General features: G+C 71.6%; 49 protein-coding genes and 1 tRNA gene (1 of these 50 running past the window's edge). 31 read left to right on the forward strand and 19 right to left on the reverse strand.

Translation table 11 applies throughout. The annotated features are described in order from the left end of the window. Positions 1–318: 318 nt before the first annotated feature. Complete coding sequence (locus tag Air01nite_RS09410; protein WP_203701599.1) at positions 319–933, reverse strand: hypothetical protein; 615 nt, start codon at positions 931–933, stop codon at positions 319–321. Between the two features lie 15 nt (positions 934–948). Beyond that, positions 949–1,479, reverse strand: a complete 531-nt coding sequence (locus tag Air01nite_RS09415) for a M48 metallopeptidase family protein (RefSeq protein ID WP_203701600.1) — start codon at positions 1,477–1,479, stop codon at positions 949–951. Positions 1,480–1,994: 515 nt separating this feature from the next. Between Air01nite_RS09415 and Air01nite_RS09420 the strand changes: the two genes are divergently transcribed. Beyond that, entirely contained in the window at positions 1,995–2,162 is a 168-nt protein-coding gene (locus tag Air01nite_RS09420; protein ID WP_170215861.1) for a DUF5679 domain-containing protein, read from the forward strand. A gap of 333 nt (positions 2,163–2,495) precedes the next feature. After that, the gene (locus Air01nite_RS09425) at positions 2,496–3,824 is read left to right on the forward strand and encodes an ABC1 kinase family protein (protein WP_203701601.1); all 1,329 of its coding nucleotides are present in this window, start codon (positions 2,496–2,498) and stop codon (positions 3,822–3,824) included. A gap of 265 nt (positions 3,825–4,089) precedes the next feature. Here Air01nite_RS09425 and Air01nite_RS09430 read toward each other — a convergent pair whose 3' ends face one another. After that, entirely contained in the window at positions 4,090–5,307 is a 1,218-nt protein-coding gene (locus Air01nite_RS09430) for a zinc-dependent metalloprotease (protein WP_505606717.1), read from the reverse strand. A gap of 173 nt (positions 5,308–5,480) precedes the next feature. Here Air01nite_RS09430 and Air01nite_RS09435 point away from each other — a divergent pair, with 173 nt between their 5' ends. From Air01nite_RS09435 to Air01nite_RS09445, 3 genes are all read left to right on the forward strand, one after another. After that, positions 5,481–6,494 carry a YlbL family protein gene (locus Air01nite_RS09435; protein ID WP_203701603.1) on the forward strand — a complete coding sequence of 338 codons (1,014 nt, stop codon included), beginning with the start codon at positions 5,481–5,483 and terminating at the stop codon, positions 6,492–6,494. Positions 6,495–6,549: 55 nt separating this feature from the next. Further along, complete coding sequence (locus tag Air01nite_RS09440; protein WP_203701604.1) at positions 6,550–9,549, forward strand: UPF0182 family membrane protein; 3,000 nt, start codon at positions 6,550–6,552, stop codon at positions 9,547–9,549. A 78-nt stretch (positions 9,550–9,627) separates the two neighbouring features. Further along, positions 9,628–9,701 (forward strand) — tRNA-Met (locus Air01nite_RS09445). Between the two features lie 67 nt (positions 9,702–9,768). On the opposite strand, the gene Air01nite_RS09450 is transcribed toward Air01nite_RS09445, so the two are convergent. Next, complete coding sequence (locus Air01nite_RS09450) at positions 9,769–10,416, reverse strand: response regulator (RefSeq protein ID WP_203701605.1); 648 nt, start codon at positions 10,414–10,416, stop codon at positions 9,769–9,771. Next, on the reverse strand, positions 10,413–11,555 hold the full coding sequence (locus tag Air01nite_RS09455) for a sensor histidine kinase (RefSeq protein WP_203701606.1): 1,143 nt from the start codon (positions 11,553–11,555) through the stop codon (positions 10,413–10,415). The genes Air01nite_RS09450 and Air01nite_RS09455 overlap by 4 nt, the downstream gene beginning before the upstream one ends. 162 nt (positions 11,556–11,717) lie before the next feature. Here Air01nite_RS09455 and Air01nite_RS09460 point away from each other — a divergent pair, with 162 nt between their 5' ends. Continuing rightward, entirely contained in the window at positions 11,718–12,173 is a 456-nt protein-coding gene (locus tag Air01nite_RS09460; protein ID WP_239090604.1) for a DUF6326 family protein, read from the forward strand. Here Air01nite_RS09460 and Air01nite_RS41870 read toward each other — a convergent pair. Then, positions 12,089–15,214: an NACHT domain-containing protein gene (locus Air01nite_RS41870; RefSeq protein ID WP_203701608.1), complete on the reverse strand. Its 3,126-nt coding sequence runs from the start codon at positions 15,212–15,214 to the stop codon at positions 12,089–12,091. The two genes, Air01nite_RS09460 and Air01nite_RS41870, sit on opposite strands and share 85 nt — an antisense overlap. 76 nt (positions 15,215–15,290) lie before the next feature. Continuing rightward, entirely contained in the window at positions 15,291–16,808 is a 1,518-nt protein-coding gene (locus tag Air01nite_RS09470) for a ricin-type beta-trefoil lectin domain protein (protein WP_239090605.1), read from the reverse strand. Positions 16,809–16,996: 188 nt separating this feature from the next. Between Air01nite_RS09470 and Air01nite_RS09475 the strand changes: the two genes are divergently transcribed. Beyond that, positions 16,997–17,812, forward strand: a complete 816-nt coding sequence (locus Air01nite_RS09475) for an SAM-dependent methyltransferase (RefSeq protein WP_203701609.1) — start codon at positions 16,997–16,999, stop codon at positions 17,810–17,812. Here the strand turns inward: Air01nite_RS09475 and Air01nite_RS09480 are convergent. Together Air01nite_RS09480 and Air01nite_RS09485 are read right to left on the reverse strand one after the other, a co-directional pair. Next, a complete protein-coding gene (locus Air01nite_RS09480) occupies positions 17,709–19,442 on the reverse strand; it encodes a tetratricopeptide repeat protein (RefSeq protein ID WP_203701610.1) in 1,734 nt (577 codons plus the stop codon). The two genes, Air01nite_RS09475 and Air01nite_RS09480, sit on opposite strands and share 104 nt — an antisense overlap. A gap of 148 nt (positions 19,443–19,590) precedes the next feature. Next, positions 19,591–20,556 (reverse strand): AfsR/SARP family transcriptional regulator, encoded by a 966-nt coding sequence (locus Air01nite_RS09485; protein ID WP_203701611.1) that lies wholly within the window; start codon positions 20,554–20,556, stop codon positions 19,591–19,593. A gap of 146 nt (positions 20,557–20,702) precedes the next feature. Between Air01nite_RS09485 and Air01nite_RS09490 the strand changes: the two genes are divergently transcribed. Next, entirely contained in the window at positions 20,703–20,852 is a 150-nt protein-coding gene (locus Air01nite_RS09490) for a hypothetical protein (protein WP_203701612.1), read from the forward strand. 49 nt (positions 20,853–20,901) lie between these two features. On the opposite strand, the gene Air01nite_RS09495 is transcribed toward Air01nite_RS09490, so the two are convergent. Continuing rightward, positions 20,902–21,993 (reverse strand): hypothetical protein, encoded by a 1,092-nt coding sequence (locus Air01nite_RS09495; RefSeq protein WP_203701613.1) that lies wholly within the window; start codon positions 21,991–21,993, stop codon positions 20,902–20,904. 280 nt (positions 21,994–22,273) lie between these two features. Between Air01nite_RS09495 and Air01nite_RS09500 the strand changes: the two genes are divergently transcribed. Genes Air01nite_RS09500 through Air01nite_RS09525 form a run of 6 tightly spaced genes read left to right on the forward strand, consistent with a single transcriptional unit; the run spans position 22,274 to position 27,652 of the window. Further along, positions 22,274–23,275 carry an alpha-ketoacid dehydrogenase subunit beta gene (locus tag Air01nite_RS09500; protein WP_203701614.1) on the forward strand — a complete coding sequence of 334 codons (1,002 nt, stop codon included), beginning with the start codon at positions 22,274–22,276 and terminating at the stop codon, positions 23,273–23,275. Further along, positions 23,272–24,273 (forward strand): thiamine pyrophosphate-dependent dehydrogenase E1 component subunit alpha, encoded by a 1,002-nt coding sequence (locus tag Air01nite_RS09505; protein ID WP_203701615.1) that lies wholly within the window; start codon positions 23,272–23,274, stop codon positions 24,271–24,273. Before Air01nite_RS09500 ends, Air01nite_RS09505 begins: the two co-directional genes overlap by 4 nt. Then, positions 24,270–24,509 (forward strand): biotin/lipoyl-containing protein, encoded by a 240-nt coding sequence (locus Air01nite_RS09510; RefSeq protein WP_203701616.1) that lies wholly within the window; start codon positions 24,270–24,272, stop codon positions 24,507–24,509. Before Air01nite_RS09505 ends, Air01nite_RS09510 begins: the two co-directional genes overlap by 4 nt. Positions 24,510–24,523: 14 nt before the next feature. Beyond that, positions 24,524–25,405, forward strand: a complete 882-nt coding sequence (locus Air01nite_RS09515; protein ID WP_203701617.1) for an amidohydrolase family protein — start codon at positions 24,524–24,526, stop codon at positions 25,403–25,405. 11 nt (positions 25,406–25,416) lie between these two features. Then, entirely contained in the window at positions 25,417–26,526 is a 1,110-nt protein-coding gene (locus tag Air01nite_RS09520) for a mandelate racemase/muconate lactonizing enzyme family protein (protein WP_203701618.1), read from the forward strand. A 7-nt stretch (positions 26,527–26,533) separates the two neighbouring features. Further along, positions 26,534–27,652 carry an MmgE/PrpD family protein gene (locus Air01nite_RS09525; RefSeq protein WP_203701619.1) on the forward strand — a complete coding sequence of 373 codons (1,119 nt, stop codon included), beginning with the start codon at positions 26,534–26,536 and terminating at the stop codon, positions 27,650–27,652. A gap of 82 nt (positions 27,653–27,734) precedes the next feature. Here the strand turns inward: Air01nite_RS09525 and Air01nite_RS09530 are convergent, their stop codons facing one another. Further along, complete coding sequence (locus Air01nite_RS09530) at positions 27,735–28,805, reverse strand: Gfo/Idh/MocA family protein (RefSeq protein WP_203701620.1); 1,071 nt, start codon at positions 28,803–28,805, stop codon at positions 27,735–27,737. Next, positions 28,802–30,010, reverse strand: coding sequence for a CaiB/BaiF CoA transferase family protein (locus tag Air01nite_RS09535; protein WP_203701621.1), 1,209 nt, complete (start codon positions 30,008–30,010; stop codon positions 28,802–28,804). The genes Air01nite_RS09530 and Air01nite_RS09535 overlap by 4 nt, the downstream gene beginning before the upstream one ends. A gap of 88 nt (positions 30,011–30,098) precedes the next feature. Here Air01nite_RS09535 and Air01nite_RS09540 point away from each other — a divergent pair, with 88 nt between their 5' ends. The 10 genes from Air01nite_RS09540 (at position 30,099) to Air01nite_RS09585 (ending at position 42,946) form a co-directional block, all read left to right on the forward strand. After that, positions 30,099–31,214, forward strand: a complete 1,116-nt coding sequence (locus Air01nite_RS09540) for a mandelate racemase/muconate lactonizing enzyme family protein (RefSeq protein WP_203701622.1) — start codon at positions 30,099–30,101, stop codon at positions 31,212–31,214. A gap of 60 nt (positions 31,215–31,274) precedes the next feature. Continuing rightward, positions 31,275–32,360 (forward strand): LacI family DNA-binding transcriptional regulator, encoded by a 1,086-nt coding sequence (locus tag Air01nite_RS09545; RefSeq protein ID WP_203701623.1) that lies wholly within the window; start codon positions 31,275–31,277, stop codon positions 32,358–32,360. A gap of 949 nt (positions 32,361–33,309) precedes the next feature. Then, on the forward strand, positions 33,310–34,065 hold the full coding sequence (locus tag Air01nite_RS09550) for an SDR family NAD(P)-dependent oxidoreductase (RefSeq protein ID WP_203701624.1): 756 nt from the start codon (positions 33,310–33,312) through the stop codon (positions 34,063–34,065). A 157-nt stretch (positions 34,066–34,222) separates the two neighbouring features. Next, positions 34,223–35,662 carry an ABC transporter substrate-binding protein gene (locus tag Air01nite_RS09555; protein WP_203701625.1) on the forward strand — a complete coding sequence of 480 codons (1,440 nt, stop codon included), beginning with the start codon at positions 34,223–34,225 and terminating at the stop codon, positions 35,660–35,662. Continuing rightward, positions 35,659–36,615: a carbohydrate ABC transporter permease gene (locus Air01nite_RS09560; protein WP_203701626.1), complete on the forward strand. Its 957-nt coding sequence runs from the start codon at positions 35,659–35,661 to the stop codon at positions 36,613–36,615. Before Air01nite_RS09555 ends, Air01nite_RS09560 begins: the two co-directional genes overlap by 4 nt. Next, complete coding sequence (locus tag Air01nite_RS09565) at positions 36,612–37,445, forward strand: carbohydrate ABC transporter permease (RefSeq protein WP_203701627.1); 834 nt, start codon at positions 36,612–36,614, stop codon at positions 37,443–37,445. Before Air01nite_RS09560 ends, Air01nite_RS09565 begins: the two co-directional genes overlap by 4 nt. Positions 37,446–37,462: 17 nt before the next feature. Beyond that, positions 37,463–39,064, forward strand: coding sequence for an apiosidase-like domain-containing protein (locus tag Air01nite_RS09570; RefSeq protein WP_203701628.1), 1,602 nt, complete (start codon positions 37,463–37,465; stop codon positions 39,062–39,064). After that, positions 39,061–41,874, forward strand: coding sequence for an alpha-amylase family protein (locus Air01nite_RS09575; RefSeq protein ID WP_203701629.1), 2,814 nt, complete (start codon positions 39,061–39,063; stop codon positions 41,872–41,874). Before Air01nite_RS09570 ends, Air01nite_RS09575 begins: the two co-directional genes overlap by 4 nt. After that, positions 41,874–42,194 (forward strand): L-rhamnose mutarotase, encoded by a 321-nt coding sequence (locus tag Air01nite_RS09580; protein WP_203701630.1) that lies wholly within the window; start codon positions 41,874–41,876, stop codon positions 42,192–42,194. Before Air01nite_RS09575 ends, Air01nite_RS09580 begins: the two co-directional genes overlap by 1 nt. A gap of 14 nt (positions 42,195–42,208) precedes the next feature. Continuing rightward, on the forward strand, positions 42,209–42,946 hold the full coding sequence (locus tag Air01nite_RS09585; protein ID WP_203701631.1) for an SDR family NAD(P)-dependent oxidoreductase: 738 nt from the start codon (positions 42,209–42,211) through the stop codon (positions 42,944–42,946). 6 nt (positions 42,947–42,952) lie between these two features. Here the strand turns inward: Air01nite_RS09585 and Air01nite_RS09590 are convergent, their stop codons facing one another. From Air01nite_RS09590 to Air01nite_RS09610, 5 genes are all read right to left on the reverse strand, one after another. Continuing rightward, entirely contained in the window at positions 42,953–43,759 is an 807-nt protein-coding gene (locus Air01nite_RS09590; protein ID WP_203701632.1) for an HpcH/HpaI aldolase/citrate lyase family protein, read from the reverse strand. Next, entirely contained in the window at positions 43,756–44,562 is an 807-nt protein-coding gene (locus Air01nite_RS09595) for an HTD2 family dehydratase (RefSeq protein WP_203701633.1), read from the reverse strand. The genes Air01nite_RS09590 and Air01nite_RS09595 overlap by 4 nt, the downstream gene beginning before the upstream one ends. Before the next feature lie 243 nt (positions 44,563–44,805). Continuing rightward, a complete protein-coding gene (locus Air01nite_RS09600) occupies positions 44,806–46,215 on the reverse strand; it encodes a N,N-dimethylformamidase beta subunit family domain-containing protein (protein ID WP_203701634.1) in 1,410 nt (469 codons plus the stop codon). Positions 46,216–46,295: 80 nt separating this feature from the next. After that, complete coding sequence (locus tag Air01nite_RS09605; protein ID WP_203701635.1) at positions 46,296–46,826, reverse strand: SigE family RNA polymerase sigma factor; 531 nt, start codon at positions 46,824–46,826, stop codon at positions 46,296–46,298. Further along, a complete protein-coding gene (locus tag Air01nite_RS09610; RefSeq protein WP_203701636.1) occupies positions 46,823–47,908 on the reverse strand; it encodes a hypothetical protein in 1,086 nt (361 codons plus the stop codon). Before Air01nite_RS09610 ends, Air01nite_RS09605 begins: the two co-directional genes overlap by 4 nt. Before the next feature lie 115 nt (positions 47,909–48,023). Here Air01nite_RS09610 and Air01nite_RS09615 point away from each other — a divergent pair, with 115 nt between their 5' ends. From Air01nite_RS09615 to Air01nite_RS09625, 3 genes are read left to right on the forward strand one after another with little or no spacing between them, the layout of a single operon-like run. Further along, on the forward strand, positions 48,024–48,863 hold the full coding sequence (locus tag Air01nite_RS09615; protein WP_203701637.1) for a WecB/TagA/CpsF family glycosyltransferase: 840 nt from the start codon (positions 48,024–48,026) through the stop codon (positions 48,861–48,863). Between the two features lie 18 nt (positions 48,864–48,881). Continuing rightward, a complete protein-coding gene (gene asnB, locus Air01nite_RS09620; RefSeq protein ID WP_203701638.1) occupies positions 48,882–50,768 on the forward strand; it encodes an asparagine synthase (glutamine-hydrolyzing) in 1,887 nt (628 codons plus the stop codon). Then, entirely contained in the window at positions 50,765–52,534 is a 1,770-nt protein-coding gene (locus tag Air01nite_RS09625) for a sugar transferase (RefSeq protein WP_203701639.1), read from the forward strand. Before asnB ends, Air01nite_RS09625 begins: the two co-directional genes overlap by 4 nt. 5 nt (positions 52,535–52,539) lie before the next feature. Here the strand turns inward: Air01nite_RS09625 and Air01nite_RS09630 are convergent, their stop codons facing one another. Next, entirely contained in the window at positions 52,540–54,339 is a 1,800-nt protein-coding gene (locus Air01nite_RS09630; protein ID WP_239090606.1) for a hypothetical protein, read from the reverse strand. 176 nt (positions 54,340–54,515) lie between these two features. Next, a complete protein-coding gene (locus Air01nite_RS09635) occupies positions 54,516–54,974 on the reverse strand; it encodes a hypothetical protein (protein ID WP_203701640.1) in 459 nt (152 codons plus the stop codon). A 92-nt stretch (positions 54,975–55,066) separates the two neighbouring features. Here Air01nite_RS09635 and Air01nite_RS09640 point away from each other — a divergent pair, with 92 nt between their 5' ends. The 4 genes in view from Air01nite_RS09640 to Air01nite_RS41040 are tightly spaced (at most 35 nt apart) and all read left to right on the forward strand, a layout consistent with a single transcriptional unit that may run on beyond the window. Beyond that, positions 55,067–55,633 (forward strand): TetR/AcrR family transcriptional regulator, encoded by a 567-nt coding sequence (locus Air01nite_RS09640; protein WP_203701641.1) that lies wholly within the window; start codon positions 55,067–55,069, stop codon positions 55,631–55,633. Positions 55,634–55,643: 10 nt separating this feature from the next. Then, complete coding sequence (locus tag Air01nite_RS09645; protein WP_203701642.1) at positions 55,644–55,817, forward strand: hypothetical protein; 174 nt, start codon at positions 55,644–55,646, stop codon at positions 55,815–55,817. Continuing rightward, on the forward strand, positions 55,814–57,205 hold the full coding sequence (ligD, locus tag Air01nite_RS41035) for a non-homologous end-joining DNA ligase (RefSeq protein ID WP_239090607.1): 1,392 nt from the start codon (positions 55,814–55,816) through the stop codon (positions 57,203–57,205). The genes Air01nite_RS09645 and ligD overlap by 4 nt, the downstream gene beginning before the upstream one ends. A gap of 35 nt (positions 57,206–57,240) precedes the next feature. Beyond that, positions 57,241–57,671: the 5' portion of a hypothetical protein gene (locus Air01nite_RS41040; RefSeq protein ID WP_239090608.1), read on the forward strand. 151 nt of this gene lie beyond the right edge of the window; the window shows 431 of its 582 coding nt (coding positions 1–431); its start codon is at positions 57,241–57,243; the stop codon falls past the right edge of the window.

A 57,671-nucleotide genomic window follows, 5' to 3' on the forward strand; every position in this document is an offset into this window, starting at 1 on the left:
GGCCCGCGGTTGGCCCTGCCGACGGACCGCGACGCAGGACGCGCGCCTGCCGCTTCCGGGCCTCGCCCGGCGTGGCGACGAGCCGCCGGCTTCCAGCCGGTGCCGCCCCGGCGCGGGTTTGGGGCGCCGCCTCCGTGCCATGGCCGACGCGGCGAGCCAGCCGGCGCCTCCGCCTCTGCGTCGCCGCAGGCGGTGATCACAACACGCGCTCTCCGCCGTTGATCACCCTCGACCGCGTTCGTCAGCGCGCGACGAGCGCCACGATCATGCGCTGCGTCGGGCGTCGGGCGTCGGGCGGCGTCGGTGGTTGCGGAAAGCTCAGGTGATCGTGGTGCCGCTGGTCAGGAGGGCTCGGGTGGCGTCCCAGCCCTCTACCGCCTGGTCGAGGGTGGCCAGGTCGGATGGGCCGCGGAGGCGGCGCCACGGTGGGGCGGTGGCCACCTCGGCCGGGTTCGGGGCGTGTGGGCGGATGGCCGTCGCAGGCACGTCCGCGTCGAGGTCCAGGGGTGGCAGCCAGGCCGGGGCCGGCAGGCGGGAGGCCACGCCGAGCAGGCCGTGGCCGGTCTCGGCCGGGGCCACCGCGAGCGTCTTCGTGGTCAGCGGGCGGAACAGCTTGCCCAGGATCAGGCCCGGCAGGTCCGGCGCGTCGGCGGCGATCACGGCCGCCTGGTCGTAGCCGTCCGCCGCCGCGGCCGCGAACGTGTCGTTGACCAGCGTCGTCGGCACCTCGTAGATCTGCATCGACGGCCAGGCCACCGCGTCCGCCAGCGGGCGGTCCGCGGGCAGCGCCGCGATCGCCGGGTCGACCTCGTTCAGGGTCGCTAGCAGGTCGACGGCGTCCTCGGCGAGCGCGTGGCGCCACTTGCCGAGGTCGACACCGGGCGGTGCCCAGGTCACCGGCGTGAGTAGGACGACGATCACACGGCGGGTCACGCGACCCAGGTTATGTCAGTCGGCGAGGAGCACGCCCGTGGTGGCCGACACGCCCTCCAGGTAGCCGCGTGCGCGTTCCGTCTTCGGGTAGCGGCCCACGAGGGCCCAGAAGCGCGTGTTGTGACTGGGGACCACGAGGTGGGCGAGCTCATGGAGCAGCACGTAGTCGATCACCCAGTCGGGCATCTCCTGGATCCGGTGCGAGATGCGAATCGACCGGTCAGCCGGCGTGCAGGACCCCCAGCGGCCCGTCTGGTTGGTCACCCACCGGACACTGGCCGGTTGGGCCGTGCGGGCGAACTCAGCCAGGTACTGACCGATCAGGCGCTGCGAGCGGGCCTGCAACTCGTCGTCGGAGCGGCTGAGGCGCTGTTCGCGAGCAGCGAGGCGGGCGAGCATCTTGTCAACCCACTCGGTCTCCTCGGCGCGGGAGAACTGGTCGGGTATGAGAACCACCACGCGCTCACCGTCGCGGTAGGCGGACACCGTCCGGCGCCGGCGCTGTGAGCGCCGTACCTCGACGACCGGCTTCCGCGTGGCGGCCATTACCGCACCCCGGAGCCCCGGGTTCCGTTCACGAAGGCACGCTAACCGGTAGGTGCCATGCCGCCGCAAGGGCCAACACACACGGTCACGCCGGGAAAGTGCTAGTTGACACCGTGTCGTCCGGAAAAAATTTCGCGGGTACGCGGTGAGCGGTGCGCCCGCTGCGCCCCGAGGGACCTTACGGCACACGTTAAGGGATCCCGAGCCCGGATGGGCCGTAATCGGCGTGATCCCGCTCGCAGGAGCGCTTTGGTCGGCGTGTCAGGAGCGAATCTGACTAATCCGGACTGGTCCGACATGCACACTCGTCGGCGTCAGGTGTCATATCGCACTACCAGCTCGGCCCCGTCGCTGGTGATGATCGGGTTCCTGACATGGAACCGCCCGCATGTGGGTAGGGTCCGCGGACCGGCGGTCGCACGTGTGACCGCGGAGAAAGCCCCGACGCCGGCGCTCTTGTGCCGCGGCCGGGCATTCGCCGGGGCAAATCCGGCGAACAAGACTAGGAGGGCATCGTGGCCGACAAGGCCCAGACCTACAACGGGTACTGCGTCAAGTGCAAGGAGAAGCGCGACTTCACCGGCACCGTCGAGGTGTCGAAGACCGGTATGAACATGGCCAAGGGCAAGTGCCCGGTTTGTGGCACCACTGTCAACCGGATCCTCGGCAAGGCGAAGGTCTGACGACCGCGCTGATCGCGGGAGGGGGCGGCCGGAGAATCGGCCGCCCCCTCCCGCGTGAGCACGACCCGGACACAGTGGGACAGATACGCAGTGTCATGAAAACCGGGCGACTACGTTACTGGCCGGTTGTGGATAACTTTCCAGAAGCTGTGGATAACCGCGTGTACAGGCCCCGCCACCTGTGGACAACGAGCCGACCGCCGGGTGGTGACGATCACATTCCGTTACCCACCGGCGACGATACGGCCGCTCCGGGCGTTTCCTTCGCCACGCTCCCGCGTACGCGAAAAGTATGATCTTGGGTGTCCGTAAACTGTCGGTCACAATGATCTGGTGAGCGACATCCCGCGCCAGGCCGTGACCCGCGCCGCCAAGCTCGCTTCCCTACCGCTCGGCTTCGCCGGGCGGTCGATGTTGGGGTTCGGCAAGCGGATGACCGGCATGGCGTCAGATGCCATCTCCGCCGAGCTGCAGCAGCGCACCGCCGACCAGGTGTTCGCCGTGCTGGGGCAGCTCAAGGGCGGTGCGATGAAGTTCGGGCAGGCGCTGTCCGTCTTCGAGGCGGCGCTGCCCGAGGAGATGGCGGGTCCCTACCGCCAGGCCTTGACCAAGCTTCAGGAAGCGGCACCACCGCTGCCCGCGGCCAGCCTGCACGCCGTGCTCGCCGACCAGCTCGGCCCCGAGTGGCGCAGCCGGTTCCTGGAGTTCGACGACACGCCCGCGGCGGCCGCGAGCATCGGCCAGGTCCACCGGGCGGTCTGGAAAAGTCGCGCCAAGGCCGGGCGTCCGGTCGCGGTCAAGATCCAATATCCCGGCGCCGGCGACGCGCTGCTCTCCGACCTGCGCCAGCTTTCCCGGCTCGGCGCGATGTTCAAGGCGATCCAGCCCGGCCTCGACATCAAGCCGCTGCTCGCCGAGATGCGCGCGCGGATCAGCGAGGAGCTCGACTACGAGCTCGAGGCCAAGGCGCAGAAGGCGTTCGCGGCGGCCTACGCCGGCGACGACGAGATCCTCGTGCCCAAGGTCGTCGCCGCGGCGCCCCGCGTGCTGGTCACCGAGTGGATCGAGGGCAAGCCGCTCTCGAAGATCATCGCCAACGGCTCGGAGGACGAGCGCGACCTGGCCGGCGCCCGCATGGCGACCCTGCATTTCTCCGCGCCCGCCCGGGCCCGGCTGCTGCACGCCGACCCGCACCCCGGCAACTTCCGCCTGATGCCGGACGGCCGCCTGGGCGTGGTCGACTTCGGCGCGGTGGCCCGGCTCCCCGAAGGGCTCCCCGAGCCGGTCGGCCGGCTGACCCGGCTGGCGCTGGCACACGAGGCGGACGCCGTGGTCGACGGCCTGCGGACCGAGGGTTTCCTGAAGCCCGACCAGGAGATCGACGCCGAGGCGGTGCTCAACTTCCTGCTGCCGATGCTCGACCCGCTGGCACACGACGAGTTCCGCTTCACCCGCGCCTGGCTGCGCGCCGAGGCGGCCCGCCTGGCCAGCCCCAAGTCGCCGGCCTTCCAGCTCAGCCGCCAGCTCAACCTGCCGCCGTCGTACCTGCTGATCCACCGGGTCACGCTCGGCTCGATCGGCGTGCTGTGCCAGCTCGAGGCGCGGGCGCCCTACCGCGCGATCCTGGAGAAGTGGCTGCCGGGCTTCGCGCCAGTCGCGTAAAGATCAAAAATCTGGATCGGCACTCGGGTCCGCCGTGGTCCGTGCCGTTCCTCCCGCGAGGGACCGCTTCGCTCGCCAGGCTCGCTGTGGGTCAGGGCCAAAATCGGGGTGAACCTTCGGCCGTCCGGGCGGTACTCATCAGCATGAGACCGACCATCAGGCGTGCGGCATGGCGCGGACCCGACGTGGGCCCGTGCCTGACGACCGCGGACGTGGTACCTGGCGGGAGCAACGGTCGTGCCCCCGCCGGACCCGAGCAAGAATGCTATTTGTCTTCTTCGTCGCCCTTAGGCGGGTTTTCCTTCGGGCCTTCGTCGGTGCCGAAGTCGATGTCGCCCAGGTCGTCGAAGTCGCCCAGGCCGCCGTTGTCGAACTCCGACCGCGCGAACGCCTCCGGGTCGGCGAAGTCGTCGCCCGACGGCAGCAGGTCGGGGTGCGCCCACAGCCCGTCGCGGCCCTGCACGCCGCGCTGCTCGGTGACCGCGGTCCACAGCGCCGCCGCCTCGCGCAGCCGGCGCGGCCGCAACTCGAGCCCGACCAGCGCGGCGAACGTCTGCTCGGCCGGACCGCCCGCGGCCCGGCGCCGGCGGAACGCCTCGGCCAGCCGCACCACGTTGGGCAGCCGGTCGCCGACGGCCATGTCGACGACGTGCCCGACCCAGCCCTCGACCAGCGCCAACGTGGTCTCCAGGCGGGCCAGCGAGGCCTTCTGGGCCGGCGTGTCCTCGGGCGAGAAGATGCCCTCCAGCGCCAGCTCCTGCATCGACTCCGGGTTGGTCGGGTCGATGCGGCCCATCGCCTCCTCGATCGCCTCCCGGTTGACGGTGATGCCGTTGGCGTAGGTCTCCACCGCGTTGAGGATGTGCCCGCGCAGCCACGGGACGTGCTCGAAGAGGCGCTGGTGAGCCGCCTCGCGCAGCGCCACGTAGAGCCGGACCTCGTCCTCGGGCAGCTCCAACCCGCTGGCGAACTCGCGGATGTTGGCCGGGATCAGCGCGCCCGTGCCGGCCGGCCCGAGCGGCAGGCCGATGTCGCCGGCGGAGAGCACCTCCGCGGCGAGCGAGCCGAGCGCCTGGCCGAGCTGGCCGCCGAACAGGGCGCCGCCCAGCGTGGTGACCATCGACTGCATCGGGCCGAGCTGGGCGCGGGCCTCCGGTGGCACCAGGTCGCCCATCGCGTCGACCATGCGGCCCGCGACCGGGTTGCAGAGCTTCTGCCAGACGTCGAGGGTCCGGTAGATCCATTCGTTGCGGTTCCAAGCGACCGCGGTCCGCACGCCCGAGGGCAGGGCGACCGCCTGCTCGAGCCAGAGGTCAGCCAGGCGCAGCACCTCTTCCACGGCGTTTCGCTCATAAGGTGAAACGGCCGGGTCGCCGGCCTGGGACAGCTGTGCGGCGGCTACCTGGCGCGCCAGGTCCCAGTTGACCGGGCCCGAGCCCGGCGCCGCGAGCAGCTGCTGCAGCTGCGCCATGAACTGCTGCATCTGCTGCGGATCGTTGGGGTCCGGCGGCTGGCCGCCCGGGAGCGCGAAGCCAAACGGAATATCAGGCACGAGGTCAACGGTACGCGCGTCGGGAGCGCGGGACCGTACCGCATGCTTAAGCCCAGGGAGAACTCGGGGAACGCCATTCAGGGACGCTCGGTACGCTTCCCGCCATGAAAAGTCGTGGCGTGACGGTTCTGCTCGGTGCCGTGATCACGGTGCTGCTGAGCTTCGGGGTGCTCTCCGCCCCGGTTCCGTACGTCGTGCTCGGTCCCGGCCCCACCGTCAACACCCTGGGCAAAGAGGCCGACAAAGAGGTCATCCAGATCTCCGGGACGCAGACCTACCAGTCGGCCGGCCAGCTTCGGCTGACCACCGTCAAGGTGGCTCCGGAGACCAAGCTCCTGCCCGCGATCGCCGGTTGGTTCTCCGACAAGGAGGCGGTCGTGCCGCGGGAGCTGATCTACCCGCCGGACCAGACCGAGCAGCAGGTCGAGCAGCAGAACGCCGAGGACTTCCAGGCCTCGCAGACCAGCGCCGAGACCGCGGCGCTGACCGAGCTCGGCTACCCGATCCAGGTCACGGTCAGCAAGGTCACCGCCGGCGGTGCCGCCGAGTCGATCCTCAAGACCGGTGACGTGATCACCTCGGTCGACGGCAAGCCGGTCAAGACGGCGGGGGACCTGACCGACGCGGTCCGGGCCAAGCCGGCCGGCAGCACGGTCACCATCGGCTACACGCGCGGTGGCCAGGCGGCGCAGGCCACGGTCAGCCCGAAGACCGTCGACGGTCAGCAGCGGATCGGCGTCGAGATCGAGCAGAAGCAGCCGCACCCGTTCGACCTCAAGTTCGACCTCGAGGACATCGGCGGTCCCAGCGCCGGCCTGATGTTCACGCTGGGCATCATCGACAAGCTGGGCGCCGACGACCTCACCGGCGGCAAGATCATCGCGGGTACCGGCACGATCGACGACCAGGGCGACGTGGGCCCGATCGGCGGCATCCCCCAGAAACTGGTCGGCGCCAAGGACGCCGGCGCGGTCGCCTTTCTGGTGCCCGCCGACAACTGCAAGGAAGCCAAGGACAACGCCGTCGACGGCCTGCCGCTCTACAAGGTGGGCACGCTCGACGAGGCGCTCAACGCGCTCAACGCGCTGAAGAGCGGCGGCACGGCCCCTATGTGCTAACCCCCCGTAGTCTGAACACCGCCCCCCGAGCTAACCAAGCGTTGCGGAGCCAACTGTGGTCATGCGTAGCAGTCCCCTGCCGAGAATGAGCCGCCGTGGCCGCGTGACGGTCGGTGTGCTGGTCGGCGTCTTCGTGTTGTTCACCCTGCTCGGTTGGGGTGTCAACGCGTGGACCGACTGGTTGTGGTTCGACGAGGTGCACTACACCAAGGTGTTCAGCACCGTGCTGACCACCCGCCTGCTGCTGTTCCTGGCGGTCGGCGCGGCGATGGCGGTGGTCATCGGCGGCAACCTCTACCTGGCCTACCGGCTGCGCCCGCTGCTGCGGCCGCACTCCTCGGAGCAGCAGACGCTCGACCGCTACCGGGTCGCGCTGACGCCGCGGATCGGCCTCTGGGTCACCATCGTCTCGTTGGTGGTCGGCCTGTTCGCCGGGCTGTCCGCGCAGGGCCGCTGGGACACCTGGATGCTGTTCCGCAACGCGCAGACGTTCGGCACGAAGGACCCGATCTTCAACATCGACGTCGGGTTCTACGTCTTCCAGTACCCGTTCTACCGCTACCTGCTCGGCGTCGGCTTCACCGCCGTCGTGCTCGCGGTGATCGGCTCGCTCGCGGTCCACTACATCTTCGGCGGCGTGCGCCTGCAGGGCGGCGGCGACCGCATCACCAACGCGGCCCGCGCCCACCTGACCACCCTGGTCGCGGTCTTCGTGCTGTTCAAGGCCATCGCGTACGTGCTCGACCGGCGGGCGCTGCTGCTGTCCTACAACGAGGGCGCCAAGGTCTACGGCGCCGGCTACGCCGACGTCAACGCGTTGCTGCCGGCCAAGGAGATCCTCGGCTACATCTCGATCGTCGTCGCGATCGCGATCATCCTGTTCTCCAACGCGATCATCCGGAACCTGGTCTGGCCGGGCGTCTCGCTCGCGCTGCTCGGCATCTCGGCCGTGGCGATCGGCGGCATCTACCCGTCGGCCGTGCAGAGCTTCGAGGTCAACCCGAGCACGCTCGACAAGGAGCGGCCGTACATCAAGAACAGCATCGAGGCGACCAGAGCCGCGTTCGGGATCAACGACGTCGACATAGAGCCGTACGCCGGCGTCAGCCAGCCACCACCGGCGAGCCTGGCCACCGACACCTCGGTCGTGCCGAACATCCGGCTGCTCGACCCGCAGCTGCTCTCCGAGACCTACACGCAGTTGCAGCAGGCCCGTGGCTTCTACAACTTCGGCGAGAAGCTCGACATCGACCGCTACGCGATCAACGGCAACACGCAGGACTACGTGGTCGGCGTCCGGGAGATCAACTACCGCGGGCTGACCGCGCAGCAGAGCAACTGGCTCAACCGCCACACCATCTACACGCACGGGTACGGCGTGGTCGCGGCGCCGGCCAACCGGGTCTGCAACGAGCAGCCGTACTTCGTCTCCGGCTTCCTGGGCGAGGAGGGCAGCGACGGTTGCCAGTCGGCGACCGAGGAGATCAAGACCGAGCAGCCCCGGATCTACTACGGCGAACAGATGGAGGACGGCGACTACGCGGTCGTCGGCTCGCGGGGCGAGGGCAGCAACGCCGAGTTCGACCGCCCGACGGGCAGCAACGAGCAGTACTACACCTACGAGGGCGCGGGCGGCGTGCCGATCGGCTCGTTCACCCGCCGGCTGCTCTACACGGTGAAGATGCAGGAGACCAACTTCCTGCTCTCCGAGGCGGTCAACGACAACTCGAAGCTGCTGTACGTGCGCAACCCGCGCGACCGTGTCGCCAAGGTGGCGCCGTTCCTCAAGCTCGACGGCGACCCGTACCCGGCGGTGGTCGACGGCCGCGTGGTGTGGATCGTCGACGGCTACACGACGGCGTCGACCTACCCCAACTCCGAGCGGGTCAACCTGCAGTCGGCGACCACCGACGAGCTGACCGGCACAGGCACGGTGGCCCAGGTCCGCGAAGAGATCAACTACATCCGCAACTCGGTGAAGGCGACCGTCGACGCGTACGACGGCACCGTCAAGCTCTACCAGTGGGACGAGCAGGACCCGGTGCTCAAGGCGTGGAACAAGGCCTTCGGCGGCAACCTGGTCGTGCCCAAGGCGGAGATCCCGCAGGAGCTGACCGACCACTTCCGGTACCCGGCCGACCTGTTCAAGGTGCAGCGCGACCTGCTGGCCCGCTACCACGTGAGCGAGCCCAACGAGTTCTTCTCGGGCCAGGACTACTGGGAGGTCCCGAACGCGCCGGACGACCCGGACCGTGGCCAGAAGCAGCCGCCGTACTACCTGATGACCCAGATGCCGGGCCAGGCCGAGCCGCGGTTCCAGCTCACGTCGGCGGTCACGCCACGCGGCCGGCAGAACCTGGCCGCGATCATCTCCGCGTCGTACGTGGACGGTCAACCCAAGTTGGAGGCGCTGGAGCTGCCGGACCAGAGCGTGGTCTCCGGCCCGGTCCAGGTGCACCAGCAGATGACCAACGCCACGGACGTACGTGGCCAGCTCTCGGTGCTGGCGGCGGACGGCAAGGCCGCGGTGCAGTACGGCAACCTGCTCTCGCTGCCGTTCGACAACGGCATGCTCTACGTCGAGCCGGTCTACGTGAAGTCCAACCAGCAGAACGCGTACCCGCTGCTGCAACGGGTCCTGCTGTCCTACGGCGACGGCTCCAACGCGGTCCTGGCGAGCAGCCTGCAACAGGGCATCAAGGATCTCGTGGCCAAGGGCGACGCGCAGAGACAGGCGGCCGGCCAGCCACCGGCGCCGCCGACCCAGCCCAACCCGCCGCCAACGACCGGCGAGCAGCCACCGGCGGCGATGTCGCCGGAGCTGGCCCAGGCGGCCCAGCGGGTCTCGGACGCGATCGACGAGGTCAAGGCCGCGCAGGAGTCGGGCGACTTCAACCGCTACGGGAAGGCCCTGGCCGACCTGGACGCGGCAGCGGACGCGTTCAAGGCGGCCCAGCAGGCGGCGAACAACCGCCCGGCGAGCACGTCACCGACCCCGACACCGACAGCGCCGGCGAGCCCGGCAGGGACGCCTCCGCCCACACCGCAAGGCTGAGCCACAGACGGGGGCCGGCGGCTCGCCGGCCCCCGTTTTGGCAGTGCACCTCAGCTTGCGCTAGTGTTAACAAGCCGACGCGGGGTGGAGCAGCTCGGTAGCTCGCTGGGCTCATAACCCAGAGGTCGCAGGTTCAAATCCTGTCCCCGCTACAAAGAAACACCAGTCAAGGGCACTTACCCGAATCGGGTAAGTGCCCTTGACTGTTTGGTGGCCTCGTCAGATGCGGCCGGTCTCGTAGGCCCACATGGCGACCTCGACGCGGTTTCGGGCGCCGAGCTTTCGCATGAGGCTGGCGAGGTGGGCTTTGACGGTGCTCGGGGTGATGTAGAGCTCGCTGGCGATCTCATTGTTGGTGCGGCCTTGAGCTACCGGCACGAGGACTTCCTCTTCGCGGGCGGTCAGCGGTTCTATCGGCTGCCTCGGTGGTGAGGTCTGTGCGTGGGCGAACGCTACGAGCAGTCGGACAGTCACGCTGGGCGCGATCAGTGCCTCTCCGTTGGCGGCGGCGTGGATGGCCTGGGTCAGCAGGGCGGGTCCGGCGTCCTTGAGCAGGAACCCGCGGGCGCCGGCTTTGAGCGCCCCGTGGACGTACTCGTCGAGGTCGAAGGTGGTGATGACCACGATCGGCAGGGGGTCGGTGACGTCGGGGCCGGCGAGGCGTCGGGTGGCTTCGATGCCGTTCATCAGCGGCATTCGGATGTCGAACAGGCCGACGTCGGGCCGCAGCTGGAGCGCCAGGCGGACCGCCTCGCGCCCGTCGGCGGCCGCGCCGACCACTTCGATGTCGGGTTGGGCGTCGAGCAGCATCGTCAGCCCGCTGCGCACGATGGGCTGGTCGTCGGCGATGAGAACCCTGATGCTCATCGTGGCGTTCCGGTTCGGGGCAGGACCGCCTCCACCCGCCAGCCCCGCTCGGCGGTGGGGCCCGCGTGGAAGGTGCCGCCGAGCATGGAGGCGCGTTCCCGCATTCCCACCAGGCCGTAGCCCGCTGGGCCGCCGGCGCCGGAGGAGCCGTCGTCGTCGATGGTCAGCCGCACCCCGTCGGCGTCGCCCGTGACGGCGACGGTGACCTGGGTCGCGTGGCGGGCGTGCCGTCGAGCGTTGGTGATGGACTCCTGGGCCAGGCGGTAGATCGCGGCCCCGACCGCCGGGCTGAGGTCGTCGAACTCGCCGGAGAGCGTCACCTCGACGCAGGGACGCGCCTGGCCGTCGGTGGCGAGCTGCTCGACCTCGGCCACGCCGGGCTGCGGCGCGAACTCGCCGTCCTGTGCGGCGCGGAGCACGCCGACGATGGCGCGCAGCTCGGTGAGGGTGCGGGTCGCCGCGTCCTCGATGATGGCGAAGGCCTCGATCGCGCGCTCGGGGTGGGAAGCCGCGATGGCACGCCCTGCCTGGGCCTGGATGGCGATGCCCGATACGTGGTGGGCGACGGTGTCGTGGAGCTCGCGAGCGAGCTGTTCGCGTTCCCGGGCCTTGGCTTGGTCGATGTCGCGGATGCGGACCTTCGCGCGATAGCGGATCGCGGCGCCGAGCGCGGCGGCGAACAGGAAGAACGCGTAGCCCGCGACCGTGTCCGACAGGCTCATGGGGTCGGCCACGTAGGTGATGGGCAGCCAGAGCAGGATGACGCCGAGGCCGCTCGCGGCTTCCCGACCTGAGCCCCACCGGAACAGGGCGTAGGCCAGGATCAGCGCCGCGGAGGTGCTGTTCAGCAGGGTGCCTTGCGACCCGGTGAGGATTCTGACGATGTCGACGATCGTCAACGTGCCGAAGGAGACCACAACCGCGACGAGCGGGTGCGTGCGTCGCCACAGCAGGGGGCCGATGACCGCGAACGCCGCGAGTAGCAGCAGCGGGCGCGGCGCCAGGTTCTGGCGAAGCACCACTTCCACCACGGACCAACCCACCAGCGCTGCGACCAGGACCCAGTCCCGCGGCACCCGGTCCGGGGCATTCGCGGGTCGGGGTTCGGCCCACAGCGAGCGGAGTGCGTTCGTGGCCATCTGATCAGGCTAGGCAGCCCGTGTGCTCGGTGTATCCGCCAAAAGCACAGGAGCTCGGCTGTGCCAACGGCCAGGCCGAATCAGCGCTCAGGGGCTAATGTGCCCGCCGCCGGCATCCGTGAAGGTGGAAGCACCCACCCGATCAAGCCGAGGAGCATGGTGATGAGATCCCACACCGCACTGGAGAATCCGCCGTCCCAGAACACGCTGGAAGATCAGCGAATGCCCGTGCGGGCCAAACTCGCAGCAGCATGGACGAGCTTCATGTTCCTCTACATCTACGTCGACTACCTCGCCCTCTACAAGCCAGGCTTCGTCACCGACATCCTGGCCGGCACCGTCCACGAGTTCGACACCGGTCCAACCTTCGTCGCCATCGCGCTCACGCTCATGGCCATCCCGATCCTCATGATCCTGCTCTCCACGACACTGCCCGCCCGGGTCAACCGCACCGTCAACCTCGTCGTGGCAACGCTCTACATCCCCGTCTCGATATACAACGCGGCGGGAGAGCCCTGGTCCTACACCTACTTCTACGGCCTCTCCATCGGACTCGAGGTGCTGCTCCTGGCCTTCATCCTGCGCTCCGCCTGGACCTGGCCACGCCGCACCGCATGACCGGCGACCCTGGAGAGATCCGGGGCCGGCCTTGATCGTTCTGGATCGTCGGTCGATGTGGTCAGGCCGACCCGGCGCATCCATCTGCACGGCGCGATCCACGGCCGGCCCGGCTCCAGGCGGGCCGGGTCCGAGGGTCGCCGCACGGCGACGGGCTGCGCGTGTCGCCAGCTCGCGAGCGCTTCGTACGCGGTCAGCGTCGTCGTCGAAACGCAGGAGACGGTGAGCCGATCGGCCGCGTGCGGGTGTTCGCGGAGCAGGTCCGCACAGAGGGCGTCGAGGTCGGCCAGCGTGTCAGCGTCGGGTGGTTCGGCTTGGACCAGCATGAGATGCGCGTCGGGTGTCCGCAGGTAGGCCGGCACGAACACGTCCTGCTCGCCGACGCCCCATCGGCCCTGCCCGCGGACGACTCCGGAGATGTACGCCTGCTCCACCTCGGTCCGCATGAGCGTCCGGACCAGGTGCGGCACGGCGTCGAACAGCTCGTCCAGCTCGGGCGAGCCCGCCGTCCGCACCGGGAGCCGCCCGGCCACGGCCGATGCGACCGCATGCGCGTTGACCAGCAGGAAGATCACTGTGTCGGGCGGCGCCGGTTGGTGCCGGTCCAGCAGGACGCGGCGACACCCGTTGGCGAAGGCCACGGCTCGTGGTCGCACCGCGTCGTGGAGCCTGTGCAGGTGCGGCAGCACGCGAGACCACACCCGGCGTCTGGTCGGTGCCGTGGCCACGACGACCGGCCCCAGCCGGCGTGCGAGCAGGGCATCTGCCGGTTCGTACCGTTCGGCGAGTCGTTGTTGGAGCCGGATGTGCCGGAACTGGTGTGCCGCTCCGACCTGCCGCAGAACGCCACGCCGGTGGGCGTCGGCGAGGAACGCCAGTACCCGCCACGGCAGGCGGCGGCCGACGAAAAGCCACAGCCGGGCATCGGCGTACACCCGGGCGGCGTTCGCGGTCTGCAGACCGCCGAGCACACGGCCGAAGGCCGTCGCGACGAGCACGAAGACCAGGTACGCCACGGCCAGCGCGGGCGAGGCGACGCAGCCGAGCAGGCCGGCGATCACCAACCGCCCGACGAGCAGCGGCGCCGCGGCGGCCCGCCGGTCCTGGCGCAGCACGGCGGCCGCGTCGCCGGCCCGCTCGACGTCGACCGGCGCACGCGGTGCGAACCGGGTCGCGGCGAGGAGGCACAGAAACCCGACGATGGCGGCGAACAGCGGTAACGACCCCAGGCCACCGGTGACGGCCGACGCCTCGTCCAGGAGCGCCAGTGTGAAGGTGAACATGGCGAACGTCAGCGTGACGAAGAGTGCCCGGGCGAACAGTTCGCGGAGGATGACGGCGGGGCGCAAGGTCGCTGCCACGGGCAGAGGCACACGCGGCGAGCCGAACCGCCTTGTCAGCGCGGTCCAGGCCGCCGCCAGCAGTCCCGTCCAGAACAGCAGCGGGACGTACACCTCCGGGTCCATGAGACCTTCCACGGCCTCCGTGAGAACGTCGACCACGGACCAGACAGCAGGGATGCCCATGAGCGTGTCCTGGACGCGCTCGCCGTACGGGCCGGCGAACAGCAGACGCACGAGCTCGTACTGGTCGCCGCCGTCGGTCGCGTCTTCGTACTCGTCCACGGCCAACGCCCACAGCTCGACCGCCACCTCTTCGCGGCTCGCGTCCACCCGCGCGGCGTACTCCATGAGGCGCGGTGCGAGCTCGAGCGTCGATTGGCCGGCGAGCGCGCCGACCAGCACCATCCACACCAGTGCGCCGAGCGCCCAGATCCGCACCGCCACGCCGATGCCGGCCCCGAGCCGCAGCGCTCCGGTGAGCTCCCACCAGGCGACCTTGGGGGTGCCCTGGCGCTGGAGGTGGGACGCGAGGAAACCGAGCCAGCGCTGCGCCTGCCGACTGGACACGCGGAACTGTCCCGATCGTCTGGTGCCCGGCGCGTACAGGGCGGGCACGAACGCGTCGAGCAGGTGCAGTTCGACCCCCGCCCGGTCGGCGAACGCGAGCACGTCGTCCGGGTCGGTGCCCCCGCCCGCGTACGCGACGCGGGCCAGCCACACCATGAGGGGAGTCGACAGCGCCGCCCCCACGGCGCTGCCGGGCCGGCGCAGGTCCGCGAACACGCGGTCCCAGCGGTCGGGCGGGGTCGCGGCGGTCGCGTCGGCGAGATAACGGCACACGGAGTCCACGTCGAGCGGGCGCAACCGGATGACATCGGCGAGCGCCACGACGCGGCCGGCCTCCACGGTCGCCTCGACGTACTCGTCCGGGCGGCTCAGCAGCACGAGCGGCGAGTCGGAACCGTGCGCGTTCACGCCCAGGATCGCCGCGGCCCGGGCCGCGGCCGGCAGCTCGTCGAACCCGTCGAGGATCGGCAACACCGCGTCGGCGGCGACGAGCGCGTGTGCGAGCGTCGGCAGATCCGGCGCCGCGCCGGCCGGCCGGGCGGCGAGGTCGAGATGTTCGCCGGCGAGCTGGCGGGCCATCCACTCCGCCAGCGGGACCGCCGGGTCCCACGTGGACAGGGCCAGGACCACCGGCACCGGGTCGTCGGAACCTCGGTGCTTGAGCATGTCCAGCGCCAGCCGGACCGCCAGCATGGTCTTGCCGGCACCGGCCTCGCCCAGGACCACCAGCCGGCGCGCCGCGGACGCCTGGAAGGCCTCGTGGATCTCTGCGTACTCCCCACCCTCCTGGTCGGAGCTCCAGCGCACCGGCAGCGCGTAGGGGTCGTACACGCTGCGGGCCTTCTCCTCGGCCGCCCACGACTGCCGCACCGCCCGAGCCAGCCGATCGGTGACCTCGGTGAGGACCCGGTCGGAAACTGGCTCGGGCCGCTGGGCCAACCGCAGCACCCACCGGACGGACGGCACCAGCACCATCGCCGCGGTCAGCACCATGGACACGACGTCGCTGGTGTTCGCCGCCTCCTCGAGCTCCATCCGGCGAAGCTGCGAGGCGCCCAGCGCGACGCCACCGACGACGAGGACGACCATGGCGACGCTCAGTGCGCGTTCCCGCCGCGATCGCTTCCCCACGAACACATCATCGCGTCACGGCGCCACACTCGACAGTGCTCGATCGGTCCCCTGGACGAGACCGAAGGGTCCGCGGTCAGGCGCGGCGCCATTTCTGGTTGGCGCCGCCGTGGCAGTCCCAGATGATCAGGCGCGCGCCGTCGGCGCTGTTCCAGCCCGAGACGTCCAGGCACTTGTTGGCCTGTGGGTTGACCAGGTCGCCGGCGCCGGTCAGGACCCATTGCTGTGCACCGGTGCTGTTGCAGTTGGCGAGTTGGACCACCGCGCCGTTGGCGGTGGAGCCCCAGGCCACGTCCATGCAGAGGCCGAAGTTGCGGATCGTGCCGTCGCCCGGGAACGTCCAGTTCTGCGCGCCGGTGCCGTTGCAGGTCCAGAGCCAGAGGAACTGTCCGTCGACCCCGTTGGAGTTCGGCACGTCGACGCACTTGTTGGCGTAGCCGACGATCCGGCTCGTGCCGCCGCCTCCGCCGCTGGTCGTGAGCTGGAGCCCGTACGCGCCGAGGATCTCGTTGACCGGCTGGAACAGCGTCGTGCCGCCGGAGGAGCAGTTGCCGGACCCGCCGCTCGTGACGCCCTGCGCCTGGTCGCCCCACAGCCACGCCCCGCCGGAGTCGCCACCCTCGGCGCACGCGGTGGTCGAGGTCAGCCCGTAGACGAGTTGGCCCGAGTAGTTGACCGTCACGTTCTTGGCCTGCACGGTGCCGCAGCGCCAGCCGGTGGTCCGGCCCGAGCGGCAGACGCCCGCACCGACCGGTGCCTCGTTGGAACCGGCCACGTTGGCGTTGCCGCCCGCGTAGTTGTTGACCCACGGACGGGGCGTCCAGTTGCCGTTGGTGCGCACCCACGCGTAGTCGTTCGTGGGGAACGACGAGCCGGCGAAGTTCCCCTGGCTCACGTTGTTGTAGCCGAGGGTCGGGCTGCCGGTGCCGCCACAGTGGCCGGCCGTGACGAAGCCGCCGTTGTTGACGGAGAAGCCGACCGAGCAGAGCGTGTTGCCGTTGATCACGTACTGGTCGCCGCCCCGGATGTCGTAGAGGGGGGCCGGCGCGGTGCTTTCCGGCCGGACGGTGAGTTGGCTCGCCGGCAGCCCGGCCGCCTTCGCGAACGCGCGCGCCGCGGCCGGGTCGCCCGCGATGGTGACGGAGTCGGTGGCCGGGTCGACCCACCACGAATGCACACCCGCGCCGGCACCTGTTGCGTCGAGCGCGCGCTTCGCGGTGTTCAGCGCCACGGCGCCGTAGCGGACGGTGACGGCGCGGGCGCCGGCCTGTTCGACCGCCCGCCGTGCGGCGGGGTCGGCGCCGATGACGGCGACGGCGAGCCGGCCGGCCCCGGCGTCGTACCAGGCGCCGCCGAAGCGGTCACCGAGCCGCGCCGCCAGGTTCCGTTCGACGGCCGGGGCGGCGGACTCGTGTGCGAGCCGGATGTCGACCTGCTGGCCGGACAGGCCGAGGTCGCGTTGCAGGGCCTGGCGCATGCCCGGGGCGAGGGTCTGGGTGGTGGGCGAGGGCGGCGGCTCAGCATGGCCGGCCGTCGGGACGAGAACGCACGCGGCAGCCAGGGCCGCCGCGCCGATGAGCGCGGTTGGTCGCACGGCAGTGTCCTTAGAGACGGGGGTACGGACGGCGAGAGCGCTCTCTAAGGAATCCTTACCGTTTATTGAATAGATGTCAATGGATGGGACGCTGCGACGCTCCGTGACGGCGGGGCAGCTGTCAATGCGGACAACGTGGTATAAGTGAGCCTCCGTTCACGACCGAGCGACGAAGGGTGCGTACCCGCATGACCGACGAGGCTTCCGACCGCTCGCGCAAGCCCGCCACGGCCGCTCGGATGTACGACTACTACCTCGGCGGTGTCCACAACTTCGCCGCCGATCGCGAGGCCGCCGAGAAGATCATCGCGATGCAGCCCACGTTCCCGGCGATCGCCCGCGCCAACCGGGCCTTCCTCGGGCGGGCGGTGCGCTTCCTGGCCGAGTCCGGCGTCCGGCAGTTCCTCGACCTGGGATCCGGCATGCCGACGGTCGGCAACGTGCACGAGATCGCGCAGGACGTCACTCCCGACGCCCGGGTGGTCTACGTCGACATCGACCCGGTCGCCGTCTCGGAGAGCACCGACATCCTCGCCGGCAACCGGCACGTCGTCGCCGTCAACGCCGACATGCGCAACCCCAAGTCGATCCTCGACCACCCCCAGGTCCGCGACCTGATCGATTTCAGCCGGCCGACCGCGGTGCTGCTCGCCGCCGTCCTGCACTTCGTGCCCGACGACGACCAGGCCTACGGATTGGTCGACGAGTTGCGCTCGGCGCTGGCGCCCGGCAGCTATCTGCTCATCTCGCACGCGTCGACCGAGGGCTTCCTGGCCAGCAGCGAGAACGTCGAGGCGATCAAGAGCGTCTACAGCCAGCAGACGGCGACCCCGGGCGGCACCCGCAGCCAGGCGGGCGTGGAGCGGTTCTTCGCGGGCACCGAGTTGGTCGAGCCCGGCGTCACCTGGTCGACGACCTGGCGGCCGGCCGACGGCGACCCGAGCGACTTCGCCGACGACCCGCGCCTGTCCTGCATCTGGGCCGCCGTCGGCAAGGTCGTCTGAATCCGTCACCCGCGGATCGCGGGCGCTCGGTCCTGGCTGACGTGCTGCAGCCGTTCCCGGACCTCGGTCGCGTCGCGTGCCCGAGGGTGTCGAGAATGCCCAACGCCGCACGCCAGGCGGCGCTCGCCTCGCCGGGGGAACCGCCGGCGTGCAGCGTGTCGCCGACGTGCGTCAGCGTCTCCGCGACGCAGAACAGGTCACCGGCCGCGCGGTAGACGGCCAGGGCGCGGTCGAAGCTGTCCAGCGCGTCGGAATAGCGCCCGAGGTGATGGAGCGCGTATCCGATGCTGTCGTGGGCGCGGGCGGCGCCGGAGCGGTCACCTAGCCGCAGGTGCAGGCGCACCGCCCGGCGGCACTGACGCAGTGCCTGGGCGTGGTTGCCCAACCGTGCCTCGTCCCAACCGACCGCGTTGAGCGCACGCGCCTCGCCGTTGCGGTCGCCGGCGGCGCCGAACAGGGCCAGTGCCCGGCGGTCGTGCTCCAGCGACTGGGTCAGGCGAAGCTGCTGGTCCGCCAGCCACCCGAGGGTGAGCTGGGTGTGCGCCATGCCGACGTACTCGTCGAGCCCCTCGAACAGGGCCAACGCGGCATCGAGCGCACCGGTCGCCTCGGCGTGCCGGTCGAGCCGGATGAGCGCCAGGCCGATCTCGCGCTGCGCGTCCGCCCGGCCCCAGTCGTCACCGGAACGCTCGGTCGCCCGCAGCGCCGCCGTCGCCACGGTGTGCACCAGGCCCGGTTGCATGGACCGGTGGAGGTGCGTGGTCAGCGCCCGAGCGAGCCGCGCGGTCGTGGGATCGTCGATCACCGGGCTGTCGAGCAGCGCCAGGAGTACGGGCTGCTCGGCCACCAGCCACGCCGTCGCGCCCTCCTGGTCGCCGAGATCGGCCACGCTGACCCCGTCGGGTGGCGCGGGTGCCGTCCGGCGGTGGCGGTGCGGCCACAACAGCTTGTCCGCGGTCTCCGCGGAGTGCACATAGTGGTCGACCAGGCGCCGGGACGCCGCCTCCTCTTTCGCGACCAGTTCGCACGCGTACGCGCGGAGCAGGTCGTGCGTGGTGAAACGGCCGTCGGCCAGCTCGGTGACCATGTTCGCCTCGGCGAGCTTCGCCAACGACCTGCCGGCGCTCGCGGCCGGCGCGCCCGCCAGGCTGGCCGCGGCGGCCACGCCGACCGCGGTGCCGGGGAACAGCCCGAGCAGGCGGAACATCCTGCGCTCCGGCTCGTCGAGCGCGAGGTAGGACCACGAGAACACCGGGCGCAGGTCGGTGCCCGTCAAACCGTCGAGACCATTGTGGACACCGGCGAGATCGTCGGCCAGCACGCGGAGGGCCAGGTTGGGCCGGGTGGCGGCGCGGGCCGCGACCAGCGCGAGCGCCAGCGGCAGGCCGGCGCAGCGCGCGACGATCTGGGCGAGCGCCGGATCGTCGCGTGCCGTCACCCGACCGCCGGCCCGGGCGAGGAACAGTGCGCGGGCCGACTCCGCGGGAAGCAGGTCGAGCGGGAACGGCCGCGCGCCGGCCGTCGCGACCAGGGCGGGCAGCCGGTTGCGGCTCGTCACCACGACGGCGCAGCCCGCGGCACCCGGGATCAGGTCGCGGACCTGGTCGGCATCGCGCGCGTTGTCGAGCACGACCAGGACCCGCCGGAGGCCGAGCCGGCTGCGGTACTTCGCGGCGCGCGCCGGCAGGCTGTCGGGGATGCGGTCCGGTGCGACACCCAGCGCGTCGAGAAAGCCGTGCAGGGCCTGTGCGGGCTCGACGGGGACACCGGTGGGGTGGCTACCGCACAGGTCGACGTAGAGCTGACCGTCCGGGAAATGGTCTGCCCACGTCGTGCCCGAGCCGCACCGCGAGGCTGGTCTTGCCGATCCCGGCGGGCCCGGTCACGAGCAGGACCGTGGGCCCGCCCGGTGCCCGCAGCTCCGCCGCCGCGACTGCGAGCTCGCTGGCACGCCCGACGATCGCCGGTGGATCGCGGGGAAGCTGGTGGGGGACCTCGATGTCCGGCGTCCCCGGATCGGTCGGTAGCTCCCGTCGCAGGACGAGCCGCTGCAGGTCGTGCAGTTCGGGCGACTCGATGCCGTGGGTGCGGAGCAGGTCGAGCCCCGCGCGGCACACCTCGGCGGCCTCGGCAACCTTCCCCTGCGCGTAGAGCGCCATCACCAGGAGCCGGCGCAGCGCCTCGTCGAAGGGTTCCGCACCGACCAGGTCACGGAGCTGGGCCGCCGCGTCGGCGTGCCGCCCGAGCGTCGCCAACACTTCGGCCCGCCCGCGCCGCGCCGCTTGGCGCAGACTCCGCAACCGCGCGATCTGCGGCAACGCGAACGGCTGGTGTGCGATGTCGGCGTAGGCGGTGCCCCGCCACAGCCCGAGCGCCTCGTCGAGCAGCTCCAGACGGCGGGCGGCGTCATCCGACCGCTGCGCTTGCGCACAGGTCGACGCGAAGCGGTGTGCGTCAACGGCGTCCGGGCTGATGTCGAGGCGGTAGCTGAGGCTCGCACCGCGGCCCACGGTGACGAGCACGTTGCCGGGCAGGGCTTTGCGGAGATGCGGGACGTGGCTGCGGAGGGTCGCGTCCGCGCCGCCGGACCACGGGAGGTCGACCAGGCGCCGGGCGGGGATCGCGCGACCTGGTTCGAGAAGCAGGGTCGACAGCAGCTCGGTGAGCCGGGGTCCAAGCTGGACGGTGAACCCGTCGCGCTCGACCCGCAACGGTCCGAGCACGGCGATGCGCAGATCGCCCAATGACGGCTCCCCCCGTTGAGCGCCTGGTTGCCCGATCGTACCGTGTCGATGCGTCCGCGCCGTTTCCACGGGCCTTCCACGCATCGCTGTCACCGTGGTGGGCAACGGGTCAGCCGGGGCTGGCCCCTTGTCGCGAGGAGATGTCCATGGTCAGTTTCCGCACGCGCCTGGTCCGCCGGCTGGCGATCGTCGTCCTCGGCGGTGCCGCCGCGGTGGCGCTGTTCGCCGCACCGGCCGCCGCGGCGAGCACGTCGTCGTTGGGGAGCTCGATCAGCTACGGGCTCGAGTGCTGCTAGTCAGACAGCGCGTCCCGGGCGAGCCGTGGGATCGCCCGGGACACCGGCCTCAGCGGCGCGACGTGAAGGTCGACAGGAACCGGTAGTTGACCGGGTTGCCCGCGTTGTCGAAGCACATGACGGTCACGAGCGCGTCCGGTCCTGAGTAGACCCAGGGTTGGCCCAGGCCGCAGTAGTTCGGGCCGTCGCCGTACGCGGTGATCTGCGCATGTGTCTCGCGGACACCGAGCTGCGGGTACTTCACCTGGTAGGTGCCGACGCCGAGCATGCCGACGGCGTTGGCGCCGAAGCCGAGCTGGTGGTTGTAGTTGGTCTGGCCGCCGCCCGCGGACCAGATGTAGCCGAAGTACTTCGGCACGTCGACGGCGCCGAAGACGGCGCGCTGGCGGTGGTACGTGACGAAGAAGTCGGTGCTGGTGGGCGCGCCGGCGGCGTTGACGCACACGACGACGACGTCGATCTCCAGGCCGACCGGCGACCAGGACTCGACCTTGCAGCGTCGCGCCACCGCGTTGGGCTGGATCGCGGTGACCTGCACGTTGCCGGACAGGCCGACGCCCACGACGCCGACGCCGGGGAAGCGCACGATGTAGCGGCCGGGGGTCAGCATTCCGGTGCCGGGCACGCCCGCTCCGGTGCTGTTGTACCACTGGACCGCGTTGCCGGCCGTGTTCACCTGCGCGGTCGCGTAGGCCCCGGGCGGAGTCACCCCGGAGCTGGTCGACCACATGATCGTGAACGGGGTGTCGGCGGGGACGCCGCCGGGCTTGTGGCACGCCACGTCGACGATCTCGTCCGCCACGGCGGATCCCCAGCGGACCACCTCGCAGTAGTTGCCGGTGCGGCTGACGGCCGTGACGTGCACGGTGCCGCGCGTACCGCTGGCGACCTGTGGGAACGTGACCTGGAAGCGCCCGACGGCCTGCTTTCCGCCGGTGGCCCAGAGGGCCGGGAACGCGGTCTTCCAGCTGCCCCACTGGCGGGTGGTGTCGAGGGTCGTGCCGAGGGGGACGGCGGGGTTCCACACGGCGGCGAAACCCCACCGGTCGGGTGTCGCCGCGGCGGCGGGCGGGGCCGTGACCGCGGTGAAGGCCAGGGTCACTGCCGCGGTCAGCAGGAGAGCGAGGGAACGGACTCGCATACGTACCTCCGATCGAAGTGCCTCGATTTCTTGATCGAGGCTGACCGGTCCGCGCCCGTCGCGCTGTCAGATCATGCGCGCAACGCCGAGTTCTGCCGGTCGGCTGCCGCGCCGTCCATTGCTGGAAACGTTCCCGCCGAATTGTCGGCTCGGTCCGCCTTGGCGGGAATGTCATCCAGCGAATCTTGGGGTTGACGGCGGTTGAGACCTCGCGGCAGGATCAGAATCGTTTCCAGTCCACGAGGCGGCCACGGAAGGCGGGCGGATGGCGCGGATACGGGTGCGACAGGCAATCGCGTCGGCGTTGTCCGATGCGATGCGGGAGGACGAGTCCGTCCTGATCTTCGGTGAGGACATCGCGGCGGCCGAGGGTCCGTTCAAGACCTCGGAGGGGCTGCTCGCCGAGTTCGGCCCGTTGCGGGTCCGGGACACGCCCATCTCCGAGATGGGCTTCGTCGGTGCCGCGGTCGGTGCCGCCGCGGTCGGCATGCGGCCGGTCGCCGAGATCATGTTCATGGAGTTCCTCGGCGTGGCCCTCGACCAGCTCGTCACCGAGGCCGCCAAGTTCCGCTACCTCAGCAACGGCCGGGTCGGCGTCCCGCTCGTGGTCCGGGCCAGTGTCGGTTCCGGACTCGGTTTCGGCACGCAGCACAGCCAGACCCTGGAGAACTGGCTCGGCGCCACGCCGGGCCTCAAGGTCGCCGTCCCCAGCGACGCGCAGACCGCGTACGGCCTGCTCCGCTCCGCGATCCGGGACCCCGACCCGGTGGTGGTCCTGGAGCCTCGCGTGCTCTACGCCGAGCGGGGCGAGTGCGTCACGGGTGACGCGGGCATCGTTCCGCTCGGTGTGGCGCGAGTGCCGCGGGAGGGAGACGCGCTCACCGTGGTCGCGCTCGGTCAGACCGTGCGGGCCGCCCTGGCAGCCGCCGAGCGGATCGACGCCGGCATCGAGGTGATCGACCTGTCGACCGTCACGCCGTGGGACCGGGAGACCGTGCTCGCGTCGGTCGCGAAGACCGGCCGCCTGGTCACCGTCGAGGAGGCGCCGGCGAGCGGCGGCTGGGGCGCCGAGATCGTGGCCACCGTGACGACCGCCGCGTTCCGGTCGCTGCAGGCGCCACCGTTCCGCATCACCGCTCCGGACGTGCCGGTGCCGTACAACAAGGCGCTCGAGGCGCGGTTCAGCCCGGGCATCGGCGAGATCGAGCACCAACTGACCACCTACCTGCGGACCGGCGAGGTGCCGGATCCGTGGTGGCTTCGTGAAGGAGTCGCGGCATGACCCTGGTGCGGTCCGGCGACCACGTGGCACGGCGGGAAGCGCTGGCCGATCCGGTCGCCCGCTACGAGCGGATGTACGAGATCCGGCGGTTCGAAGAGCGGGTCAACGACCTCTTCGCCCAGGGTCTGATCCACGGCACCACCCACCTGTGCGCCGGCCAGGAGGCACTCGACGTGAGCCTCGCGCTCGAGTTGCGCGCCACCGACATCGTGACGGCCACCTACCGCGGGCACGGCATCGCGCTGGCCCTCGGCATGCCGGCGACCGACGTGCTCGCCGAGATCATGGGCAAGGCCGACGGGTGCACCGGCGGCGTCGGCGGCTCCATGCATCTCTGCGAGCCGGACGTCGGGCTGCTGCCGACCTTCGCGATCGTGGGCGCCGGGCTGCCCGTGGCCGCGGGCGCGGCGCTGGCGTTCCAGACGAGGGGAGAGGACCGGGTCGCGGTCGCGGTCTTCGGCGACGGCGCGGCCAACATCGGCGCCTTCCACGAGGCGCTCAACCTCGCCGCGGTGTGGAAGCTGCCGGTCGTCTTCGTCTGCGACAACAACGTGTACGCCGAATACAGCCGGATCGACCTCACGACGCCGCTGACCGACCTGCACCGCCGGGCCGGCTCGTACGACATCCCCGGGGTTCCGGTCGACGGCATGGACGTCGACGCGACCCGCGCCGTGCTGCGCGAGGCGGTGTCCCGGGCCCGCGCCGGCGAGGGGCCGACCCTGGTGGAGGCCAAGACCTACCGGTTCGCCGGGCACTCGCGGGCCGACCAGGCGACGTACCGGCCGGAGGGTGAACTAGAGCGGTGGCGCGAGCGCGACCCGCTGGTCCTCGCGCGTGCCGCGCTGGTCGCCGGCGGCGCTGCCACCGAGGACGACCTGGCCGGGCTGGAGAAGGCCGTCGACGAGGACCTCGACGCGGTCGCCGAGGCGGTCGCCGCCGGGCCGGATCCCACGCCCGCGGCCATGTTCCGCAATATCTGGGCGGTGGCGGCGTGAGGGTCACCGTCAAGCTGCCCAGGCTCGCCGACACGGTCGACGAGGTCGTCGTCGTCGAGTGGGCGGCGGCCGTCGGCGCGGCTGTCGCGGAAGGCGACCCGCTCGTGCGGGTGGAGACCGACAAGACGGTGGTCGACGTGCCGTCGCCGGTGGCGGGTGTGGTGAGCGAACACCTCGTCAAGGCCGACGACGAGGTGACCACCGGCACGCCCATCGCCGTCATCCGAGCCGCGTGAGGAGGGTTGGCACCGTGTTGCCGATCGTCGACACCCATGTGCACTTCTGGAACCACAAGCATCCGGAGCTTCGCTGGGACTGGCTCGCACCGGACGCGGTCCATCCGATCCTCGGCGACATCGACGGCATCAAGAGCGAGGCGTTCGACGCCCGCCACCTGTGGGCCGAGGCAAGGTTCGCCGGCGTCACCCACTTCGTCCACGTCCAGGCGGCGATCGGGTCGCCGGACCCGGTGACCGAGACCCACTGGCTCACGGAGATGGCGCAAACGCACGGGATCCCGCACGGCATCGTCGCCCACGCCGACCTGGGCTCGGCCGACGCCGCCCGCCAGCTCGCCGGCCACCAGGAGTCGCCGCTGTTCAAGGGCGTCCGCGACTTCGCGGCGGAGCCGGCGTTGGCGGCCGGCGAGCTGTCAGCAGAGTACGAACGCTCGTTGCGCCGGCTCGCCGCGCACGACCTTGTCTTCGACCTCGACTGCGAGTTCCCGAACATGGGTGCGGCCGGCGCGCTCGCCGCGCGCCACCCTGATCTGCGGATCGTGCTGGAGCACTTCGGCTACCCGCGCCGGCGCGACGACGAGTATTTCCAGGCCTGGCGGAGCGCGCTCACGGACCTGGCCAAGCACGAGAACGTCGTCTGCAAGATCTCCGGGCTGGCGATGACCGATCCGCTGTTCAGCCGGGAGTCGCTGCGGCCGTGGGCCGAGCACTGCCTGGAGAGCTTCGGCCCGCAGCGGTGCATGGTCGGGTCCAACTGGCCGGTGGACCGGCTGTTCAGCTCGTACGACTCCATCATGGACTGTTACCGGGACTACGCGTCGACGCTGTCGCCGGACGAACAACGGGCCGTGCTGTCCGGCAACGCGCTCGACGTCTACCGGCTCGCGTCATGAAGGTCGCCTCGGTGGAAGCGATTCCGGTCGCGTACCCGGAGCCGAACGACTTCGACGCGACGCGCTATCTGTGCCTGGTGAAGGTCGTCGCCGACGACGGCGCGGTCGGCTGGGGTGAGGCGATCACCCAGTTCGCCGACGCGAACCACGCCGTCGCCCGCATCGTCGACGGCATGGCCGACGCCGTGATCGGTCGCGATCCCGTGCACACCGAGGCGATCTGGCGCTCGCTCAAGGACCGCGCCTGGTGGTACGGATACGGCGGCGGCATGGCCTCGTACGCGATCGCGGCGCTGGACATCGCCCTCTGGGACCTCAAGGGCAAGTCCCTCGGCCGCAGCGTGCTCGACCTGCTCGGCGGTCCCGTGCACGAGCGGCTGCCGGCCATCGCCTCCTCGCACGCCCATCACGAGTCGATCGCCGAGATGGCCGACGAGGCGGTCGGTTGGCTTTCCACGGGCCTGCAGGGCATGAAGGTCGGCTTCGGCAAGCGCGGCAGCGCCCGCCTCGGCTACGAGCACGACCGGGACGTCGCCTACGTCAAGGCGATGCGCGAGGCGATCGGGCCCGGGAAGTCGCTGATGATCGATCTCGGCATCGCGATCCGGTGGGACGTGGCCACCGCGGTGCGCCGGGTGCGGGCGTTCGAGGAGCACGGCATCGAGTGGATCGAGGAACCGCTCGGCGCGTGGGACCCCGAGGGATACGCCACCCTGCGGGCCAAGACGCAGACCTCGATCGCGTACGGCGAGAAGGAGTGGACCCTCGAGGGGTTCGAGCGGGTGCTCGCCACCGGCACCTGCGACGTGCTGGGCGTGGACCCGGCCCGCGCCGAGGGCATCACCGGCTTCAAGAAGGTCGTCGACCGGGTGGAGGCCCATCGTCGCCAGGCCAACGCGCACGCCTGGTCCTCGGCGATCGTGACCGCCGCCAGCCTCGCGATCTCGTTCAGCACGCCCGTGTGCCGGGTGTTCGAGCTCAAACCCCTGCGCAACCCGATGCAGCACGACCTCGTCGCGGAGCCGTTCGACCACGTGGACGGGTGGATGTTCCCGCCGGTCGACCGACCGGGCCTGGGCATCACCGTCGACGAGTCGGTCGTCGACCGCTACCGCGTCTAGGTGTTCCGTGGACGCCCCACTTGTCGCCATCGCCGCGGCCGCTCGCACCGCACCGGTCGACCTGGACGCGGCGCGGCTGTTGCTGGCCGACCACATCGCGTGCGCCTGGGACCGATCCGCGCCGGAGGCGTCTTCCGTCGTCGCGCTGGCCATCCGTGGCCACCGCGGCGACCGCGACGACATCTACTGGCCGGCGCGCATCCATCCCGGCTCGGTGGTGTGGCCCGTCGTGCTGTCCGTGCCGTCCGTGCCCGGCCGTTGCGTGGCGGCGGCCGCCGCGGCCGGATACGAGGCGGCGGCGGTCACCGCCACCTGGCTGGGCGAGGCGGCCGCCCGGCGCTGGCACACCACGGCGGTCGCGGGGCAGGCCGGTGCCGCGGCGGCGGCCGCCGTGCTGCTGGCCGGCCGGCGTGATCCGGAGGCGATCGCCGCCGCCGTCGGCCTGGCGCTGACCACGGCCGGCGGTGTCGGGCAGACGATGCGGGAGCGGAGCCCGGCGGCGGCTTGGCACCGGGCCGCGGCCGCGTCGGCGGGTCTCGAAGCGGCCCGGGCCGCCGCATGGGGCCTGACACCGCCGGAAGCTGTGCTGAGCGGCGATGCGGGCGTCGGCGCGCTGTTCGGCGCCGCCGGCGAGGAGCCACGGCCGCTGGCCGCGTTGGGCGCGACGTCCATCCGGCCCTATCCCGTCAACGGTTTCGCCCAGTCGGCCGTGGCGGCGCTGCTCGCCCTGCGGTCCGGGTCGGCCGCGGTCGAGGGCCTCGAGGTCGCCGTCGCACCGCAGGTCGCCGTGGCCGCCGGCGCGGAACGGGGCTGGTGGAGCCTGGCCGAGACGGTCGCCCGGGTGTGGGCGTCGCCGGACCCCTTCAGGCTGGAACAGCCGGGGTCGGGTGCGCCGCCGGTGCGGATCCACGTCGAGAGCCGGCCGGTCGAGTCGGCGCGGGTGTGGCCGTCCGGGCGGCCCGACGAGGCCGTGGAGGTGTCGGTGCCACCCGGCGGCCCGGGCCCCGAGCGCCAGGCACTCGCGGAGCGCAAATGGGCGGCCGACGCGGATCTCATGTGGACACTCGCCGGCGCCGCCGTCGACGACGGGGACACGACGGCCGCGCGACGCGCGCTCGGCGTCTAGGATCGAGGTCCTGACCGGGCTGCCGCGGCCCCAGCCGACGCCTGGGCCTCGCCTCGCTCCGGCCGGGACCTCGACACAGACCCTAGGGCCGCCTGGCCACCTGGACGGTGTCGCCGGTGCGGGCGCTGGCGTACAGGGCTTCCAGCACCGCGACCGTGCGGGCGCCGAGATCGCCCGGGGAGCAGTTTTCGACGGCACGGCCCGACGCGAGGTCGACGAGGGTGTGCGGCGGACCGTCGCATTCGTACCGGCCGCTTCCGTCGGCGAAGGCGAGGTCGGCGTCGCCGGTGTCGGCGCGGAACATTCGCAGCTTGTCGTTCTCGACGTCGAGCTGGAACTGGCCGTCCCGGCCGACCATCCGCACCTGAAGCTGGTCGCGGTAGTTCATCGCCTGCTGGTGCGCGGACGCGCCGGTGAGCGTGCCGATGCCGCCGCCGGCCAGGTGCAGCACGGCGGCGTCGTGCTGCTCGACCGTGCCGCCCAGTGGGCTCGCGACGACCGCCTGGACCGCCTCGACCTCGATGTCGTGCAGCCACAGGGCCAGCCCCAGCGCGTGGGTCAACTGCGCCTGCCCGTAGCCGCCGCCGGACAGCTCCGGATCGACCCAGGTCGCCATGTCGGGCGCGGACAGGCTGGACGCGCGCGCGTACGCCCCGGATCCGGACAGCAGCTCTCTGGTGCCCGAGGCCATGTAGACCATCAGCGACTCGACCGGGCCGATCCCGCCGAGCCGGGCGATGTGCGCACGGGCGGAGCGCATCATCGGCCGGTAGTTGTACCCGTACGCGACCAGCAGGTGCCGGCCGTCACGCGCCGCGGTGTCGACGAGGTCCCACGCCTGCGCACTGGTAGCGGTGAACGGCTTTTCGACGAGTACGTCCGCCCCGGCCTCCAGGGCAGCCTTGGCGTGCGGGTGGTGCAGCGCGGCCGGGCTGCCGACGAGCACGATGTCGGCACCGTCGGCCAACACCTCCCGGTAGTCCTCGCTGGCGTGGGCGAAGCCCCAGTCGGCTTTGATGCGGGCGAGCTGATCCCCACCCAGCCGGCAGACGCCGTGGAACTCGATCTCGTCCCGGCGCTTGGCCAGTTCGGGCAGGTGTGAGGAGACGGCCCACGACCCGGCGCCGATGACCGACAGGCGCAGTTTGCTCACGGTTCGACCCTTTCGCGTACGGCGCCGGCGCGTACGAGTTCGGCGATGTGATCGTCGGTGTATCCGAGCAGTTCCGCAAGGATCTCCCGGGTGTGCTCGCCCAGGGACGGGCCACGCCTCCGCAAGGGTGCCGTGTCGCCGAACCGGACCGGCGACGCCACCTGGCCCACCGGGCCGAGCTTCGGGTGTGCGGTGCGGAAGACCAGATCGCGCGCGACCACCTGGGGATCGGCGAGCGCCGCACCGATGTCGTTGATCGGGGCGCAGGGCACCCCTCTGGCGGTCAGCAGCGTCAACCACTCCGCGGTCGGGCGCTTGGCGAACTCGGCGTCCAGCACGCCGATGATCTCGTCGCGGTGGCGCAGCCGGTCGTCGAACGTGGCGAACCGCGGGTCGGTCGCCAGGTCCGGTCGCCCGAACGCCTCCGTCATCCGCACCCAGAACTTCTCCTTGCTGCCGCCCGCGACGATCCAGCCGTCGGCGGTGGGGAAGTTGCCGAACGGCACGAGCGTCGGGTGACCGGAACGCTCGACCCGGCGCGGCACGTGGCCGCGCGTCAGGTGCCAGGTCGCGAGGTAGTTCAGCATCGAGACCGCGGTGTCCAGCAGCGCCACGTCCGCGTCGCCGCCGGCGCCGTCGCGGCGGGCCGCGTGCACGCCGACCATCAACGAGAGTGCCGCGGCGAGCCCCGTGGCGAAGTCGACGGCGGACATGCCGGTCTTGGTCGGTGGCCCGTCGGGCTCGCCGGTGATGCTCATCCAGCCGGCCACGCCCTGCACCATGTAGTCGAAACCGGGCTCGGCGGCTCGGGGCCCCGTCATGCCGTACCCGGAAAGGGAGCAGCACACCACCCGTGGGTTGACCCCTTTGAGGTCCGCGTACCGCAGGCCCAGCTTGGCCGGCACGTCACCGCGCAGGTTGTAGAAGACCGCGTCGCTGCGGGCGACGAGGTCCTCGAAGACCCCGCGGCCGCGCGGGTGTGCGATGTCCAGGCAGACGCTGCGCTTGTTGCGGTTCAAGGACTCGAAGAACAGGCTCTCGGTTCCGTCCCGGTACGGCGGGACGTAGCGGCCGACGTCGCCGTCGGGTGGCTGTTCGACCTTGATGACGTCGGCGCCGAGATCGGCCAGGTGCATGGATCCGTACGGGCCGGCGCCGTACTGCTCGACCGCCACGATCCTGATGTCTGACAAGGGAAGCGTCATTCCCCGTCCCTTCCGCGTTGACCCGCGAAGCACGTTACCGGTACCGTTTCCAGGAACGATACCCAACGCGCTCGCCCAGGAGAAGTGCATGCCGACGATCGAGGCGATCGAGACGATCCCGCTGCGGATCCCGCTGCGTCATCACTACAAGGGCAGCTATTACTCGATGCGCAACCGGTGCACGATCATCACCCGGATCCGCACCTCCGACGGTGTCGTCGGCGAGGCGTACAACGCCGACACCGACGAGGAGCAGCACGAGGTGCTCGGCATCATCCGCGACGAGATCGCGCCGCGGATCATCGGTCTCGACGTGCTGCGCGTCGAGCGGGTGTGGCAGGCGATGCTGCCGGTCACGCTCGACCAGCTCCGGGACCGGGCGATCCCGATGCAGGCCATCGCCTGCGTCGACAGCGCGGTGTGGGACGCGGTCGGCAAGTACGCCAACCAGCCGTTGTGGCGCCTGTGGGGCGGCTACCGCGACCGCATTCCGATGATCGGCATCGGGGGCTACTACGGGTCGAGCGCGGCCGACCTCGAGAAGGAGCTCGAGTTCTTCAAGGCCGAGCACGGCATGGTCGGCATGAAGTTCAAGATCGGTGCGAAGCCGCCGCAGGAGGACGCCGACCGGCTGCGCGCGGCACGCAAGATCGTCGGCGAGGACTTCCTCTTCGTCGTGGACGCGAACCAGGGCTACACGGTCAACGAGGCGCTCGAGTTCCTGCGACTGCTCGGCGACGACGTGCGGCTGCGTTGGTTCGAGGAGCCGACCCGCTGGCATGCCGACTGGCGCGGTCTGCGCGACGTGCGCAGCCGCGGCAACGTCGACGTCGCCGCGGGCCAGAGCGAGATCTCCCGGGTCGGCATGCGGGAGATGTTCGTCAACGGCGCGGTCGACGTCTGCAACTTCGACGCCTCCTGGGGCGGCGGGCCGACCGAGTGGCGGCGGGTCGCGGCGATGGCGCTTGCCTTCGACGTCGAGCTGGGTCATCACGAGGAGGGCCAGGTCGCCGCGCATCTGCTGGCGTCGGTGCCGAACGGCACGTTCGTCGAGGCGTTCTCGCCGACCCGCGACCCGATCTTCTGGACCCTGCTGGCCAACCGGCCGGCGCTGGTCGACGGCGAGCTGCCGCTGCCGCACGGACCCGGCTTCGGGTGGGAACTTGACGAAGACGTCATCCGCCGCCACCGGGCGGACGGCTGATCCCCGTTAGGTCATACTTGTCCGTTGAGTAACTGGGTCCGCCAAACACGGAGGTCGTCGATGTCCAGGTCCGACTCGGAGGGATCCGGCGCGACCATTCGTGACGTCGCCGTCCAGGCCGGTGTCGCGCTGTCCAGCGTCTCCCGGGTGCTCACCGGGCACCCCGACGTGTCGGCGGCGATGCGCGCCAAGGTGGAAGCCGCCGTCGCCGAGCTCGGCTACGAGCCCGACCTGCTCGCCCAGTCACTGCGCAGCGGCTCGACCAAGACGATCGGCTTCGTGCTGCGCGACATCTCGAACCCGCTGTTCGCCAACATCGCGCGGGCGGCGGAGCAGGAGCTGCGGCGCTCCGGTTTCTCCATGCTGATCACCAGCTCCGACGGCCACCTCGACGTCGAGGCCCGCAACCTCGCGCTGCTGCGCCGGCGCCGGGTCGACGGCGTGATCGTGTCGCTCGTGTCCGAGGAGGCCGAGAGCACCCGCGCGGCGCTGACCGCGCTCAACGGCCCGGTCGTCCTGCTCGACCGCGAGGTGCCGGGCTTCGGCGCCGCGGCGGTGCTCTGCGACCACTATTCCGGCGTCTACCGGGCCACCGGTGAGCTGCTGGCCCGCGGGCACCGGAAGATCGGTCTGGTCACCGGCTCGATGGCGGTGCGCTCCTCCCGCGAGCGGCTGCGGGGCTACGAGGCCGCCTTCGACGCGGCGGGCGTGCCGGTCGACCGCAGCATGCTGGCCCTGGGCAGCTTCGACGCCGACTACGCGAAGGCCGAGGTGATCCGCCTGTTCTCGCGGCGCACCGAGCCAACCGCGCTGATCACGGGCGGCATCGCCTCGGCGGCTGGCGCCCTGCAGGCGCTGCGCCAACTGCGCCGATCGGTCGGTGTCGACGTGGGTCTGGTGACCCTCGACGAATGGCCGATGTTCGACGTGCTGGCCCCAGACCTGGCGTCGGTGTCGCGCGACTCGGGCGAGATGGGCACCGCGGCAGCCCGCCTGATGCTCGACATGCTCGACGGCGCCGAACCCCGCACGGTGGTGATCGACACCCGCTTCACACCACGCGACAGCGTCGGCCCGGTCCGCCGCCCGGCCACACCACGAAAGTCGACGGCGAAGAAGGCCGTCCGCACAACCGCCAAGCCATGACACGGACCCGGCCATGACCGAGACGACGCCCGGTTCGGGGTGGTCGTGGGGGGTGTGGCCGGCGGGCCATGGCGCACGCCGGGTGGGCGGTGGGTTGGGCGTGACCGATCTGGCGCCCCGGTTTGGGCTGGTCGTCGGTGGTGCGGCCTGCAGGCCATGGGGCACGCCGGGTGGGCGGTGGGTTGGGCGTGACCGATCTGGCGCCCCGGTTTGGGCTGGTCGTCGGTGGTGCGGCCGGCAGGCCATGGCGCACGCCGGGTGGGCGGTGGGTTGGGCGTGACCGAGTTGGCGCCCCCGTTGGGGCTGGTCGTCGGTGGTGGCCGGCAGGCCGTGGCGGACGCCGGGTGGGCGGTGGGTTGGGCGTGACCGAGATGGCGCACCGGTTCGGGGTGGTCACCGCCGCTGCGGCCGGCAGGCGTGGCGGACGCCGGGTGGGCGGTGGGTTGCGCGTGACCGAGATGGCGCACCGGTTCGGTGTGGTCCCCGCCGCTGCGGCTGGCACGCCATGGCGGACGCCGGGTGGGCGGTGGGTTGCGCGTGACCGAGATGGCGCCCGGTTCGGGTGGTTGTCGGGAGTGCGGCCGGCGGGCGGTAGCGGACACCGGGTGGGCGGTGGGTGTGCGTGATCGAGATGGTGGCTGGTCTTGGGCGGTCGTCCCCGGATGCGGCCGCAGGTCATGACGTACGTGGCGTGGGGGAGGGCTGGGTGTGACCGGGGTGGTCGTCGAGGATGTGGGCCGGCACTTCATGGCGCACACGGCGTGGGGAGGGTTGGGCGTGAGAGGGATGGTCGCCGGGTTAGACGGATGTCACGGATGCGGCCGGCACTTCGCGACGCAGGCGGCGGCAGCGGACGGTGGCGCGTGGCCGGGATGGCGGCTGGATCGGGTGGTCAGCGCGGGTGTGGGCCGGCAGGTCATGACGCGCGTCGGGTGAGGGAGGGTTTCGCATGAGCGAGACGTTGGCCGGGTCCGCGGTGATCGTTACCGGCGCGACCGGTGGGATCGGTGCCGCGGTCGCGCGGATGGTCGCGGCCGAGGGCGTGGCCGTCGTCGCGGTCGACCTCGCCGTGGACCGGCTGGATCGTCTGCTCGCCGACCTGCCCGGCGCCGGGCACCGAAGCGTCGCCGTCGACCTGCGCGACCTCGCCACCCACGACCGCATCCTCGACGCCGCCGGCGACACCGGTCGGCCGCTCGCCGGGCTCGCTCACCTCGCCGCCGTGTTGCGGCGCCGCCACCGGTTGGAGGACATCACCGAGGAAGACTGGGACCTTCAGGTCGACACCAACCTCAAGGCCACGTTCTTCCTCAACCGCGCCGTCGGCCTGCGGCTGGCGGCCGCCGGCAACGGCGGTGCGATCGTCAACCTCTCCTCCCAGGGGTGGTGGACCGGCGGCCTGGGCGGCTCGGTCGTCTACAACGCCGCCAAGGGTGGCATCGTGTCGATGTCCCGCGGGCTCGCCCGGACGTTGGCGCCCCAGCGGGTGCGGGTCAACACCGTCGCGCCGGGCTTCGTCGACACCGAGATGATGCGTGCCGGCATGACCGACGAGCAGCTCGCGGCCTCCGTGGCGATGGTGCCTCTCGGTCGCATGGCCACACCCGACGAGATCGCTGACGCCGTGGTCTACCTGCTGCGCCCCGGCGCCCGCTATGTCACCGGAGCGACGTTGAACGTCTCCGGCGGGCAGCTCATGTACTGACCGGCACCGGCCCGCCTCGTCGCGGGTCCGATCGGCCGGCGGCTTCGCGCCGCATAGTAACGATTCTGGAAACGTTGCCGGAGTCATTGACAACGATTCCAGCCGGCGATAGCGTCCGCTAACACGCTGGAAATAAACCTCTCCCGGGCAGGTGACAGTGGGCACCCAGAAACCGCAGACCCGTGGCATTGATTCCCAGGGTCTCATCACCCGTCGGACCGTCCTCCGTGCATCGATCCTCGGCGCCGGTGCGATTACCGCCGCGCCGCTGCTCGCGGCCTGTGGCTCGGATTCCGGCAACGATACCGGCAACTCCCCTCGAACGGCGCCCTCGCTGGTCAAGCCCAGCGGCACGGTCACGCTCACACTGTGGACGTGGGCCTGGCCCGAAGAGCCGTTGGCCACCGAGCTCAAGAACGCGTTCGAGCAGGCGGTCCCCGAGGTCAAGCTCGAGGTCAAGAAGTTCCCGTTCCCCGACTACGAGACCGGGCTGCGCACGGCGGTGCCCAACGGCACCTCGGGCGACGTCCTGCACCTGCAGACCGGATCCATGATCCGCCAGTACACCCAGTTCCTGTCGCCCCTCGAAGACCTGGCCAAGCAGGCGTACGGCGCGGACTGGGAAACCCAGTTCCTCGACGGCTCGGTGAAGGAGATCCGCGACAGCGTCGCCAAGGGAGACCCGCTGGTCGCGATGCCGCAGCAGTCCTCGATCGGCGGCGTCCTGTGGGTCAACCGGGCGGTGCTGGCCAAGGCCGGCGGCACGGTGCCGACCTCGCACGAGCACTTCGTCGAGATCTCCAAGGAGCTGCGGTCGCAGAACCTGGTCGCCGCGACCTGGGGCGCCAAGGACAACTGGCCCAACACCGACTACCTCGTGCAGTTCGCGAGCCAGTTCAAGCCCGGCATCATCGCCGCCGCGGAGGCCGGTGAGGCGAGCTTCACGGACGACGCGGTCGTGGCCGGCCTGAACTACCTCAAGCGCACGCTCACCGACCAGCTCTGGAACGCCGCGCCGTTCGCGACGCCGGCCTTCCCCGACGCCTACGACCTGTTCTTCAACGGCAAGGCGGCGACGGCGGCGATCGGCACCTGGGGCACCGCGGCGTTGTTCGCGACCCCCAACCGGTTGACCGACTGGGCGGCCTGCCTGTGGCCGAAGTTGCCCGACGCACCACAGGACGACTGGATGGGCCAGAGCGTCTCCGGCATCCCGCAGGCGTCCAGCCCCTCCGCCGTGCGTCCGTGGCGGACCGTCAACGTCGCCACGGCGATGCGCGGCGACCTCACTCCCGACAAGCAGTGGGCGGCGTGGAAGTTCATCGAGTGGTCCTGCGGTGAGGCGGGTCAGAAAGCCGGCTCGGCGACGTACACGCCGGCCCGCAAGGGCATCCGTCCGGACGGCCTCAACGCCGAATGGCAGAAGATCTACGACTGGCACAACGAGCTCGGGAAGGGCGCCGAGCGCCGGGAGTTCGCCTTCATCGAGACGCGCAAGGCCATCGAGTCGGCCATCGCCGCGGTCTGTGTGAACAACGCCGACCCCAAGGCCGAACTCCAGCGGGTGGACGCCGCAGCCAAGCGCGCACGGGCATGACGGTGCGGGAAAGCGCCGAGGCGCCGACGGCCGTGACGGCCGCCGGCGCCCCGCCGCGTGCGACACCCCGACCCAAGCGCCGGCGCCCCTCACCGGGGTGGCTCTACGTCGCGCCGGCGCTCGCGGTCTTCGCCGTGTTCGTGGCGTACCCGATCGTCGAGACCATCCGCTCCAGCTTCTACGACTTCGACGGCGTGTCGCCGATCCGCGACTGGGTCGGGCTCGACAACTACACCGAGATGCTGGGCGGCCTCGATCCCTACTTCTGGAAGGCGGTCACGAACACTCTTTTGTGGACAGTGGTGACCGTGCCCGTGCAGCTTGCATTAGGGCTGGGCTTCGCGGTCCTGCTCGACGGTGCGCTGCGCGGAAAGGTGGTCTACCGGGCCGTCTTCTTCCTGCCGGCGGTGCTCTCGTCGGCCGTCATCGCGTTCGCCTGGGGCTGGGTCTTCAACCCCGACGAGGGCGTCGCCACGCGGGTGATCAGGGCCGTCGGCGGCACCGGGCAGGGCTGGCTCGCCGACCCGGGCACCGCGATCTGGGCCGCGTTCGGGGTCAGCGCCTGGCGCTACTCCGGGCTGTTCATGCTCTTCTACCTGGCGGCCATCCAGATGATCCCGCGCGACCTGTACGAGTCGGCGACGATCGACGGCGCCTCGTGGTGGCAACGCGTGCGGCGCATCACCGTCCCGCAGCTTCGCCCGATGACCGTGCTCCTGACGCTCTTCGGCGTGATCGGCGCGTTCCGTGAGTTCGAGGTGGTCTACATCCTCACCCGAGGCGGCCCCGCCCACGCGACGGACCTGCTCTCCATCCAGATCTTCGACCAGGCCTTCGACCTCTCGCGGCCGGGATACGCCGCGGCGATCGCCACCGCGCTGCTCGTGCTGACCGCCGTCTGTGCCGTGGTCCTGCTGCGCCTGATGAGCTGGGCGAATCGGAGCGTCCAGTGACCGCCGCACCGAGCCGCGTCGCCCGCGACCGGATCGGCTGGTCGCACCTCGCTCTGGTGCCGCTCGCGGCGCTCTGGCTCCTGCCGATCGCGTTGCTGCTCAACGGCGCCCTGCGCGCGGACACGGCCGACATCTTCAGCGTCTCGCCGACCGGTCTGACACTCGACAACCTGATCTCGGTGTGGCGCGAGACCGATCTGCTGCGGATGTTCGTCAACAGCACCATCGTCACCCTGGGCTCGGTGGTCGCCGTCGTCGCGATCGGCTCACTCGCCGGTTTCGGCCTGGCTTACTACAAGTTCCGCGGCTCCGGCGTGGTGCTGCTGGTGCTGCTCTCCGGCATCATGCTCGCGCCGGCCGCCATCATCGTGCCGCTCTACGAACTCGTCGTCGACCTCGGCCTGCTCAACAGCTACGGGGCCCTCGTGGGTCCGTACACCGCGCTGGGTCTCGCCGCCTCGGTTCTCTTGTATCGCAACGCCTTCCTCGCGCTGCCGGTGGAACTGCGTGAAGCGGCCAGCCTCGACGGTGCCGGCAGCTTCCGGATCTTCGCCCGGATGTACCTGCCGCTGGCCCGGACCGCGACCGTCACGATCGCCATCCTGCAGGGACTCGCGGCCTGGAACGACTACATCCTCGCCCTGCTGTTCATGACCGACGGCAGGCACGAGACGGTCCAGCTCGCCTTCATCGCCTTCCAGGGCCAGTACTTCTCATCGTTGCCCAAACAGTTCGCGGTCATGGCGATCGTCATGCTGCCCGTAATGATCGTCTTCCTCGTCGCGCAACGCGCCTTCGTCAGCGGCCTCTCGGCCGGTGCCGTCAAGTAACCAGCGGGAGGCAACACGTGGACTGGAACCAACTCGGCGTCGTCGAGGCGGTGAGCGGCGGGACGGATCCCGCCGCCGATCCCGGCGCCTGCCGGGTGACCACGCCCGGCGGTGCCGCTCTGGACGTGGCAGCCTTCGTCGACGCGGACGGACGGCGCCACGCCCGCGCCCGCAACACCGGCGCCGGCCGCTACGAGTTCGTCTTCGACGACGCGACCGTGACCGTCGACGCGCCCGCGCCGCCGCCGCGCAACGACGTGACCGCCCGCCCGGGCGAGCGGCACCTGCGACTGGAGCGCACCGGAGCGCCGTTCCTCTGGGTCGCCGACACCTGGTGGTACGCGTTCAGCGACCGCGCCACCGACGAGGGCTTCGCCGATCTGCTCGAGCGACGCCGGCAACAGGGCTTCACGGCCGTCCAGCTCGTCGCCGGCCTCTATCCGGAGACCACCGGTTTCACTCCACAGGCCGCGACCGGCGGACGGTGGTCGTGGACGGCTGACTACGGACATCCGGACCCGCGCTGGTGGGACGCGGCCGACGAGCGCATCGCGGCCATCGTGACGGCCGGTCTCACCCCGGCGGTCGTCGGTGCCTGGAGCTATTACCTGCTCGACCTCGGCGACGAGCGGATGCGCCGGCACTGGCGGGAGGTGATCGCCCGCTGGAGCGCGCTGCCGGTGGTCTGGTGCGTCGCCGGCGAGGTCGGCCTGCCGCACTACGACGAGCTGTTCGCCGACGACATCGCCGACCGCGTCGAGGACCTGCTGACCCGGTGGGCCGCCATCGGGGCCGAGGTGCGCAAGCTCGACCCGTACGGTCGTCCGCTCACCTACCACCCGTGCCCGGCCTTCGAACACCACACCTCGCTCGACGCGATCGGCGACCGGGCCGAGCTCGACTTCGTGTGGATGCAGACCGGCCACGCCGACCGGGGCTCGGTCCTGCCGTCGTTGCGCGCGCTGGCTCGGGCCCGGGCGGCCGATCCGCCGGTGCCGGTGGTCAACTCGGAGGTCTGCTACGAGGGGATCGCCGCGGGGTCGCCGGCCACTCTCCAGCGCATGCTCTTCTGGTCACACCTGCTCAGCGGCGCGGCCGGCCACACCTACGGCGCGCAGGGCATGTGGGCCTTCGCGCAGGGCCGACCGGACGACCCCGGTCACGTGTGGGGCGAGGTCGACTGGGCGACCGCTGCACTCCTGCCCGGCGCGGAGCAGACCGGCCTCGCCGGTCGCCTGCTCGCCGGCCGAGGATCGCGCTGGTGGGAGTACGAGGCGATGCCGGACGGCGTCGTGCCCGCCACCGACGCGGAGCACCCCTTCCTGCCCTACTGCGCCGGCACGGCGGGCGAGCGGGTGGTCTACGTGCCGGCCAACAGCCTGCGCGACCCCAGCATCGGCATCTCGGTGGAGCTGCGGCGGCTCTCGCTGCGGGACCTGACGCCGGGCCGCTGGACGGTCGACGTGGTCAACCCGCGCACCGGCGAGACGCTCGTGACGCATCGGGCCCGGGTCGACGGCACGGGGGAATGGGAACTGCCGGCGACACATTTCGCCACGGCGCTCCCGACATTCGAGGACTGGTTGCTGATCTGCCGTATGGAGGGCGACGCGTCATGACACGGCTGGGAATGGACGAGCTGGGCTGGCGGCCGGTGGACCACGAGACGGGCGACGGCGAGAGCCGGGTGACGGCCGGCGAGACGGTGCTCGCGCTGCGCTGGCCGCGGCTGGTGGTGGCAGCGCCCGAGGAGCAGAGCCACATCGCGCAGTGGCGGCTGATCCCGGGCGGCTCGCTCGCCGACCGCACCGACGAGGAGGCTGGGCTGCGCGCCGGCTATTTCGAAACCGATCTGGACGACACCACCTGGTACGCCGCGTCGCGGGTCAACGAGGTCGGCTTCGGCTTTCCCACCTGGGAGGGCGAGTCCTACGCCGGATACCTCTGGTACCGCACGCGAATCGCCCGCCCGGCCGGGAACGGCCCGCTCGCGGTGACGCTGGGTTCACCGCTGGAGCGGCGGCGGCTCGCCTGGCGCGTCTTCGCCGACGGCGCCGAGGTCACCGCGCGACCGGTGGAGGCCGGCATGGTCACCGTCGACCTTCCCGACGGCGACGACGACCTGCTGATCGCCGTGCAGTTGCGCGTCGAGCCGGTCTTCGGTGCCGACCGGGTCCGTGAGCGCGAGGGCTGGCGCAGCGTCGACAAGTACTGCTACCAGACCGTGCACCGGGCCGGCGCCTTTACCGTCCTCGATGCGGTCGACGCGGTGCGGGACGCCGACCGGCTCACCCTGACGTATCCAGGCGGTGTCACTGCGACCGTCACCTACGAGGCCACCGACGACCTCGTGCGCCAGCGGTTGACGCTGGCCGGCGACGGACCGTGGATCTCCCAGGTGCTCCTCGCCGAGCAGGCCGTCGACGGCGCCGACTACCACGCGGAAGGCGCCTGGGCGCTGTGGGGCCGCCACTTCCAGGCCGCCACCCACCCTGCCGCGGTGACCTATCGCGGCGAGTCCGGGCCGGTCAGCGCGTTCTGGCCCGGCCGGCGGATCGGCGCCGGCCGGGAGCTGTCCGCGCCGGACGTCGTGGTCGGCATCGGCCCGACGGACAGCGGCGAGGCCAACGTCCGCGCCGTCTTCGAGCGGATCGGCCGCGAGCGGACGCCGTACCGGATCTACGACCCCTATGGCTGGTACCAGATCTCGCACGCGAACGAGCCGAAGATCGAGCTCAGCGACGCGATGATGGGCGACATCGACTCGCTCGTCGACCGGCTCGCCGGCGCCGGCGCCACATTCGACGCGATCTCTCTCGACTGCGGCTGGAACGACCCCGACGACCTGGCCAGGTTCAACCCGGCCACCTTCGCCGACGGCCCGGCCTCGGTGCAGGCCACGGTCAAGCGGCACGGCCTCGATCTCATCCTGTGGGTGTCGCCGAGCGACGGCGCCCGCGCGTTCCGCCACGAGATCGGCCTGCACAACCCCGGCGTCGAGGCCGCGCTCGCCGGCAACGCGGCCTTCCCGTGGCGGCTGTGCCCGGCGGCCGAGCCGTGGCGGGCCCAGTTCCGCGACGCCCTGCTGCACCACGTGACCGTGACGGGCGCGACCGGGTTCAAGGTCGACGGCACGGAGCTCTGGTGCGTCAACCCGGCACATGACCACGCGTCCGGCATCCACAGCCTGTACGCGACCACCGAGGCGCTGATCGACACGTTCGAGGCGGTCATCGCGGCCGGCGGCCCGTTCCTGATGCTCTACTGGGGACTTCGCTCTCCCTGGTGGCTGCGTTACGGAGCCACGCTGTGGGAGCGCGACTACCTGGTCGAGGCGGCCGGTCCGTCCGGCGTACCCGCCTGGAACGTGCGCCTCGGCGTGGCCTCGTCCCAGGACGTCGGCCAGCAGTCGTACTGGTCGACGATCCCGGCCCACCAGCAGGACTCCCTCGGGGTGTGGATCAGCACCACGCTGTGGGCCAGCCGGCAGGGCGCGGCGCAGTGGGAGGACGGGCAGGTCCTCGACGTCGCCCGTGGCTCGTTGCTCAACCAGGTCTGGGGCGACCTGCGGATGGCCGGCGACGACCGCCTCGCCGCGCAGTTCGCGCTCGAGGAGCGCCGCCGGCCCGAGCTCACCGGGTCCGGCCGTCCGGTCGGCCGGGCCTGGATCGACGAGGCGTACGGGTACGCCTGGTCCAGCGACGCCGGCACCTGGGTCGTGCTGTCCCGACCCGGAGCCACGGGCACGGTCGAGCTGGAGGTGCCCGCCGGACGGCGGGGTGTCCACCTCGACTACGTCACCGAGGGCGCCACCGCACGCGCGACCCTCGACGGCGGCGTGCTGCGGGTCGCGCAGTCGGGTGGCAGCGTGGCGGCGTTCTATCTGTCCACCGAGGACGGACCGGCCAGCGCCGGCGAGGAGCCGTTCGTCCCGTCGACCTACTCATGGACGCGGACCGCGCAGCGCCGGGACGCGCCCGACGAGAACCGCGTCAAGGCCGCCTACCTCGGCCGGGCTCCGCAGATCGCGACCTGGATGAAGGGCGAGAACCCGGACGAGCTGACGCTCGAGCGGATCCTGCCGTGCGTGCCGGCGGTCGACCGCACGCTGGAGACCGTCGAGCGGCAGTGGTCGGGCGAGGTCGAGGTCGACACCGACCGGCGGTGCGCGGTCGTCACGTCGGCCGTCCGGGACGGCGCCGCCTGGCACCACGACCGCCTGCACGAGCTGGTCGACGTGCGCCTGGAGGTCGACGGCACGCCCGTCGAGCCCGACCGGTGGCCGGACTTCCACCACGAGCAGGCCGGCAGCTGGTCGTCCGTCGTGGACACCTTCACGCTGCCGGCCGGGCGGCACACCGTGCGGGCGACCGTGCGGACGCTGCTGCCCGACACGGTCGGATCCGTCACCCAACTGTGGGTGCGCTGATGGAACGCGTCGCCTTCATCCTCAACGTCCGGCCGGACGCCGTCGACGAGTACCGCCGCCGGCACGCCGCGGTGTGGCCCGACATGCGATCGGCGCTCGCGCAGGCGGGCTGGCACAACTACAGCCTCTTCCTGCGCCCCGACGGCCTGGCCGTCGGCTATCTGGAGTCGCCGGACTTCGAGGGCTCGCTGCGACACATGGACGGCCTGGCCGTCAACGAACGGTGGCAGGCCGAGATGGCGCCATTGGTCCTGCGTCCCGACGGGCGCCGGGCGGACGAGTCGCTGCACCGCCTCCCCGAGATCTTCCACCTCGATTGACGTCCGCGAAGGAGGTGACGGCCGTCGTCACCGGCGCGTCGGGCACGATCGGCGGAGCCATCGCGGTCGCACTCGCGGCCGCGGGGTGTCCGGTGGTCGCGCTCGGCCGCGACGACGAGCGGCTGGCCGCGCTGGCCGCCGGGATCACCGCGGCCGGCGGCGCCTGCACCACCGTGGCGGCGGAGTTGGCCGGACGGGCGCTCCCGGTCGGGCGGGTCGTCCTGGTCAACGCGGCCGGCGTGCACGGACCGTTGGCACCGGTGGCCGAGGTCGCGGTCGAGGAGTGGGACCGGGTCATCGGTGTCAACCTGCTCGCCGCGGTCGCCCGCACCCGTGCCGTGCTGCCCGGAATGCTCGCCTCGGGCTGGGGCCGGATCGTCAACGTCTCCTCGGCGGCCGGCGTCGCGCCGGCCGGGCGGTTCAACGCGCCCTATGCCACCAGCAAGGCCGCGCTCAACCGTTTCACCGCGCACGTCGCCGCCGAGGTCGCCGGCACGGGCGTGACGGCACACGCGCTGCATCCCGGCGACGTGGTCTCCCGGATGCACGGTGACATCGCGCGGCAGGCCGCGGCCGTGCCGCGACTGGCCGGGTACGCCACCTGGGCCCGGCAGACCAGCGCGCACGGCGACGATCCGCGAGCCGCTGGCCGGGCCGTCGTCCGGCTGCTCGACGACGCCTACGCGCACCGGGTCAACGGCTGGTTCCTGTGGCCGGACGGCGACCGGCGGACTCCGTTCCCCCTGGGTTGACGGCGCTCAGCCCAGCAGGCGGCGCGCCCGCAGCGCCACGGCCTCGTCGACCATCCGACCCTGGCCGTCCACCGTGACCCCGTCTCCCGACCGCTCCAGCCTGGCGAGCACGTCGCGGGCCTCGGCCAGCTCGGCGTCGGTCGGCGTGAAAACCTCGTTGGCGATCGCCACCTGTCTCGGATGGACACACGCCCGCCCCCAGAAGCCGCGCCGGCGCAGGCGTTGCGTGGAACGCCGGAACAGGTCGTCGTCGGCGAGGTGGACGTCGACCGGAGCCGGTGGTGGGCGCAGCCGCGCCGCCGCACTCACGAGGACGATCTGGGCGCGGTAGGCGTCGAGCTCGTCCCCGTCCGACGGGCGCAGGCCCAGATCCGCGGCCAGGTCGACCTCGCCGAGCTGGAGGAGCCGCACACCGCGCACGCGCGCGATCTCCTCGGCCCGCAGGACGCCGGCCGCCGACTCGATCAACGGCATGAGGCCCACGTCGCGACCGGCGAACAGCTCGGCAACCTGTCGGACGTCGTCGGCCGAGTCGCACTTCGCCAGGCATACGCCGGCCACGTTCGGCGCTTCGCGCACCAACGCGAGGTCTGCCGGGCGGTGGGCGCCGGCGTTCACGCGTACCCAGATCTCGATGTCGTGCGGTGCGGACCGGGCCAACCATCCTGCGACGCACTCCCGGGCGGCGGCTTTCCGGTGCGGCCCCACGGCGTCCTCCAAGTCGACGATGACGGCGTCGGCGCCGCACGATAGTGACTTGTCGAGCTTCGCGGGCTGGTCGCCGGGAACGTAGAGAAAGCTGCGGACCGTCATCGGGTCGCCGTGGCCGACATGGTCCGGACCCCGGCCGCGAACGCCGCGAGCTCGATGTCGCCGGGGCCGCGGCGACGAGCCCTCAGGACCAGATCGGCGGAGTCGTACGCCGGTGCGCAGGCGCGGTAGCGGAAGCGGCGGACGGGCCCGCCCGCGACGGCGCCGGCCAGCCGCACCAGCAGGACCGCCTGCAGCGGGCCGTGCACCACCAGGCCCGGATAGCCTTCCGCGGCCGCGTAGTCCCTGTCGTAATGAATCCGGTGGGCGTTGTAGGTGAGCGCGGAGAACCGGAAGAGCACCGTCGGGTCGACCGGGACGGTGCGTTCGACGTCCCAGCCACCGGCCGGCTCGGCCTCGCCGGCTCGCGTCGATCCCGCCGGCCGGCGGTAGACGAGATCGGTCCGCTCGCGGAGCCTGCCGGTCGCGGACCGGACGACGGCATGCGTCGTCACGAACGTCAGCTCGCCGGTGCGACCGGACTTGACCTGGACGTCGCTCACCGTGGTGGTCCGTTCGAGGGGCTCGCCGACGCGTACGCCCGCGTCGATGTCGAGTTCGCCGCCGGCGTGCATGCGGCGCAGGCCGGGCATCGGCGGCAGGAGACCGCTGGCGGGGTGGCCGTCTTCGCCAAGGTCACGTTGCCGGGCACGGGGGAAGAAGGCCAGCCAGTGCCAGAGCGGCGGAAGCTCGTCGCCGTCGGCGGGCGGCTCACCGCCGTCGTCGTCGAGGAGGTCGTGGAGCGCCCGGGCCGCCGAAGCGGAGACGGTCTCGACACGGTGCTCGACACCGTCGAGGCTGATCAAGACGCGCTCCTTCGTGCGGGGGACGTCGCGACCTCAGCGTAGGCAACGCCTGACGACCAGCGCAAGTAACGTTTCCAGAAACGTATCCGGATCACGCGTAGCGACTGACGACAGCCGCGGCGCGGTCGCGCAGGGCGGTGCGGTGCCGCCGGAGCCGCGCCGACCACCACGATGCTCGGGGTGACCAGGCTGGCGATCCCCGGCCAGCTCGTCGAGCTCGAGGGCACGGCCGTCGGATAGGCGTTACTCCAGGACGCGGTCGAGGAGGTTGCGGGTCGCTCGCTGGATCCGGGCGTCGGTGGGCAGCGCCGCGGTCCAGCCGAGCGACCCGGCGGCGAAGACCCAGGCGCCGGACGGTGCGCGGTAGAGCGTGGTGTGCTGCTCGTGGCGCACGCCCTTGCGCTGGTACGGCGAACGGGCCAGCGTCACGTCCTCGGTCGACGTCGGCAGCCGGACGTCCGGCATCCGCTGGTCGGCCTCGCCCGACACGACGTTCGGGATCGCGTCTCCGTCGCGGACCCCCGTCCCGGCCCAGAACCAGTGCCGGCTGTCGCGCACGACCAGTGGCGCGCGGCCGTCGATGACGCTGACGTACTGCGCACCGATCAGCTCCTGCTCGGGACTGCCGGCCGCGCGCCACCGCGTCATCAGCGGGACGGGCTTGCCAGGTCGGGGGTTGACCTTGGTGCAGTTCACCGTCCGTCGGTCGGGAGTGCCGTAGCGGACGCGCCAGTAGCAGTTGTTGGCGCTCAGGAAGACCAGGCTTGTGCCGTGGTCGCGGGCGGTCGCGACGGCCCGGCGCATCGCGGTGGTCCAGTACTCGTCGTGGCCGCAGAAGATCACCGCACGGTGCCGACCCGGATCGACCCGGCCGGAGTCCAGGTCCTCGCTGGTGGCGTAGCCGAGGTCGGCACCGTGCTCCTCGGCCCAGCGGACGAAGCCCATGTCGTGCTCGGCGAGCGCCGGCAGTCCGTCGTCCTGGTAGGGCCGGTCGTGGCTGACCGAGCGGGAGCGCAGTGTGGCCACCGGTTCACCGGTCGCGTCGAAGCCGTAGTAGAGGCTCGCTCCCAGCCGCCCGTCGTGCGGCCACATGTTGTACGCCTGGTACGTGCTGGTCGGCACGATCACCAGCCCGGCAGCCGGCCGGGTGTCGCGGACCACGAACGGCACCCACCGGCACCAGCCGTCCGCGTTGGTCAGCAGCGCCAGATAGAACCCGCTCACCCAGTCCGGACCGACGCGCAGCCGCCACCCGCGCTCCCAGGCGCAGCGCACCATCCGGGTCTTCGGGTCCACGGACGGCTCGGCCTGGGTCCGGCCCGCCAGCCACGGACTGGCCGCCAGGAGCCGCTCACCGCGCCCGCCGTAGTGGCCGACGCGGTAGACCTCGATCCGATAGTCCGCAGCGGGTGACACGGAGACGTGGAAGTCGAGCGTCTCACCAGGTGCGACGCTGGTCGCCGAGGCGTATCCCGCGATCTGGCCACGCCGGTCGTCACCGAACCGACGGTCGTGGACGGTGAAGCCGATCGTGCGTTCCCGAGTGCTCTCCTCGGGGCCGCTGGGCGCGACCTGCCGACAGGCGGCCGCCGCCGCGGCACCGCCCAAGGCCAGCACGCCGAACACCGCGCGGCGCGACCACTGACGAGACATGACAACTCCTGACCGATCGTGAGTCTAATGTGGACAGACAAAGAGCGGCGTGGTCCCGGGGATGCGTCATCAAGAGCGGCTCAGGAAGAGCTGGACAGGGTGAACTCCTCGGCGAGCGGGCTTCCCGGCCGGCGCAGCGTCGCCATCGCGCGACCCACCCGGCTCTTGACCGTGCCGACGGAGCAGTTGAGCTGGTCGGCGATCTCCCGCTCGGTGAGACCGCCCCAGTACCGCAGCACCAGCACCACCCGCTGCTGCGCCGGCAGCGTCCGGAGTGCCGCGATCACCAGCGCCGCGGTGTCGCGCGACTCGTAGGGATCGAACGCCGCGACGTCGGGGACCTCGTCGGTCGCCACCTCGTTCCGCCAGAGCCGCCGGGCGGCCCGCCACGCCGCCCGCGCCATCACCCGCTGGGTGTACGCCTCCGGCGCGCCGCCGGGATGCAGCCGCCGCCAGGCCCGGTAGGTCTTGATGAGGGCGTCCTGCACCAGGTCCTCGCCGCGCCCCTGGTCGCCGGTGAGCAGGGTGCCGTACCGCACCAGGGTGGTGTAGCGGGCGCTGACGAACTCGGCGAAGCCGGGCGGGCTCGCGGCGCGGGTGTCTCCGTTCACGACGCCCGGCGGATTTCCGGGAAGATTCGCGCCAGCTCCGCGAGCAGATCCGGTGTGATGCGTACGCGGCCGCCGAGCGACGACGTCGCCTGGGCGCAGCCCGGGTCGGTGCTGAAGTAGATGGTCTCCTGGATCCTGTTGTGCGCGTCGACCAGGTCCATGCGCGTCATCTGCCCGGTCGCGCAGCCCGCGTCTCCGGGCACCACCTCGGTCAGGCCGGCGAGCAGGCCGTGCAGTCGAGCAAGCTGATCGGGCTGATCGAGCTGCCTGGCCGGACTCGGGGCGGAGAGGGACTGCGCCTGAAAGGAGAGCCCGGGCAACCTCAGGTTCGCGGCGCGAACGGACGCCGGAAACACGAGCCCGGTGGGGGCGACGGGTGCGGTCCGGACCGTTGGGAAGATCTCGCGTAGCTGGCTGCCGCTCATGAAGAACGTGATTTTCGCGCCGGACCACGGCAGCGCCAGCTCCACGGCCTGATACCCGGATCCGGCCTTCTCCCTGAACAACCCGAGCTGTCCCGTGGGCACCCAGCCAGGCTGACCGCCCGGCAGAATGAGCTGCCCGTGGGGACCAAGGTCGGCGTAGCGGACCTGCTCGGTGTAGCCGACCACCTGAATCAGCGGTCGGTCGCCACCGCAGCGACCGCCCGGCGCGACCCGCACACCGACGAACACCGTCCGCGGACTTGTCTGGCAAGCCGGCTGATCCTGCCGCACGACCTCCCACCCGGTGGGAACAGGCAACGTGGTCAGGCCGGCGCGGATCTCGCCGTTCTCGACCACGGGCACAGCCGGTTCGGCCATGGCCGCCGTGCTCGGCGGTGCGGCGGGCTCGACCGCGGGTGGGCGCACGGCCATGGCCCCGACGCCGAGCAACGCGAGGACGGCGAGCCCGGCCCCGGCAAGCAGCTGATGCCGCCGGGTGCGGACGCGCCGGACCACCTTCCGCACCGGGTCGGCCTCCCTGGGCCGCACCTCGGCCACCGCCTCGTCGAGCAGCGCCCGGATTCGTTCGCTCAACTCGCCGTCCCCCGTTCGCGGCCGAAGCACACCTTCCATAGATAAGAAGACAGCGGCCCTCACGAAAGGTTCCCTTGATCAACCCAGTGCGGTCCGGCCCTAACACGACGGAGGCCGCTTCGCCAGGTAGACCCGGGTTTTAACCCTTTCGAGCGAGCCGGCCGCACATACTCCGAGCATGGCTGGGATTGGCGCCGCTCTCGAACGGCCTACGCCGGACACCAAGCGCAACGTGCTCGGTGTCCTGGTCGACGCCGTCGACTACGACGTGGCGGTCGAGCAGGTGCTGGCGGCGGCCCGGGATCGCCGGCCGTACTGCATGACCGCGCTGGCGGTGCACGGCGTGATGACCGGCGTGACCGACCCCCGCCACCGGGCCCGGCTCAACGGCTTCGATCTGGTCACACCGGACGGCCAGCCCGTGCGGTGGGCGCTGAACCTGCTGCACGGCGCCGGCCTGCGCGAGTGGGTCAGCGGCCCGGAGCTTGTCCTCCAACTGCTGCCGCGGATGGCCGCCGAGGACCTCCCGATCTACCTGTACGGCTCCACGCCCGGGACCCTGCACGACCTGACTGCGGCACTGCGGCAAAGAGTGCCGGGCTTGTCCGTCGCCGGCGCCGAGGCGTCCCGGTTCCGGTCGGCCGGCGAGGACGAGCTTCGCCAGATCGCCGACCGGATCCGCTCCTCCGGAGCCCGCGCCGTGCTGGTCGCGCTCGGCTGTCCCCGCCAGGAGATCTTCGCGTACGCGATGCGCTCCTATCTCGACCTGCCCCTGTTGGCCGTCGGTGCCGCGTTCGACTTCCACGCGGGGCGGATGCGCCGCGCGCCGGAATGGATGCGCCGACGGGGGCTGTCCTGGCTGTGGCGGCTGGCCCTGGAACCGCGCCGGCTGTGGCGGCGCTACCTGCTGCTCAACCCGGCCTACCTCGCGGCGCTGGCCGCGCAGGCGCTCGGGATCTGGCGGCCGGACCCGGCGCCGCGCGGGCACCCTGCCGCACCGGAGATCGTCCCGGTTTGAGCGACAGAGGGGGACGGGATGTGCGGGATCGCGGGGATCGCATACACCGACGCGGCCGTTCCGGCCCGACCCGACGTGCTCCGGGCGGCCTGCGCCACCCTGCGCCACCGGGGACCTGACGACGACGGCGTCTACGCCGGCCACGGTGCGGGTCTCGCGGTCCGCCGGCTCGCGGTCATCGACCCCGGCGGCGGCCAACCCGTGGTGCGGGACGAGGACGGCGCCGTCCGGGCGATCCTCAACGGCGAGATCTACAACCATCGCCGGCTGCGCGAGGACCTCGTCCGCCGCGGCCACCGGCTCGCGTCCCACTGCGACACCGAGGTCATTCCCCATCTCTACGAGGAGTACGGCACGGACTTCGCCGCCCACCTGGAGGGCATGTTCGCGATCGCGCTGTGGGACGAGCGGCGACGCCTCCTCTGTCTCGTGCGGGACCGGCTGGGCGTGAAGCCGCTCTACTACGCGGTGCAGGCGGGCCGGATCGTCTTCGGCTCCGAGATCAAGGCCCTGCTCGCGGCCGACGTCAAGACCACCGTGGACCCACAGGCGATCAGCGACTTCCTGTCCCTCATGTACGTGCCGGGCAGCCGCAGCATCTTCGCCCAGGTGCGCAAGCTCTCCCCGGCGTCGATGCTGACCTGGCAGCAGGGCCGCTACACGGTCAAGCCGTACTGGTCGCTGGCCGGCCGGCCACAGCGCACCGGCCTGTCCGCCCGCCGGGCCGCCGGGATGCTCCGGGAGCTGGTCACCGAGAGTGTGGCGGCGCAGCAGCCCGCCGACGTGCCGGTGGGGTACTTCCTCAGCGGCGGCATGGACTCCAGTTCCGTCGTGGCGGCGGCCCGGGCCGTGCTGCCGGACGCCGAGCTCAAGACCTTCTCGGTCGGCTTCACGGACCCGTCGTACGACGAGCGGACCGCCGCCGCCACGGTGGCGCGCCAGTTCGGGTGTGACCACACCGAGGCGGTCGTCCGGCCACGCGCCGAGGACGTTGCCGACGGCCTGCTCAGCGGCTTCGACGAGCCGTTCGCCGACCCGTCGATGGTGCCGACGTACTACCTGTCGCAGCTCGCCCGCGAGCAGGTCACCGTGGTGCTGAGCGGGGACGGTGGCGACGAGATCCTGGCCGGCTACCTGACCTACACGGCCGACCGGCTCGCCCGCCACTACCGGCTGCTGCCGCGCGCGCTGACGGCCGAATTGATGCCGTTGCTGCTGCGGCACGTGCACGAGTCCGACCGCCGGATGACGTGGCAGTTCAAGGCCCGGCGGTTCGTCTCGAACGCGTTGGAGAGCCCGGGCCGCAGCCACTACCTGTGGCGGGTCGTGCTCAGCGAGGAGCGCAAGGCCAGGCTGCTCCACCCGGACCTGCTCGCCGCGTTGACCGACACCTACAGCAGCCACGCGCCGCACTATCACGCGGGACGGGGTTTCGACCCGCTCACCCGGTTCCAGTACACGGACACCAAGGTCTATCTCGCCGACGACGTGCTGACCAAGGTCGACCGCGCCGCGATGGCGCACGCGCTGGAGGTACGCGTGCCGCTGCTCGCCACGCCGCTGGTGGAGTTCGCGTTCTCGCTGCCCGGCCGCCTCAAGATGCCCGGGTACCAGCCGAAGCGGCTGATGCGCCGGGCGTTCGCCGACGTGCTGCCGCCGGAGATCGTGCGGGCGCCCAAGCGGGGTTTCAACGCGCCGATGGCCGCCTGGCTGCGCGGTCCGTACCGGCCGCTGGTCGACGCGTACCTCGGTCGCGAAGTGCTCGATCGGCAGGGCTTCCTGCGGTTCGCCGAGGTCGACCGGTTGTGGCGGGACCACCTGGCCGGCACCGGCGACCACAGCCGGGAGCTGTGGGCGGTCCTCATGCTGAGCATGTGGGCCGAGAAGCACCGGGCTTACCGATGACCGGCGCCCTGCTGGTGGTCTCGTGGCTCGTCGCGTTCCTCATGTGCCTCACCGTCGGCCGCGGAACCCGGTCACCGGTGGCCCGCTCGGCCGCGTGGCGGACCACGTTCATCGTCGCGACGGTCGCCATGGTCGGCGTGTGGGCCGGCGGGTTCGCGACGCACCTGGTGGCCGGGTGGTCCGTGGGTGGCGTGCTGCTGGGCACCTTCCTCGGCGCGGTCGCCGCCACCGCCACCAAGACCGGGCTGGTCGAGGACCATTCGGCGCCGTCGCCGGACGTACAGGACAAGATCCTTGCCTTCCATCGCGACCCGGACCTGCGATATCCCCGCAAGCTGGCCGGGAAGCGGGTCTTCGACGTCGTGGTCGCCGGTGTCGGCATCGTGACCACCCTGCCCCTGTGGTTCCTGGTCGCGGCGCTCGTCTGGATCGAGGAGCCCGGCCCGGTCCTCTTCGTCAAGTACTCGGTGAAGCGCGGCGGCGTCACCTTCCGGCAGTTCAAGTTCCGCAGCATGCACTACCACGCGGAGTCGCTGACCGGGCCGGTCCGCTCGTTCCCGGGCGACCCGCGCACGCTGCGGGTCGGCCGGTGGCTGCGTCGCTGGCACCTGGACGAGCTGCCCGAGTTGGTCAACGTGCTGTCCGGATCGATGAGCCTGGTCGGACCCCGCCCGCTGCGCAGCGTGCTGGTACAGGGCTATCTGCAGGAGATCCCCGGGTACGCGCAGCGGCACACCGTCAAGCCGGGGCTCGCCTGCATCGCGCAGATCGACCGCTACCGCCTCACACCGCAGGAACGCCTGCGCAAGGACAAGGTGTACATCCGGCGGATGGGCCTGCGTACCGATCTCACCCTGCTCGTGCGCGCGGTGCTGACCACCCTGGCCGGGCGGCGCGACCGGGCGGAGCGGGCCGAGGCACCGCCGCTGCCCGACCGCGGTGAGGCGCCCGACGCGCGCGACCGTTCGGCACACGCGAACGTCTTCTACCTCGACGTGCTCGGCGAACTGCTGCGCACCGGCGTACTGCACCGCGACATGCGGATCCTCGTCGTCTGCGGCGGGCGCACCGACCAGGAGGTGCTGGCCGCGGCGGGGTTCCGGCGGGTGGTGATCTCGAACATCGACGCGACCGACCCGGTCACCGACTTCGCGCCGTACACCTGGAGCTACCAGGACGCCGAGCGGCTCACGTACCCGGACCGGTCCTTCGATTTCTGCCTGGTCCACTCGGGTCTGCACCACTGCTACTCGCCGCACCGGGCGCTCCTCGAGATGTACCGGGTGTCCCGGGCGGGGATGCTGGTGATCGAGCCCTACGACAACCTGCTGACCCGACTCGGGGTCAAACTCGGGTTCGGCCAGGAGTACGAGCACGCGGGCGTCTTCTGCAACCGGTGCCACCAGGGCGGCGTGGCCAACACGCCGATCCCGAACTACGTCTACCGGTGGACCGAGCGCGAGATCGTCAAGACCGTGCACTGCGCCGCACCGCACGCCCGCCACGACATCGTCTTCATCCACAAGATGCGCCTGCCGTGGACCCAGCTCCGCAACCGCCGCAACCGGCTGCTCTACCGCGTCGTCCGGGTCGCCCAACCGGCGCTGAAGGTGGTCGAGGCGTGCGCGCCACGGCAGAGCAACAACTTCGCGGCGCTGGTGCTCAAGCCCGACCTGCCGGGGGCTCTGCACCCCTGGCTACGGCACGACGGTAAGGGCTTCATCCTCGACGACGAGTGGATGACCTCGCGCTACAGCCACCAGTGACGCCGTCACCTGTCGCGGCGGTGCACCTGGGAGCGGACCGTCGACCAGATGCGCCGGCCGAGGCGGGTCTTCTTGACCCAGCGCAGGCGCCCCACGATGCGTGGGTGCGGGCCCACCTGAGCGGCCCGCTGTCTCGGGATCCGGGCGAGCGCGGCGTAGGTCGCCGACGTGCCGGGCCGGGTGGCGTCCGGTTCGAGCCGCGTCGACGCGACGGCCAGGGCGGTGAACTGCTGCAGCGTGCGCGGGTCCGGCCGGCCGCCCCGGGCGGCGACGCGCAGCGCCCGCGCGACCGTGTCGCGGTGGATCAGCTCCGTGATCGGGCCGTGCGCGGTGTCGAGCAGGTCCGCGATCGCCTCGATGCCGTCGCCCTGCCACACCCGGGTGGCGGTGGACCCGCCGGTCGAGGCGCTCACGAACGGAACCTCCGACCACTCGGGCACGAGCCGTCGGATCAAGCCCGTGTGCAGCAGCCGTTCGCGCTTCTGGGCAGCGGTCAACGCGAAGGTGGCCGCGACGAAGCCCGGCGACAGGAACGGCGTGACCATGCCGGTCGTGTAGGCCGACGTGTACCAGCGGCGCACCCGCTCGACCAGGTAGAGGTAGTCGATCAGATGCAGGTCGCGCAGCCCGACCTCCTTGGCGTGCTCGACCAGCGCAGTGACCCGGCGTCGCTCGCCGGCCGACGCCTCCTCCGTGGCGAAGCCGGGTGGCGCCGCGGCCAGCAGCCGGTGCACCGCCGCCTGATCCGGTGGCACGTCGCTGTCGGCCGGTGGGTACCAGTAGCCCGTGGCCAGCTCGCCGGCGGCGCCGGTGAAGGTGGCGCCGCGCGGCCGCTCCGGCAGCCGGCCCCGCTGGGCGGGACGCGCGAGATAGGTCGAGGGGAACTGGTAGTCGTGTTGCCGCTGCAGCCGCCGGGCCCGCTCGGCCAGGCCCACCGTCAACACGTTGGCCGGCGCGCCGGCCAGCTGCAGCGTGTGCTCCGGTGCCAGGCCGCGTTTCTCCCGCAGCAGCGCGACGAGCTGGCGGGCGATCTCGCCCTCGGCCCGGGTGTCCTCGTTGGTCACGAACCGGGGCAGCCGGCCGGCGGCGACCAGCGAGGCCGCGATCAGCCGGGAGTCCTTGCCGCCCGAGAGGCCGAGGATGATCCGGTCGCCGTAGAGGTCGTGAATGCTGGCGGCGGTCGTCTTGAGGGCGTCGGCGGCGGCGTCCAGCGACTCTCGCACGGGCCGTGCCTGTGCCGCGAACCCGTTGGCGACCAGGTCGTCGACCCCGGGCCGGTGTGTCGAGGCGACCTCCCAGCCTCCCTCGCGCCGCCGCCCGGTCATCCGCTCGCCCGGACGCAGTTGACGGACACCGCGGATCGGCGAGAGCTCGCCGCCGAAGTGGCCGCAGACCGCGTACGAGGCCCAGCCGTCGAGATCGGGAGCGGCCGTGCCGTGCAGGAAGGCGGCCACCAGGCTGGGCCTGGTGCAGACGACCGTGACGCCGTCGGCCTTTGCCGTGAAGAGCCGGCACATGCCGAGCCAGTCCTGCTGGACGCTGACCCGCTCGCCTTCATCGACCGCGACCAGCCCGAACGGCGGGACGACGTCGGTGTGCGCGTCCTCGCCGGCCAGCAGCCGCCTGGCGAGCGCGACCGGCCCGCCGCTCACGTCGATGCCCACCGGCAGGCCGAGCGAGACGGCGGTGAGCGGACCCTCGGCGGCGACGGTCGGCCAGCGGTAGGCGCCCTGGTCGGCACAGTGGAGGACCGTCACACCCCAGTCGTCGCCGCCCAGGTCACGGCGTGCGTAGGAGTCCGGCACGACGCTCGAAGCGGCGGCCCTGAACCGTTCTTGTCGAGCGCTGCGCGTCTGGGCGGACAGCGGTCGCTCGCTGAACCAAACCAGTGCCACTAACACGTTCGTAACTCCCGGTTAATAGACGCTCGGCAACGTAGCACCATTCGTCCACCCGGAAGTGCCCCTTCGCCCATTTGCGACTAACGGCGGCCGACCCGGGCCGCGGCGGCGCGGAGCACGCCCGGGACCAGTTGGCGGTGCACGATGGACAGTGGCGGCCAGGCGACGTGGCCGACCGGCTGGGCGTAGTGCAGGAACGTCCAGAGGGACACCTGGCCGCCCGTCGTCACGACCACCATGTTCGCGTCGAGCCACCAGGAGGCGGCCGCCAGGCGGATCCACTCCTCCCGTTGCTCGGTGATCCGCCAGCCGGCCACGGTCTCCACCGAGGCTTCGCGGCTCAACCGCAGCGCGAGGATGCCGCGCCAGATCAGCAGTTCGCCGGCGCTGGGTGTGTCGCCGAACATCGCGCGGGCCCAGCTTTCCGGTGTCGCCTGGACCGGCGTGGTGAGCGTGAATCGGTCCGCGTAGTGGACGTGTGGCAGGCCGTGCAGCGCCGCCGGGATGTGGCTCGTGCCCACCATGCTGTCGACGGTCATCTCTCCCCGTCCTTCCAGAGATGTATACGATGGCGTACAACTCCAGGCTAGCCGCTGTTATACGGTGGCGTATATAGAAGGCGGGCAGAATATTGGGCGCGCTGCGCACCACGCGGGAGCAGTGGGTCGAGGCCGGGCTCACGGCGCTGGCCTCCGGCGGGCCCGACGCCGTGCGGGTCGAGGCGCTGGCCAAGGCCCTCGGTGTCACCAAGGGCGGCTTCTACGGCTCATTCGCCGACCGCGAGGCGCTGCTCGACGCGATGCTCGACACCTGGGAGCGCGAGAGCACCGACGAGGTCCTCGCCCGGGTCGAACGCGAGGGCGGCGACCCGCGCACGAAGATCAAGCGGGCCGGCGTGCTCACCTTCTCCAGCGGCCGCCTGCTGCCGATCGACCTCGCGGTCCGCGACTGGGCCCGGCGCGACGAGGCCGTCGCCGACCGGCTGCGCCGCGTCGACAACCGCCGCATGGGCCTGCTGCGCGAGATGATCGGCACGTTCTGCGCCGACCCCGACGAGGTCGAGGCCCGCAGCCTGCTGGCCTTCTGCGTCCTCATCGGCGAGCACTTCCTCGCCGCCGACCACGGTGGACGCACCCGCGCCCAGGTCCTCGCGCGCGCCGGCGAACTGATCCTCGATCAGCCGCATCGAGACGCGTAAAATCGCGTTCGTGGCAGAGGGGATGACCGACCCCACCCTCGACGACGTGCTGCGGGCGGCGGGTTTCGAGGTCACCGAGGCCGGCCGGCGGCGCTGGCGGGCCGAGCTGTCGCGGCCCATCCCCGCGGCGGCGCTCCAGGACGCCGAAAACCTGCTGGCCCGGGTTCGCGGTCGAGCCGCGTGAGCGACATCGCCGCCGTCTACGACGGATCGGCGCTGCTCGCGTACGCACACGGCCAGATCGGCGCCGCCGAGCTGATCTCCGAGATCAACGCCGAGGGCCGCCAGGTCGGTGTCCCCGCCGCCTGCCTGGCCACCGCGCTGGCCGCGCTGACCGACGACTGGGACGTCAAGCAGCTCATGTCGCTGATGGGCACCCGGACCATGGTCGTGCTGCCGCTGGGCGGGGCCGACCCCGCCGAGGAGCTGCGGCAGGTCGGCGAGCTCGCCCGGCTGGCCGGCGGTGACCTGGACGTCGGGCACGCGGTCGCGGCGGCGCTGACCCACCGGGCCTATTACGTCACGGCCAACCCCAAGGCGGCCGAGGTCGCCCTGCCACCGACCTGGCCGGTCCTCGACCTGCGCCCGGTCCGGCTGGTCAGCGACCGCTTCGGCCTGGCCGTCGCACCCACCAGCACGGACTCGCCGGCGCCGCCTCCGCGCGACGACGAGATGCCCCACCAGGTCGAGCCCATGCTGGCCACCCTCGGCGAGCTGCCGACCGCCGCCGGCTGGGGCTACGAGTTCAAATGGGACGGTGTGCGGGCGATCGCCCACCTCGACGGCGACCTCCGCCTGCGCGGCCGGCACAACCTGACCCTCGCCTACCCGGAGCTGGACGCGCTGCGGGCGATGCTCGCCGGCCGCCGGGTGGTGCTCGACGGCGAGATCGTGGCGCTCGGCCGTGACGGCCTGCCCAGCTTCGCCGCCCTCCAGCGACCCGGAGCCACGATCCGTTACTACGTCTTCGACCTGCTCCACCTGGACGGCACCGACCTCACGAGGCTGCCGTACGCCGAGCGGCGGGACGCCCTCGCGCGCCTCGACATCACCGGCGACCCGGTGGACACGCCGCCGTACTGGACGGGAGACGCCGGCCCGGCCCTGCTGGACGCGGCCCGGGAGCTGGGCCTGGAGGGCGTGATCGCCAAGCGGCTCGACTCGCCCTATCGGCCGGGCCGGCGGTCGGCGGCGTGGGTCAAGGTGCCGCTGTCCAACGTCACCGAGGTGGTCGTGGCCGGCTTCAAGCCCGGCCGCCGGTCGATCGGCTCGCTGCTGCTCGGCATGTACGACGAACACGACCGGCTGGTCTACGTGGGCCAGGTCAGCACGGGCTTCACCGCGGCCACGCTGCGCGACCTCCGCGAGCGCTTCGAGCCCCTGCGCGACCCGAGCGCCCCGTTCGACGGCCCGGTGCCACGCCAGCACGCCCGGCACGCGGAATGGCTGCGCCCGGTGCTGGTCGCCGACGTCACGTACCGCTCCTGGACACCAGAAACCCGCCTGCGCCAACCGTCCTGGAAGGGCCTACGACCCGACCGCGCCCCCACCGAGGTCCGCCTGCGGACCTGACTCAGGATGTCCCAGCCCGCGGTAGGTTCGCGCGCATGACAGACACCCTCGACGCGGCCCTGGACGGTCTCGCCGAGAACCCCGCCCTCCCCACGGAACTGGTCCGCCGGTTGATTGTCCATCGTGGAGGCCCCCACGCGGTGGCCAAACGGGCGGACCTGACCGACGACCTGTTCGACGAGATCCTCGCGTCGGATCATCGCTGGTTGGCGCACTCGCTCGCGCTCAGCCGCCACCTGCCGCCGCACGTCAGCCTGCGCCTGGTGGCTCACACGGACGCCGGCGTGCGAGCCGCGCTGGCCGCGGGACAACGGGTCGCGCCCCGGGACGTGTTCGCCCGCCTGGTCGACGACCCGGACAAACGGGCCCGCGAGCATCTCGCCCAGAACGGGAACGTCCCCGACGACCTGCGGGCGCGCCTGGCCCGCGACCCGGAGCCGTCCGTGCGGGCGCTGCTCGCGAGGTG

This window comes from Asanoa iriomotensis, assembly GCF_016862515.1.
GTDB classification, from domain to species: domain Bacteria; phylum Actinomycetota; class Actinomycetes; order Mycobacteriales; family Micromonosporaceae; genus Asanoa; species Asanoa iriomotensis.

Coding starts and splice junctions, on each gene's coding strand:
- Air01nite_RS09475 (WP_203701609.1), top strand. CDS start 16,997: ATGACCGACGAGGCTTCCGACCGCTCGCGCAAGCCCGCCACGGCCGCT.
- Air01nite_RS09535 (WP_203701621.1), bottom strand. CDS start 30,010: ATGACGCTTCCCTTGTCAGACATCAGGATCGTGGCGGTCGAGCAGTAC.
- Air01nite_RS09550 (WP_203701624.1), top strand. CDS start 33,310: ATGAGCGAGACGTTGGCCGGGTCCGCGGTGATCGTTACCGGCGCGACC.
- Air01nite_RS09615 (WP_203701637.1), top strand. CDS start 48,024: ATGGCTGGGATTGGCGCCGCTCTCGAACGGCCTACGCCGGACACCAAG.
- Air01nite_RS09635 (WP_203701640.1), bottom strand. CDS start 54,974: ATGACCGTCGACAGCATGGTGGGCACGAGCCACATCCCGGCGGCGCTG.
- Air01nite_RS09415 (WP_203701600.1), bottom strand. CDS start 1,479: ATGGCCGCCACGCGGAAGCCGGTCGTCGAGGTACGGCGCTCACAGCGC.
- Air01nite_RS09590 (WP_203701632.1), bottom strand. CDS start 43,759: ATGACGGTCCGCAGCTTTCTCTACGTTCCCGGCGACCAGCCCGCGAAG.
- Air01nite_RS09430 (WP_505606717.1), bottom strand. CDS start 5,307: ATGCAGCAGTTCATGGCGCAGCTGCAGCAGCTGCTCGCGGCGCCGGGC.
- Air01nite_RS09560 (WP_203701626.1), top strand. CDS start 35,659: ATGACGGTGCGGGAAAGCGCCGAGGCGCCGACGGCCGTGACGGCCGCC.
- Air01nite_RS09625 (WP_203701639.1), top strand. CDS start 50,765: ATGACCGGCGCCCTGCTGGTGGTCTCGTGGCTCGTCGCGTTCCTCATG.
- Air01nite_RS09490 (WP_203701612.1), top strand. CDS start 20,703: ATGGTCAGTTTCCGCACGCGCCTGGTCCGCCGGCTGGCGATCGTCGTC.
- Air01nite_RS09580 (WP_203701630.1), top strand. CDS start 41,874: ATGGAACGCGTCGCCTTCATCCTCAACGTCCGGCCGGACGCCGTCGAC.
- Air01nite_RS09495 (WP_203701613.1), bottom strand. CDS start 21,993: ATGCGAGTCCGTTCCCTCGCTCTCCTGCTGACCGCGGCAGTGACCCTG.
- asnB (WP_203701638.1), top strand. CDS start 48,882: ATGTGCGGGATCGCGGGGATCGCATACACCGACGCGGCCGTTCCGGCC.
- Air01nite_RS09435 (WP_203701603.1), top strand. CDS start 5,481: ATGAAAAGTCGTGGCGTGACGGTTCTGCTCGGTGCCGTGATCACGGTG.
- Air01nite_RS09545 (WP_203701623.1), top strand. CDS start 31,275: ATGTCCAGGTCCGACTCGGAGGGATCCGGCGCGACCATTCGTGACGTC.
- Air01nite_RS09575 (WP_203701629.1), top strand. CDS start 39,061: ATGACACGGCTGGGAATGGACGAGCTGGGCTGGCGGCCGGTGGACCAC.
- Air01nite_RS09600 (WP_203701634.1), bottom strand. CDS start 46,215: ATGTCTCGTCAGTGGTCGCGCCGCGCGGTGTTCGGCGTGCTGGCCTTG.
- Air01nite_RS09540 (WP_203701622.1), top strand. CDS start 30,099: ATGCCGACGATCGAGGCGATCGAGACGATCCCGCTGCGGATCCCGCTG.
- Air01nite_RS09505 (WP_203701615.1), top strand. CDS start 23,272: ATGACCCTGGTGCGGTCCGGCGACCACGTGGCACGGCGGGAAGCGCTG.
- Air01nite_RS09460 (WP_239090604.1), top strand. CDS start 11,718: ATGAGATCCCACACCGCACTGGAGAATCCGCCGTCCCAGAACACGCTG.
- Air01nite_RS09455 (WP_203701606.1), bottom strand. CDS start 11,555: ATGGCCACGAACGCACTCCGCTCGCTGTGGGCCGAACCCCGACCCGCG.
- Air01nite_RS09450 (WP_203701605.1), bottom strand. CDS start 10,416: ATGAGCATCAGGGTTCTCATCGCCGACGACCAGCCCATCGTGCGCAGC.